The sequence below is a fragment of the Shewanella sp. S1-49-MNA-CIBAN-0167 genome (assembly GCF_040310145.1).
Taxonomy (GTDB): domain Bacteria; phylum Pseudomonadota; class Gammaproteobacteria; order Enterobacterales; family Shewanellaceae; genus Shewanella; species Shewanella psychromarinicola.
In genome coordinates this window covers 1-41141 of record NZ_JBEOPO010000042.1, presented here as the reverse complement: position 1 = coordinate 41141, position 41141 = coordinate 1, and the positions used below count along the sequence as shown (strand labels likewise).

The 41141-nt window shown below is 40.0% G+C and carries 23 protein-coding genes and 1 pseudogene; 4 read left to right on the top strand and 20 right to left on the bottom strand.

Annotation, left to right across the window (positions count from 1 at the left end):
- The first annotated feature begins 87 nt into the window (after window positions 1-87).
- Window positions 88-954, top strand: coding sequence for a DUF5692 family protein (locus AAEZ00_RS17345; RefSeq protein ID WP_351089242.1), 867 nt, complete (start codon window positions 88-90; stop codon window positions 952-954).
- A gap of 516 nt (window positions 955-1470) precedes the next feature.
- Here AAEZ00_RS17345 and AAEZ00_RS17340 read toward each other — a convergent pair.
- Entirely contained in the window at window positions 1471-2088 is a 618-nt protein-coding gene (locus AAEZ00_RS17340) for a TetR/AcrR family transcriptional regulator (protein ID WP_101031869.1), read from the bottom strand.
- Window positions 2089-2478: 390 nt separating this feature from the next.
- Between AAEZ00_RS17340 and AAEZ00_RS17335 the strand changes: the two genes are divergently transcribed.
- A complete protein-coding gene (locus AAEZ00_RS17335) occupies window positions 2479-3393 on the top strand; it encodes a DUF5692 family protein (RefSeq protein ID WP_351089240.1) in 915 nt (304 codons plus the stop codon).
- Window positions 3394-4094: 701 nt separating this feature from the next.
- Here the strand turns inward: AAEZ00_RS17335 and AAEZ00_RS17330 are convergent.
- Window positions 4095-5777, bottom strand: coding sequence for an ABC1 kinase family protein (locus AAEZ00_RS17330; RefSeq protein ID WP_124011605.1), 1683 nt, complete (start codon window positions 5775-5777; stop codon window positions 4095-4097).
- A 125-nt stretch (window positions 5778-5902) separates the two neighbouring features.
- Complete coding sequence (nhaC, locus tag AAEZ00_RS17325) at window positions 5903-7336, bottom strand: Na+/H+ antiporter NhaC (protein ID WP_206191812.1); 1434 nt, start codon at window positions 7334-7336, stop codon at window positions 5903-5905.
- A gap of 492 nt (window positions 7337-7828) precedes the next feature.
- On the opposite strand from nhaC, the gene AAEZ00_RS17320 reads away from it, so the two are divergent.
- Window positions 7829-8962, top strand: coding sequence for an ADP-ribosylglycohydrolase family protein (locus AAEZ00_RS17320; protein WP_124012121.1), 1134 nt, complete (start codon window positions 7829-7831; stop codon window positions 8960-8962).
- Here the strand turns inward: AAEZ00_RS17320 and ovoA are convergent.
- The 10 genes and pseudogenes from ovoA to AAEZ00_RS17270 form a co-directional block, all read right to left on the bottom strand.
- Window positions 8934-11096, bottom strand: a complete 2163-nt coding sequence (gene ovoA, locus AAEZ00_RS17315; RefSeq protein ID WP_124011606.1) for a 5-histidylcysteine sulfoxide synthase — start codon at window positions 11094-11096, stop codon at window positions 8934-8936. The genes AAEZ00_RS17320 and ovoA overlap by 29 nt on opposite strands.
- 128 nt (window positions 11097-11224) lie before the next feature.
- Window positions 11225-12349: a MalY/PatB family protein gene (locus AAEZ00_RS17310; RefSeq protein ID WP_124011607.1), complete on the bottom strand. Its 1125-nt coding sequence runs from the start codon at window positions 12347-12349 to the stop codon at window positions 11225-11227.
- A 596-nt stretch (window positions 12350-12945) separates the two neighbouring features.
- Complete coding sequence (locus AAEZ00_RS17305) at window positions 12946-14199, bottom strand: YeeE/YedE family protein (protein ID WP_351089237.1); 1254 nt, start codon at window positions 14197-14199, stop codon at window positions 12946-12948.
- A gap of 669 nt (window positions 14200-14868) precedes the next feature.
- On the bottom strand, window positions 14869-15246 hold the full coding sequence (locus tag AAEZ00_RS17300; RefSeq protein ID WP_124011609.1) for a hypothetical protein: 378 nt from the start codon (window positions 15244-15246) through the stop codon (window positions 14869-14871).
- A 402-nt stretch (window positions 15247-15648) separates the two neighbouring features.
- A pseudogene (locus tag AAEZ00_RS17295) lies at window positions 15649-16625 on the bottom strand (transposase).
- A gap of 764 nt (window positions 16626-17389) precedes the next feature.
- On the bottom strand, window positions 17390-17788 hold the full coding sequence (locus AAEZ00_RS17290) for a hypothetical protein (protein ID WP_124011610.1): 399 nt from the start codon (window positions 17786-17788) through the stop codon (window positions 17390-17392).
- A 7-nt stretch (window positions 17789-17795) separates the two neighbouring features.
- Window positions 17796-24596 carry a SpvB/TcaC N-terminal domain-containing protein gene (locus tag AAEZ00_RS17285; RefSeq protein WP_351089234.1) on the bottom strand — a complete coding sequence of 2267 codons (6801 nt, stop codon included), beginning with the start codon at window positions 24594-24596 and terminating at the stop codon, window positions 17796-17798.
- Between the two features lie 1002 nt (window positions 24597-25598).
- A complete protein-coding gene (locus AAEZ00_RS17280) occupies window positions 25599-27299 on the bottom strand; it encodes a coiled-coil domain-containing protein (protein WP_351089232.1) in 1701 nt (566 codons plus the stop codon).
- Complete coding sequence (locus tag AAEZ00_RS17275) at window positions 27296-28456, bottom strand: tyrosine-type recombinase/integrase (protein ID WP_351089230.1); 1161 nt, start codon at window positions 28454-28456, stop codon at window positions 27296-27298. The genes AAEZ00_RS17280 and AAEZ00_RS17275 overlap by 4 nt, the downstream gene beginning before the upstream one ends.
- A 662-nt stretch (window positions 28457-29118) precedes the next feature.
- Complete coding sequence (locus tag AAEZ00_RS17270; protein ID WP_124731077.1) at window positions 29119-29358, bottom strand: helix-turn-helix domain-containing protein; 240 nt, start codon at window positions 29356-29358, stop codon at window positions 29119-29121.
- A gap of 156 nt (window positions 29359-29514) precedes the next feature.
- On the opposite strand from AAEZ00_RS17270, the gene AAEZ00_RS17265 reads away from it, so the two are divergent.
- Window positions 29515-30036 (top strand): hypothetical protein, encoded by a 522-nt coding sequence (locus tag AAEZ00_RS17265; protein WP_351089227.1) that lies wholly within the window; start codon window positions 29515-29517, stop codon window positions 30034-30036.
- A gap of 162 nt (window positions 30037-30198) precedes the next feature.
- Here the strand turns inward: AAEZ00_RS17265 and AAEZ00_RS17260 are convergent, their stop codons facing one another.
- From AAEZ00_RS17260 to AAEZ00_RS17230, 7 genes are all read right to left on the bottom strand, one after another.
- Window positions 30199-30516 carry a GIY-YIG nuclease family protein gene (locus AAEZ00_RS17260; RefSeq protein WP_351089225.1) on the bottom strand — a complete coding sequence of 106 codons (318 nt, stop codon included), beginning with the start codon at window positions 30514-30516 and terminating at the stop codon, window positions 30199-30201.
- A gap of 488 nt (window positions 30517-31004) precedes the next feature.
- Window positions 31005-32849, bottom strand: a complete 1845-nt coding sequence (locus tag AAEZ00_RS17255) for a UvrD-helicase domain-containing protein (RefSeq protein ID WP_351089223.1) — start codon at window positions 32847-32849, stop codon at window positions 31005-31007.
- Window positions 32846-34747 (bottom strand): ATP-dependent nuclease, encoded by a 1902-nt coding sequence (locus tag AAEZ00_RS17250; RefSeq protein WP_351089221.1) that lies wholly within the window; start codon window positions 34745-34747, stop codon window positions 32846-32848. Before AAEZ00_RS17250 ends, AAEZ00_RS17255 begins: the two co-directional genes overlap by 4 nt.
- Window positions 34748-35497: 750 nt before the next feature.
- The gene (locus AAEZ00_RS17245) at window positions 35498-36829 is read right to left on the bottom strand and encodes a tyrosine-type recombinase/integrase (RefSeq protein ID WP_351089219.1); all 1332 of its coding nucleotides are present in this window, start codon (window positions 36827-36829) and stop codon (window positions 35498-35500) included.
- A gap of 426 nt (window positions 36830-37255) precedes the next feature.
- A complete protein-coding gene (locus AAEZ00_RS17240) occupies window positions 37256-37522 on the bottom strand; it encodes a hypothetical protein (protein ID WP_351089217.1) in 267 nt (88 codons plus the stop codon).
- 275 nt (window positions 37523-37797) lie between these two features.
- The gene (locus tag AAEZ00_RS17235; protein ID WP_351089215.1) at window positions 37798-39042 is read right to left on the bottom strand and encodes an SNIPE associated domain-containing protein; all 1245 of its coding nucleotides are present in this window, start codon (window positions 39040-39042) and stop codon (window positions 37798-37800) included.
- Window positions 39043-39054: 12 nt separating this feature from the next.
- Entirely contained in the window at window positions 39055-40470 is a 1416-nt protein-coding gene (locus tag AAEZ00_RS17230) for an SNIPE associated domain-containing protein (RefSeq protein WP_351089213.1), read from the bottom strand.
- Window positions 40471-41141: the final 671 nt, after the last annotated feature.

The following is a 41141-nucleotide window of genomic DNA, read 5'->3' as shown; positions in this document are numbered from 1 at the left end:
TATAAGACGCCACATCAGAAATATAATGAGTTAAAAAAAGCGGCTTAAAATCTCTCCAGAAATACTTGACCATTACACTTTACCTTAATGGCTTTCAATGAATTTGCTCGTACTACCCGTTGGGGTGGGATCTCTATGTTTATAGTGCTTCCTATCATCTTGACCATCTTCATTTGGCCAACCACTGCAGCACCTGGTAATGAGTACGGTACAGGCAACTGGTTTAACTGGGTAAAAACCTACTCTTGTCTTGCTGGTGCAATTGGTTTTATGGCCATTCGCTTCATTCCTGGTCTTTCTAAAAATAAGTATGTGTTAATTTTCCCCGCGGCTATTCTTGCTCTTAATATCTTCGAAGCCTGTATTCGTGATTTCCAAGTCTATAGCTATGGTGCATGGGATGGCGAAATCATTAACCAACTTTGGATGATGTCAGGTTCATGGAACATCATGAATGGTATTGCAGGTCTACTTAACATTGTTGCTATTTGTGGTTGGGCTGGAATTATTATTTCAAAAGATAAGTCAAAAGATATGATCTGGCCTGATATGATCTGGCCTTGGATCATTGCTTATGATTTCTGGAATTTCGCTTACACTTATAATTGTATCTCGGATCACTCTTTCTACGCGGGTGTTGTACTGTTACTATCTTGTACTATCCCTGCATTCTTCATCAAGAAAGGTGCTTGGCTACAGCATCGCGCTTCAACATTAGCCTTGTGGATCATGTTTGTCATGTCTGTTCCTCAGTTCGCAGATAAAATTGCACCAGTTCCAACAACGCATGATCCAAAAGCATTCTTCATTGTAAGTTTGGTCGCACTACTGGCAAATGTTGCCCTTGTGGTATACCAGTTTAATAAGATCCGTAAACACAAACTGAATCCTTTAAAAGATGAAATATTCACAGATTCAAAAGACTATAAACTAGTTATTAAAGAAAATACTTAATTAAACTCTTTATAACAAAGACTCAGAGCCCTTCATGAATTTAATTCTTGAAGGGCTTTTTTGTAGCGATTCGATCATTAAAACTAGACGATATCTTTATTTGATAACTCAGTAATCAAATAAAGATATTTTAGCGGGGTATTGCGTCATATTGGTGTTTATTCACATTGTTCCAAAAATACGAGCTAACAGGTTATCTAACCGAGCCGGTTCATCATTGTCTAAAAATTTATGCCACATATGCAACCCCATCGGTGGGTCAAGGCAATAATGTGTTCACCGATGGCCTTAGGTATCTATTCTACAGTTCACTCTTGTCATTGCTTTGATGCGACTCATGTACCGCAACAAGCGGTTGTACTGCCTTGATATTTATAAACATAGGCGTTGACAGTCCAGCTACGCCTCTACTGAAATCCGTAGCAGTGGCCCTATAAACGTGGGACACCCATGCAGATTAGCCGTTGGAATGGGTGCCCATGTATTCCGACATTGGTAATCAGGCGCGCCTCTCTCTTATTCTATATAATTAGCCATACCAGACATAACCGTATCAACATATATCTTCTTTAGCTGTTCCGGTGTACTCGCATCACTAGAAAAACACAGGCGTATGACGGAGCTAAATAGAAGACTCATCAATAAAATAAATTGTTTTAACTGTATCTCATCCTTAGGACGGGCGACTTTGAGTACGCTTTGAAATATTTTGTCGGCTTTGACATTACTTTCTAAGGTCGCAAGATTAACAAGATCGGTATCAATCGACTCAAACCAAATTTGACGTAGTGCCGACTCATTTTTATGTAATAAATAAATATCATCAAAATTATTATTTAGCACCATCTCTAGGTCTTCAAGTGTTTTCAGAGCAATAACATGTTTATCCACGATAAGCTGGATTTTTTCCATAAAATGTTCAGCTAAAGAAAGAATGATTGCTTCTTTATCTGAAAAATATCGATAAATCGAAGCTGGGGATGTATTCGCACGTTTAGCTATATCGGTAATTTTAAGGTTACCGATATTTCTTTCTTCAATTAACCCCTTCACGGCTTCAAGGATTATTGCCACTCGTTCTTTACTACGATTTTGACTAGGATTTTTTCGGTTGGTGGCTTGTTTTAAATTCATCTGATTAAGCTCTTGCTCATAATATAGAATAAATAATTGGCTCAATATAGCATATTAAAAAATCAGATTCAGCTTGGTAATTATGTTGCGGCATTTGAGTAAAAGTGATCTTACAAGTATTAATTAGAGATCTAGAACACAAAATAAACAGAAGTAGAATTTATATTTTGACATTTAGTCGAGAACTCGAGATCATAAAAACGTGACGTTTAATCACGTTTTATGGTTTGGGGATATTGAGCTATTTGATTAACGACTAATTAATCATTTTCACTCATTAAATTACCAACAATAAGCAAAGATTTCACACTACCAACTGTGAATTGTAATGGTCGTTTTTATCCACAAAGGAAGCTTTACTTTAGCTACACAAAATAAAGGAATATATATATGTTTTTTGAAACAATCCCTTGGCAATCTGCGCTTGTTGGTGTGGCAGTCACACTCGCGCTAATTGTGCTCAATGAAATATCTAGACGCAGTAAATGGGCTGCAATATGCTGTTTCATTGTCTTACCGATTATTTTAACCATCTTCGTATGGCCAACAACAGCTGCCGAAGGTACTACTGTAGGCAGTTGGTTTGCTTGGGTTAAAGTTTACTCTTGTCTTGCTGGTGTCATTGGTTTTATGGCTATCCGTTATATTAAAGGTGCAGTTAATAATAAATATTTGTTGTTTTTTCCTGCCTTTATTTTAGGTTTCAATATTTTTGAAGCTGTTATGCGTGAATTCCAGACTTCTGGTTTCAATGGTATGCACGATGGTATGCTTATTATTGGCGGCCAGTGGAACATCCTTAACGCTATTGCGGGTATCTTAAACATCGTTACAATCTGTGGTTGGGCTGGTATCTACATCAGTAAAGATAAATCTCAAGATATGATGTGGCCAGATATGCTTTGGTTCTGGATCATCGCGTATGACCTATGGAACTTTGCTTATGTGTATAACTGTGTACCAGATCATTCATTCTATGCAGGTATGTGTCTGCTTCTTTCTTGTACTATTCCGGCCTTCTTTATCAAAAAAGGTGCATGGTTACAGCACAGAGCATCAACACTAGGTTTCTGGATGATGTTTGTAATGACGTTCCCTTCATTCGTAGATACTAGCGCGTATGCTGTTAAATCTTCGCATAATACTGATGCAATGTGGTTAATTAGTATTATCAGTATTGCGTTTAATCTTGGCGTATTTGTCTACCAGTTTGCCAAAATCCGTAAATTTAAACTGAGTGCTCTTAAAGACGAGATACACACAGATCTTAAAGTTTACCAAGATGTTGCAGCGGTAAATAACTAGATAGTAAATAGATTTTATTTGTTCTATAAATAAAAAAGCCTCTCGATTTTGAGGCTTTTTTGCATGCCAAAAATTTAAATGTGCCAACTAAAAATTGTTACTACGTAGAGCAGACCCAATTGATGACATCCGCATAGACAGTTTCTGTATTCTTCTCATTCAACATTTATTAACGCTCTTGTAGATATAAATGATGCGTTACCTTTTCGCAAAAAAGAAGAAAACCCAAGCGACCCATTTTAATGATGAATTAACAGAATGTTGTTCAACTTTGATTGCGATAGTATTTATCACTATTTAAATGTATAAATTGAACGGGAATTAGCGAAAAATTGAGCTTTAGATGAAAATCGATGAGCATTATGGCAGATTCAAACATCACAAGCGGTTTGATATTAATCAAGGATGAAATGGGATAATTGATGTTAAACGTTAAGCCTTAAACCTTAAGCACACCACTAGGCATTGGCAGATTGTTGCACCTTGTCGCCGTTTTAGCGCTAAATGCTCACTGTATTCTGTTTATTTTTAAGTGGCATAATTATTTTTCCACACAATAGAACTGTCATCAATGTTGCGCAAAACAAAAATGCCTGATTAAGTGGTTATCAATTATCGCCCCGTAATGTTAATGCGATGACCCTGCAATGTAGCGCCAACGGTTACGGCCATGTTTATCTATTGAATGGGAAAAAAGCGACTCATCTCCCCCGTCCGCTTGACCAGATAGAGAACACTAACCATATTCCACCAACGACAGCACTCAGAAATCCAAGTACGCCAAATAACGGCAAACCAAACAAGGTCGGGCCACCATCAACCGTCATCACAATAGAAGAGCCAATAATCATGGCCGCTACAACATTACCTATTGCCACTCGGCTAGCAGCACGGTCAAGTTGATTGCCAAAGGCTTTTAACCTCGTTACATCAACATGTAGCTGAAATCTCCCGCTACGCGCTGAGCGAAAAAGTTGCTGTAAATCATGCGGTAATCCGGTTAACAGTTCGGCGGTACCGACAATAGCTTGCCAACCTCTTTTGGCCATTGCATCTGGTGCATATCGGTCTAACATTAGCTGGTGTAATAATGGCTCTGCTTCAAAAACCATATCAAAGTCAGGATCTAACTGCAGGGCAACGCCTTCAAGCGTTATCAATGCTTTAATCAATATAATTAAATCAGGGGGTAAGTTAAGGCTATATTCTCTAAGTAATGACATCAGCTCAGTAAGCATCATGCCCAAATTGAAGTTCTTTAATGAAACGCCATGATATTTATCAACAAACTCTTCTACTTCAAAAGTAAGATTTTCACAATTTAATGGCGGATCTCCAGCCCAAGTCAGTAATACTTCAACAACTCTAGGCGCATCCAACTCAACCATGCTATGTAAAAGCTGTACCAATTGATGTCGGCGCTCGAAAGACAGTCGTCCAACCATACCAAAATCAATAAATGCAATTCTATTTTCCGGCAGATAAAAAATATTACCTTGATGGGGATCTCCATGATAAAAACCATCAATCAACATCATTTTTAACGCCGCTTGACCGCCATGCTTGGCTAACAATTTTCTATCTAACCCTGTTTTCTCCACAGCTTCGATATTTCGCCCAGAAATACCATCAATAAATTCTTGAACATTGACACGTTCACGGCACCACGGCCAATAAACTTTAGGAATAACGATTTTTGGATCATTATTGAAATTTTTGGCGATCCTTTCAGCATTACGACACTCGGCCAACAAATCCAATTCCCGCCGCAAAGAGTGGGTAAATTGACGTACCACCTCACGAGGTCTAAAACGCCGTAAAGATGTTGACTCGGACTCCATAACTTCAGCAATGCGGGCAAGTAAACGTAAATCGGCCTCCATTATCGGTCGGATACCCGGCCTGCGGACCTTAATAATGACCTCAGTGCCATCTTGTAATCGAGCTCGATGAACTTGCGCAATGGAGGCGGCAGCGAGAGGTTTAGGATCAAATTCGGCAAAAGCCTGTTGCGGGCTACATCCTAGGTCTTCGTGTAACTGTTTACAGATTAATTCAAATGATACCGGAGGAGCTTGATCCTGTAATTTTTCAAATTCAACAATCCACTCTGGAGAAAACAGATCTGAGCGTGTCGCAAGGATCTGTCCTAGTTTAATAAAGGTTGGCCCCATTTCAGCCAGGGCATGACAAAACCTGACTGGTGAATCTACATTGGTTATTTCCGAAGCATACTTCCAATGCAGTGCCTTACCTGCGCCATTAACCACATTCGCTAGGCCAAGTCTTCGCAGCACATCGCCGAAACCATAACGGATTAAGACCGATGCAAGCTCATTAAGTCGACCAATATCTCGCGCGGTACCTAACGTATCCCAAAGCATGGCGCACCTATTTATTCTTATTTGCAGTAGAATTGGATGTTAATTTATCATCCAAGGTTTGTGCAATCCCGTCAAGAAAACCTGCTACTAAAATCTCGGAACATTTACCATCGCCAGCGGTGTGACTATAGCTCCCTTGAAGTAAAAACGGCCAAAGCTGGTTTGGTTTTCGGTTTGAGAAGACCAATGCCAAAGGCGGCCATTGCCACTGCAATGATGGCATTGAGGTAGTTGAAAAAAGCATAGGGCGCGTAGTCAAGTACGTCTACCCCTAGAGTGGCGGTATAAAAGGCACCGGCCGTGGTCCACGGAATAAGGCCTGTGGTCATAGTGGCACCTTCTTCAACTGAGCGCGAAAGAATGGCAGCCTCTAAATTTTGTTGCTCATATTTGGGCTTAAACAGTTGGCAACTTAGAATAATCGAAATATAAGCCTCTCCCATAGCAATGTTACCTAAGAAGCCGGACATAATAGTTGTGGCAATAAGGGTGGCAGTGCGTTGCACTCTTTTTATGATACCGGCTAATAGTGCAGTGAGAAATCCCGCGCCGTGCAAAATTCCGCCTAGCGCGATAGCCATTAAAGCCAGCAGCAAGGTCCAGCTCATGCTGCTAATGCCGCCGCGACCAAGCAAAGCATCTAAACTGGGGATACCCGTTGATTCGGGCGTATTTTCCCACAGCGCATTAAGCACGGAGATAGCACTTTCTTGCTGATAAACAATCGCGATTAGCACGGCGAGTATAATACTGCATGACATAGTCACTTCTGCAGGCACTTTTCTAATGCTCAGTACAGCGAGTAAAATCAGTGGTAATAAGGTGATCAGCGGCGTAAGGCTATAATTGTTGGCTAGTGCCATTTGAATTGAGGTGACTTCTGTTAAGTCTATATTTTGCTCGCCATAGTTCAATCCGATCACTAAAAATATTAAGAAGGTGAGGATAAAGGTGGGCGTTGTGGTAAACAGCATGGAGTAAATGTGTCGATAAATATCGGTGCCAGCACTCATAGCGGCGAGGTTTGTGGTATCTGAAATCGGCGACATTTTATCACCGAAGGTTGCACCGCAGACAATCATACCTGCGACTAAAGGCAGGGGAATATTCATGGCAGAGCCGATGCCAATAAAAACCACGCCTAAGGTGCCGACGGTACCCCAAGATGTTCCGGTTGCTACCGACATCAAGGCGCACAGTAATAAACCGACGGCCAAAAACAAACTTGGACTCAGCCAGCTAAGGCCATAATAAATAAGCGTGGCGATGGTGCCACTGTGCATAAAACTAGCAATCACCATGCCGATCAATATAAATATATAAATGGCAGGCATGGCTCTGGTGAGGGCGCTAGTCATCAACTCGCGTATGTGTATATAGCCGTAGCCAAGACTAAAAGCGTTGAGTCCTATCCACAAAAGACACAGAAACATCAGTGTATGCAGACTGATCCCTAAACCAAAAAGTCCTCCTGCAATGGTGATGATAATCACGCTAAAACAGATAAGAGACTGCAAAAAACCAGGGCTACGGGGTAAGTTAGGAGTGATTACAGGCATTGGCACACAGTATGGTAACAATTGGGATGAAGTTGAGTATATCAGTACAGATAATTGGGTAAACTATAAACAAGCAGGATATGAAAAAAAATAAACCTTTCGTCTTTTATAAGCAATGGTTTAGCTACCAAGCAAAGGCCAACTCGAAAGATATATCATCACAGAGTGCTGCACATAATTATTTATAAGCTCATTTATAAGCTCATTTACAAGCTCATTTACAGGCACAATGGGTTACATCCTCTACATCCTCCACATACTCAAAAAAGCTGTTGCGCTTGTCGGGTTGAAAATTATGGTTGCGAAATAAATTTAGCCTATTGCCTTAAAAAAAACGTCTACTTTTGTATAAATGACGTACCTAGTATGACCACATACGTTTTTAATCAATATTCACATGGTAAAAATTATCCATTCGTTATCGATTCACAACCTATTGTTGCGGTATCTAATGCAGATACAAATTTTTTACCATGTGAAAGAGGCATTATCATGAATCACAACCCTTCTCAGCCACTTCGCGTTACCTGGGCACTTAAAACAAGCTTTATTGCTGATGCTTTGGCCATGCCAGTGCATTGGTATTATCAACCAATGGAAATAGAGCGTGCTTTTACTGGTGGTATTCAGCGCTTTGAGGCCGCCCCTGAGTTTCACCCTTCATCTATTATGTCCTTGCACTCCAAACATAAAGGGGGGCGACAGTCCAATGATCGATCGTCTAAAGGGCATTCAGCTAACGATCCGTCGCCGCAAGTGGTAGGCGATATTATTTTAAAAGATAAGGCGCAGTTTTGGGACAAACCGAATGTGCATTATCATCAAGGCATGCAGGCGGGCGAAAACACCCTCAACGCCCATTGCGCTCGTGTACTGATGCGCACCCTGGCGAGTTCGCCACAACCCTATGACCGACAAGCATTTGTTAATGCCTACATTGACTTTATGACAATGACTCCCGCCGCTCATCCCGATACTTATGCAGAATCCTACCATCGAGGATTTTTTGCTAACTTGGCGCAGGGACGCAAGCCTGAAAACTGTGGAATGATAACTCACGACACGGCATCCATCGGTGCATTGGTGACAATAGCGCCTTTGGTTTTTTCAGAACGACTTAAGGGCATAAGCGAAGCCGAGATAAAGATTGCCTGCCGAGCACATCTGGCCTTAACCCATCCTGATGAATCCTTAATGCAGGTGTGTGATCGCTACGTGCAACTCTTGTGTGGTCTGATGGATGGGCCTGATGAGGCAGGCGTTAAGGCACTTTTACTTGAAGCAAGTAAAGGCTTAACCAGTACTAATTTAGCCGGTCTGTTAAAACGTAACGTGCCCGACAATCAGGTCGTCGGCCAGATATTTTCAAGGGCATGTTATATTTCAGATTCTTGGCCTGTCGTCTTGTATCTAGCCTGTAAATACCAAAATGACCCTTGGCAAGCACTGCGAATCAATACTAACTTAGGCGGTGACAACGTACATCGCGGCATAGTGCTGGGAACCTTGCTTGGATTGCAAAGCGATATTGTGGCCACCAGCTGGTTTGAACAACTGGTAGACCACAAATTGATTGCTCAGGAAATTGAGGCGCTTATCAGCGTGGCAAGCGCTCCCAAACCGTAAGTTCAGACAAGGTATGCTGAAACTTGTGCTGAGTTTCACGGATCACAAACGGGACTTTGCGCGGCTCACCCACTAACATAAAGTGGCTTGATAGTTGCTCTTTCAAGCCATCTAATGTGCTGTAGTTTTCGCCATCTTTTTTGAAACCCCCAATCCATTCTTCCTTGGGTGTATGTTCTTCCAGCCACGTATAGGGCGATGCAATAATAAGCAAGCCGCCATCATTGATGCGCTGTGCCATATCCGCCAGAAAACGGCTCGGCTGGTAAAGCCTATCAATCAAATTAGCAGCTAAAACTAAATCATAAGCAGTGAATTGGGGTTTGAGATTACAGGCGTCGCCTTGATGAAATGCAACACGGTTTGCATAAGCTTCCAACCCTAGTTCTTGCAGGGTACGAGTATGGTAGCTAACTAATTCGCCTTCTTCGGCACGGGCGTAACGCACTGCGCCTTGCTGCGCCATTTTAGCCGCTAGGCGGGTAAAGTTTGCTGAGAAATCAATACCGTCTACTTCATCGAACTGACGGGCCAACTCAAAACTTGCTCGACCACACGCACAGCCTAAGTCAAGTGCTTTACCGGTGGTTTTGCCCTTCATTGCCTCAAGTGCAATATCAGCTAAGGCTTTAGGAAAATTGTCTACGCCATACCAGGTGTCACCAAAGTGAAACTCTGCATATTCTGACAGAAGCTGATCACTTTCATAGTAAGCCTTAGGAGACATTGCCTCAACTTCGGAGGCAATATAGCGAAATCCGGCGTGCTGCGAAAAGTGACGTCTAAACGCATAACGTGCACTAAGGCGCGCTTCGTTACCACTTGAAATCCATGAACCACCTTTGATTATATTGTGTTTACCATCAAAAGTTGGCGTGGTGAAATCGTCATACAGTGGGTGTACTTTAAAGTTATCGAAGGGATAAATAGGCGTTTCAGTCCATTGCCACACATTGCCCACCACATCAAACCAACTGCCATGTTGATAGCGCGTTACCGGGCAGCATGATGCAAAATGGTCAAGATGCAAGTTTGCATCGGCCGCGCTATTACTCAGCTCTTCAACGCCCGCTAGTGAGCATAGACGATGCCATTCGTCTTCCGTTGGCATCCGAATTTGTTGCCCAGTTTCTACGGTTTTCCATTCACAAAACGCTTTCGCTTCATGGTAGTTAACTTCAGCAGGCCAGTCCCAAGCCATATCAATTTCTTGTGTCATCAGGCGCAAACGCCAACCATTGTGCCAACGCCAAAATACCGGGTGTTTCGCCTCAGTAAACTGCCGCCAAGCCAGGCCTTCATCGCTCCAAAAACGATTTTGCTCATAACCACCGTCCTCAACAAACTCGAGGAACTCTTGATTGCTGACTAAATATTGGCTGGCTTTAAATTCGGCTACCTCTGCCTGATGTTGGCCATATTCGTTGTCCCATCCATAGAAGGCACTATCAAAGGATTTTCCAAGATTAACTGAGCCGGCAGTAACGCTTATCAGTTTGTTTTTTGGCGCTTGGCCAGTATCTTTGCAAGCTGGCCATTGAGGTAATGGCTGGACTTTGGCAAGTTCATGTTGGCGAATGAGAACAGACGACGTCTCAAGGTGAATACGCTCGTGCTCAATACCCATGACGATGGGCCACCAGGTATTTTCCCAATCAATGGGTAGGACAAGGTGCAAGGTATCAATTAATGTTAATACTGTGGCACGCACTTTAGCGCGGTAGTCTTTTACCGCAGAAACACTAGGCCAGTCATAATTGTCTTCAGACAGATCATCCCAGCTCATTTCATCAACACCCACCGCAAAAATTGATTCCATATGAGGATTAATCCGATCGGGTATCAGTTTTGCCAATAGTAGCTTGTTGATGAAAAAAGTGGCCGTATGCCCAAGATAGAAAATAAGCGGGTGGCGCAAGGGTATAGGTTTTTGATAGAAAACAGCATCATCGCGCAAACAATCGAACAGTTGCGTATAGGTATCGAAGGTATTAGTGAAGTAAAGCGCTATTTCTTTGCGCTTATCATCCACGGTGCCGCTGTTCAGTGTAGGAATTCGGCGCAATGATCCAGAGTCAACAAACGTTGCGGATCGTTTAGCCATTTCTTGTGCGTTTTGTATAGGTAAGGTCATCCTGAAACACGTTCCTTTGATTTTTATTCTATAGTCATACGATTTACTACTGGATAAAGGCTCAACTTTTTTACTTTATATTAATATTACCCGTAAAAAAACAGAAGTTTTGCCGGTGGTTAAACGTCTCAGCCCTGCAGTTTTTTAATGGCTTCGACTAAATAATCTCGTGAGCAACCGAAGTTCAAGCGAAAACAGTCTTTATCACCAAAATCTCTGCCCGCTGATGGACCAACACCTTTGGCTTCACACCAGGCTTGCGTATCGGTGACTTGCAAACCGCTGGCATCAACCCACAGCAAAAAAGTAGCCGCGGGTGAGATTGCTTTTAAACCTTCAATTTTGTTGATTTCAGTCACCAAATAATCGCGATTTTCAGTTAAATACGCCACTTGTTGTTGATGCCACTCATCGCAATGCCTGAAAGCTGCATTAGTAGCGGTAAGGCCTGTAACGGTTACCGATGGTAATCTGCCGCGGGCAGCATGGTTGAAGTCTGCTCTTAATTTTTCGTTTGGAATAATAGCGAAAGACGTACCTAATCCAGCAATATTGAAGGTTTTACTGGCGGCCATTAATGTCACTGAAGACTCAGCCAACTCTGGGTGCGCACTGGCCGGTAGATGTGGCACGTCATCTAAAATTAAATCGCAGTGTATTTCATCCGAGCACAGCATAACGCCATGTTTTCTGCATATTGCTGCAATTGTGTCTAACTCGTCTTGGTTTAAAACTGAGCCGAGCGGATTCATCGGATTACACATAATAAATAAGCTGGCTTTAGGATCCGCGGCAGCCGCTTCTAAGGCATTAAAATCGAGTGTCCAGCGACCTTCCACTTCTATCGAGCCGATACAAGTTCGGTTGAGATGATTAATTGCAGGTGCTGCCAATATCGGAGGATAATTGGGTGTTTGTACGATAATCGTATCCCCTGCTTGGCAATATGCTTGAATAGCCACATTAAATGCGGGCACCACACCCGGAGTCCACACTAGCCAACTAGGATCAATCTTCCAGTTATACTGACGTTGACACCACGCCACAACAGCCTCACTGGCATCGGTATCGTGAGCCGATAAGGTATAACCAAATAAGCCGTCATCAATGCGCTGATGTAAAGCAGATAAAATAGGCTCAGCACAGCGAAACTCAGTATCAGCAATCCACATAGGCAGTATATCGGTACCTTTGTATTTTTCCCATTTATGGGCTTTTGACGATGTGCGGTCTGGTTTATCGCTGAAGTTCATTGCGGGTCCTTTGATCGTTAATTTAGCAGTCTGCAGTAAATAGCCGATTTAGCCTGTTACTATTAACCTTTGGTTTAGGTTAAAACACAAGTCAACATAACCCAAGTACTTGTGGGAATAAAAATGCCCCCCCTTTTTATTCGCCCATTTTATTCGGTATACAAGTGATAACGCTAACGATGACACTCATGGTTAATTTTTATTGGATATTAATCTTGAGGAAGGATAGCTTGCTTTTATAAAGAGGAACTCTTGGGTTTAAAGTCCCAGAATACATAGCCAGCCATTTTTTGAAGTAGCAACATAACCCCTTTCTATTGGAGTTGCGATCACCTTTTATCATTTTCTCAACGAGCAAATTCAACAGGCTGATTTAACCAATGAGCACTCAATTGGCCAATCCATCAGTAATATGGTCGATTTAACACAGCAGAAAAGCTTGATATCAATCAAGCCTAAAAGCACAGAGCAACCGTTCTGTGCTACTTGCTAATATTCTCGTTTTATACAAAGGCATTAAAAAAAGATCGTTTATTAACTATCAAACAACCCCTATCGGCTTAAAATTGGAAATCCGCGCTGTACAGCAATCGATGTTATTTGATTAGGGAATGATGAAGTTTATTACCTAAAACCCCCCCTGAAAGTAAAAATACCAGGTAAATCCAACCGGATAGTGAAAGATTGGCAATAGGTGTAAATAAGGCGCCGACATTACAGCCGTTAGCAAAACGAGTACCGAAGCCCATCAGTAACCCCCCTAAAGCAAAAAGAGCAAATTGTTTCGCAGAATGATTGATTTTAAATGAGAATGAAAATTTACCCATCAGCAGCACCGCGATTAATGTCCCCACTATAAGAGCAAAATTCTGCACTGAAATACTATGCTCGAAAAACGGGGTAGTAAACAAACCGGCTGGTCGAGAAGTAAAGTCAGCAATATCATTTGCGCTCATGCCAAACACCATTAACACTTTACCAAACCAAATACCGAAGGGTGTTGATGCCCCCCATCCTGCACCCGTTGAGACCATCATAATACCGAAGATCAAGGATATCACTAGCGCCGCCGTTTTCATTTCCCATAGATTACCAATCCATCTATGGTAGGTTTCAACACTGAATAAAGTAAAGTGCTGCTGAGTGTGTTTTGGGTGCATTTCTTGACGTACAGTTTCAGCGTCAACACCTAAGAATGACCCTTTCGCATGACGGTAATTTTGATATTTTTTAGCGAAAAAAACCACGATCAAAGCAAAAGCGATGCTCACTAGAATTGAAATAAAATAGCCGTTCAAAGGCCCCCAGGTAAACAGATCCGGCAGGTATACCCCTTTGCCAGCAAAACTACTGGAAGAGAATGATGTGGTTGTGATCCATGTTTGTGTCGCCTGCAATGGAAAACCAAAAAACACCCCGGCACCAAAAAAGAATAAGGTCGTCAAAGCACGCGGAATATCGCTCACCAATTCAACCATCACGCCCGTCGCACAGCAGCTTGAAAGGCTCATTCCAGCACCAAACATGACTCCCCCCAACACTAAGCCCAGGTTGATAGGATTAACCCATAAATTATAGCTGCCGGGGTTGGCATTCAGCAGTAAACCCGCATTAATAATGGCGGTAATAACGAACATAAACATTAATGTCTGCAGCAATTGCGTCGAACCACGGCGATACGCACGGTTAACACTACCGGCAAAACCTATAGACCCCTTTGTTAAGACAAAACCAAGGCTCAAACCGAACAATAAACGCAAAAATAGTGATGAACTGTCAAGGAAGACGGCTCCTAAAAGAAGAGAAGCGATGGCGATGACAATACCAAATGAAGCTTGTTTTTTATCCATGGTGATAATCCAGAAGAAATGAAAAGTAGGCATTCATACACTGCGGATTTTTTGAGTTGGTATGAAATGAAGCGCGGATTATTCTCTTACCGTGGATATATGTCCAACCCTTCTTTATAACTTATTGGTCTAAATTCATCGGTATCTTTATATTGGACAAAAAACCGGCTGCAACAAATCAATAATGGATGATTGAGATTTATTCAATGTGCTGTTTTTTTAATAAAAAATGCCCGTAAAGCGTAACCCTACGGGCTTAATGAAACATTATGAGTTTCTATGAAATAATCAGATGATGGTGACATCATTCCGCCCATATGAAGGACAAGATATTGATACTTAATGTTATAATTAACCTGTAAAATCAAGATACCCCGCTTTATACCCCTACTTATTCTCAGTAGTGCATAAAAAAACACTCTAAGATGTAAACGCCCCCTAAGTAGGTGGGAAACAAAAAGCAAGTCGCTATCCCAGTGGCACATTATCTGTAATAGCCAATATTCGCTCTATCAATCAGTGTCCAATATCGACACCATATATGACCATGTTAATTGCAGAGTTTGTTGAACTTAGCCGATGCCTAACTAAATTAATACATGGCATTGATACAATGAGATATTTAAAAGTAAAGTCGATTGAGCATCAATCATTCAACCTGTTGTAGTCTCATTTAACTCTGAGCTTCGATAGGAGAATTTTTGAAGCAGCAGTAAATTTACTAAAGCCATCTTCATTTTTTGTAAAGCTGCCGTATTTATCATGACTGCCAGAGCCTTTTCTTGCTTCGCCATATTTAGCGTAGGCAAATACAATTTCCTTTGATGCCAGCTCCCCTAAAGATGCTCTAAGACGAGTTACATCTCTATCCGTTATTCCATGCTCAAAAATGCCAGCTTCAAGCTTATCCAACTGAACTATTAGAACTTCTCTAACCGGAGAAATTGCATGATTAAACTCTTTGCGTTTATCTCGACCTAGAGATAATCGATGCCCAAGAACTAAGCCAACAAAAAGGCCAAGTAAACCAGTAAAAGCTTCTAGCACAGTGCCTCCAAGAACATAACGCGTATTATTAAAAATTCCGCTAAATACCCTTATGTATTTTTCAGAACTATCATCGCTATACAGCTTTAATTATTAATATTTTTAGTACGTTATCAGGTTAGTTATATTGAATCAATCAACTTTAAATTAGGGCAAAAACTAGAAATGAAACTATTCTAAATGAAACTATGCCACCCATTTTTTGAACAAATAACATAACTCGTTTTTATGGCTTTGGCGAGGGTTACGCTCGATGTACTCAACTCATCAATTTCAATCAACATGGCTAAAACATTAGCGTTAAATTAGTGGTTTATTCATCATTTGCAGAATTCGGCACAGCAGAAAAAATTGATAGTAGTCAAGTGTAAGGTGAATTGTTATTTGAGGGGGTATTATTACTTAAGCGCACAGCCAGCGCTGACAGTTGCAGCGCCTTGTCGTCGTTTTCGGTCTAAATGTTCACAGTATTCGGTTAAGGCGGGTAATGCTCCAACAGCACCTTTAAATAATGCACCAAATTCAGTTGTGATTTTAAGCCAATTCTCTGCGGGAATGTTTAATCTATTCAGTATGTCCTGGCTGCTTGAGCTAATGGCGCCCCGCTTATCTTCTCGAATTATCCGACCGGTATCTTCAACCAGTACAATGTAGTCTTTGACGCTGAACATGAGCCCGTTAGGCATATTGAGTCTTTCATTACCCACAAACGGTATTAGTTCTGTTGGTTGCTCGCCATTCATTGCTGAATTTATTCGACGTTGAATACTGGTGTAATCTGAGGTTTCTGGGGTTGCGGCCATCATGGCACGAATTGGATTCAAATCAACATAGGCCATACAGGCTAGTGCTGCGGTTTCATCAAGTAGCGCTTGAGACTTAAAGCGTCCTTCCCAGAAGCGGCCTGAGCACTTATCTTCTTTGTTGGCCATTCTGGCGATTGGCTCACTCAGTGAACGCATAAACCAACTGATATCAATTAAGCGCCTACGGTATTCGGTAATGCATTCATTAACCGTTTGAAGTTCAAATTGGTTAAGGTCTTCCTCTTTAAGGTATTTGTGCGTGAGCAACGTGCCCTTAAAGCCTTTGTGCCACTGAATTAACACTTCTTTATCTGACCAGCATTTCGCTTTGTCTGCATCAACCTTTAACACCACATGTAAATGATTACTCATCACGGCATAAGCACAGATATCAATGGCAAAGATGGTCGCTAACTCAAGGATACGTGAATCGACCCACTCACGTCGATGCTCGAAATTCTCACCCGTTGAGTTATCAACCCCACATAAAAATGCCTTACGCACCACTCGTGAACAGCAGTGATAGTAAGGCGTATCTTCTAGGCTAATGATTGTCTGCCTTGGTCTGGCCATCTTTAATTACCATTTTCAAAGGGTAAATAAAGCGTAGTTAAGTGTTTGCTATTTGGCCAGTTGAAGTGGATGGCTATGTTAATTCTCAATCAACATGGCTAAAACATTAGCGTTATATGATCGATTTATCAGTCATCTACGCAATTCAGCACAGCAGAAAATCACGATATCAATCAAGGATAAGGAGAATTGTGGTTTTTGAGGAATTAATGCTTAAGCGCACAGCCAATGCTGGCATTTTGCAGCGCCTTATCTTTGTCGATTTTACTTTTGTCTTGGATTTTGTGGAGGGATAGCTTGCTTGTAATAAAGAGGAACCCGTGGGTTCAAAGTCCTATCTTTCGCCCAATAAAAAGGCCCGCTATAAATAGCGAGCCTTTTTATTTGAATGTGGCGGAGGGATAGGGATTTGAACCCAGACTCTCAAATTAAATAGTTAAAATAGTCGTTTAAATTCATTTGGTTGCAGAATTTTATATCTTCAAACCCTGCAATTGCTAACTAAGATTGACTTTATTCCTGAAGTTGAAAAAAGTCAATAATTATGAACTGATTTCATTAGGTTCAGATTTCACTGTTAAGCCCGCGACTTTATAAATATCAGGGTAGTAAAACCACTTCTAGCGGTAAATTAGCGCATCAAAAGCAACGATAAGAGTGAGAATGTTGTACAGAAAACTAAGGCCCAAAAGCCTTCGGTGAGCAGAGTATTATCTTGACACACCGGGAGCGTCCATATATGGCCATGTTATTCTTCTTATTCATCACAAAACTCTATAAAGATATAGGTAGCCATTCTCAACTCTGATAAATGCGTCGGATTTACTCAACTCGCTACTGAGGTCTTGACTAACATTCCCTGAAAGTTTGAATCTTGTGAATGAGTTGGCTTCGCATTTATTGAGTACGTCATTTAACTTGTTTAGTGCCTTTACGTAGGCTTTAGGCTCCCCTTCAAGAATGATGACACCTTCTATTTCTGGTGAGTGCTGAAGGTCAACAGCTAAAGGCAGAGTTGTTGCCTCAGAAGATTTTGCCGCAAAACGTTCTAAATCAACTTTACAATTCAATGTCATAAGCGCTGCTGACTTTATCGTCTCGGACTGAGCCTCGCGACACCCAAAAACAGACATAATTGTAATTAGAATAGCTATAAATTTCATATAAACCTCAACACGTTGTAATCGTATGAGCGCATACTACAGCGCCCTTATGGAGTTGATTGTCCAGTTTGAACTTCCCAGTGCGTCTTGGATTTGAATAGCGAGTTTGTCGGTTACCTATCGGCACAACCCTCGGAGTTAAGATGCGCTGACCAGCACTTCCATTTGCATCCGCAAAAATCAAGACTCTTTCAGTAACCTGAAATTTTTGAGAAACAATTTTATCTCTTATATATTCATTAAACATTTTACTGTTCAAAAACTTAGCAGACATATCGTGAGGCCCGTCCCTCCATGGTTTTTTGCTGTTCCATGGCAATCCTGGTGGGGAGTCGGAACTCGTATCGGTCAGAATACCAACATATGCATATTCTTCGCTTTCGTGTGTATGAGATCTAATTTCTGTTTTTCCGCTTTCGATTTTGCAATAGTTACCATTATCACAAATAGATGGGTCGTAATCTTGCTCTTGTAATCCTAAATCAGAAGGAGAGCAAGCACTACCGAAGCAGGCTGTTTCAGTACCATTTAACCCTGAACTATCTACATTAGTACCACTATCTCCTTTATGCAGGTTAACTGCCCCAGACACCTTACCAACTTGCGCGGTACCGCCACCATTACCGTCAAATGATATAGAAAAGTTCTTCTCGCCATTTGAAACTGAAGTTAATTTATAAGTTTCCCCATCAGCTGTCACATAGAGATTCCCACTTTCATCTTTCTCAAGCTTCTCAAACGCCTTACCTGATATAACCTCGTCTAATTCTTCAGATCTATACCCTGTTGGGTCAACCCCACTCATCGGGTTATTCAAAATATACGAATACGGGTTAGCGCTCTGGCTATTCTCTGGGAACTGCAAAAACGGGTCAACACTTAAAAAACGGCCGACGTTAAAATCGTATATCCGCCCGTTCATATGAATAAGCTCTTGATCAATCAAATGCTCATGGTCTGTGTAGCCCTTAGTGACACCTTGCCAGCTAGTACCAGATAATAACGAATTGCCTGATGCAATGTCTCTTGGGCGACCAAATACATCATAACCACGGTGTTGTAATACGGCACCGGTTTTGGCATCCATCAAGGTATCAACACTACCTAAGTGGTCGCGCAGAACATGCTGGAACGGTGATTGATTACCTAAGCTGCCCACATGGGCTTTCATCTTAATGGTGTGGTCACCAATGTAGGTTTTATCTACCGTACCGCTTAGGGTCACTTCACGCTCAAAACTGCCCACATAATACGTGGTCGATACCACACTACCGCTTTGCTGTTTAACCTGTTTATAGCGGTTACCATTCGCATCGTAGCTGAATGTACTTTTTACATTATTGCGGTCAACCGTTAACGGCTTGTTTTGGTCGTTATAGGTTAACGTTACGCCATCACCGGTGAGCCGGTTACCGTTATTGTCATAGGTGAAGGTTTTTGTACCACCACGGATAAACTGCCTAATGGCGTTAGGGCCTGCATTACCGCCAGCACCTTTGCCTACACTACCGTAAAGATACTGACTACCGTAATCGCCTTTAACAAGGATATTACCTGCGGCGTCATAGTCATAATTAACCGCAGCATAGGTGATACCTTTGTACGTTTTAGTTGAGTCATCAACCCGCATGAGCTCGTCATAGTTGTAGCTTTCTTTGAACTGGGTAATCACATTGTGTTGAAAGGCTAAATTACCCATTCCATCATAATCATAATTTAAGTATTGCACCCCGAGAGTACTGCACCCTCCAGAAGAGCTGGTACAGATACTCGTTGGTGAACCGGCTAAATTACGGCTAAACTGTTGAACATAATAGCTACTGAACGTTTGTTGATTAATACTGCCAAAGGCGCTGTACTCATCGATTATGCGCAGTGATTGCTCAGAACCATCAGTAAAACGTTGGTAATCTTCGATTAAATAACCCTTGTCGTCAAAACGATAAGCTACATGCTCGCCGCTAGGATACTGCATGGCTTTGATACGGCCAAATTGCGAGTCATAGGCATATTTTTCAGTGAAGCTTAAGCTACCAATAGCCGTAAGTGTTTGCTTAATGCGCCCAGCGGTATCATAGCTATGAGTTTGAATATGCCCATCTACTTTAGCCTGGTATAACTTACCGTAACCCACATTGGCATCATATACCCAGGTTCGCGTTTGCTGACCTGTTTGACTCGTTTGACGACCGGCTTTGTCATAGTTAAATGTGGTTGTAATATTGCGCGCATCTTTTTGGGTTACAAGCTCGCCATATTGATTATAAGTAAAGTTCCAGACCCCCATGTTCGGGTCGTTAAACCATGCCTTGCGGCCTAAATCATCATAACGGGCGGTGATTTGGCTGCCCAGCACATCTTGGATTAACACAGGTAAGCCTGCGGCATTATAGGCAAAGTAACTTTTATTACCTTTTGCATCTGTAGTGCTTAATAGCTGACCAAGGCTGTTATAACTGCGACTCATCGACGCATTTAACCCGCCAGAAACGCTAATATTCGTCGTAATGCCATCGCCATAGTCATATTCTGACTGGTAGCTAACCATGCCGTCATTGTAAATCTTACGAGCGGGGCGCCCTAATGCGTCATAATCTTCAAATTGTGTCGTAATTTGGGTGCCGTAATCTTCTGTTGGCTTGGTTTCACTAACAATATTACCTCTTGCGTCGTACGCGGTTTCGCTAGTAATTTCGCCTTCAAAACCATCGGTTACCTGCTTTACAGGACGACCAAGGCTGTCGAAATAGGTAACGGCTTGTGGTTGACCATCTGCTTGCATGGTTTGCTTACAGGCATAGTTACCCGTTTCCCACTGTAGAGAAAGATAACTTGTGGGTTGAATAACAATATTGCCTTTGGTGACAGATGAGCTTTGCGGTGCGCCAATAAAGTTAACCTGATTGGTTGTCGTCACCCCATTGATATCGACAGATGTCAGCACCTGACCGGTTAGTGGGTCATAGGTATTGGTTGTCACGGCAACGCCCGGCCATTGGGCGTTAAAGGTTTTGTAGGCAAAATAACCATCATTAGTCATAGCGACCTGATTGTATCTATCTCCCACACTCACTTTGCTTGCATTACCGTACTGGTCATAGTTGCTATAGGTCGTAGTGGTGGCAACTCCTTTTAACGTACCGGTGCCTTCAATACGACTGCTAAGCAATGCTTTGACGCTTTGTTCGTTACTGCCATACGTGTGCGTTGTTTTTTGGCTTGTTGCGGTATTAGCAGGGTTTAACACGACACTACCGTGAGCTGCTTTGTAGATAACCGATTGATTGGCGGTTGAGATTGTCGGCACTGACCAACCGGCTAAATCGGTATAATCCTGTGTACTGCTTTTATTATGCTCAATGGTGGTATCAACTGTTTTAGTTGATGATGAAGTGGTTTGGCAGAAACGATTTTTAACTTGTGTGTTTGTCACTGTAGACACGATAGTGTTTGGATAGATAGATCTCGTTTCGCTCGTTGTCTTTTTGGGATAGAAACACCAACTACGACCAACGACTGCAGTATATTCCGATTGGCTCGGGGACAGTTCGTCAACTCGGTATTCATTAAGAGTATTTTGTTGACCGTCTTTAACGGTTTTTTTCAACACAGTCCCTGACCAAGGGAAGGTTTGTGAAAAAACGGTTTGAGTCGTTAATGTATGTAGGTTTTGAGCATCAGTATTGGTTTCAATAATGTCACTAAAACCTTGAAAGCCTCGACCCGCGACATGGAAGCGAGCATTTTTATAATTATATTCCGTTTTGTTAACCCCATTTAGGCCATTATCTTCTTTTAACGTGGCAACAACTCGCATCGTGTTAGTGAAGTTAACATAAGGATATTGAGTCCCTACAGGGGAGCTATACCGATTTTTAAGTTGTGTGTAGCCAAGCTGTAATTTTTCCCCCATACCCGTTTTGATACTCTTAATTACAGTATCTTGAGTATCCACATGTGCAAAAAGAGTAAATCCGACGGGATAAGAGCTAGGCTTACCGCCTTGTTTAGAGCCATAAAACCAAGTGCGTTTTGTGGCGTCTGACTCAAACCCCATTCCGGTGACAAAATCAACTCTGCCGTCGCCAGTTAAATCGATAGGCGACAATGTAGCCAACGCCCCATAAATAGGTAACTGAACATTAGTAAAAGATTTGCCATCAGGATTGGTGAGTAGAACATTCCAGTACCAGACATCATAGTCATAAAATCTGGGAGCATCAGCTCCGTCCACAGCACCACAGGCTTCGTTAGTACTCCAGCTCCAACAGTCATACAGGTACTTTTTACGAGATACATCCGGAAAAAGGATATCTTGACGTCCGTCACCATTATAATCGATAAATTGAATATAGTTTTCATAGACGTAACCACTCGGGCCACCATAAACAGGGTCTTTAGCAAAATTACCACCACTGACAGTCCATGCGAGTTCTTTTATCCCTGTATTAACAGGTGCTTCAAATAATCCATTGCCTTTATTGAAAATAATATAACGGGTGTAAAAACGGTCATTGCTGTTTACTTTGTTCAACGTCAAAATATCGCTGAGCCCATCGCCATTTAAATCAACCCAACGGCTCGGTTTAGAACGATGAACAGCGTCGACGTTAATGTTAAATGTGGTGTTTTTCTCCGTAAATGTGACAGCATTTGATGAGTTGAAGCCAATTTTGTACCATTTTAATGATTTATGGAATTGACTTGGCGCTAAATCTACTATTCCGTCACCATCCACATCCATCGGAATAAGCGGTTCTTTGGCTTGTGCAGTAAAGCTGCCTTTGTAACTAAAACCAGCACCAGAGGCATTTCGCAGATAAGCTTTGTAAGTAATAATATAGTTGCTAGAACCATTCTGTTTATTCGTCGCGAGTAAGATATCTTTACGGCCGTCGCCATTGATATCAACCGCATGGCTTGAACAAAATTTATCGCCAACATCACGATAGATAGTGGTGTAACATGTCGCGCTAATAGCTGAATTGTAAGTACTCTTAACACTACCGTTAATGTTAAAACTGGTAAAAACTAATTGCGAAGCACTGTTAGTGTAGACAAAATCATCAGAGCCATCTAAATCGTAATCTATCGTACCTGTGACAACATTTGAACTTTTCTCATTTTCAGAAATAACGCCATCATCACTAGCATTTCCAGTCCATTGACGGGCACTAATGTCAGGCAAATTGCGATAAGTAATTTTGTTTCCTGTGCGTGATAGATAGATGCCGTCTAACGGGACGGATAAATCTGCCACACCATCGCCATCATAATCGGCATCCTGTTTTACTTTTAATCCAACAGTATAATTATCTGTAATGTTGGCTAGTGCATGGTTGGTTTGTAAGCTGTGCTGGTATTGACGGGAAAACCACGAGAATTCTGTTGTTAAACAATCATTATTGTCTGTATCGCAATACTGCAAATTGTCTAATATCGCTGCATCATTTAAAGAAGTGGTCGGAGTCTGATAATTCAATAACCACGTAGCTTTTTCTTGCCCTTCAATGTTCATCGACATACTCATCAGCTGTCTGTCATGAATGCTATAGCCTCCCCACTGATAACTTTTAGTGCTAGGTATTGTTTTATAGTCAAAGTGAATATTTCGAGTGCCTAAAGCACCTTTATAACCGGTATAGTAGATATCAAGGAGATAACGATTACCTGCAGAGGCTTCGTCGTATTGGTAGCTAATTTCATTACCATGAGTGTCGCGAGTAATTTCTTGCAACCAAGTAGAAGCAAGGCTTAAGCCTACAGGGGCTATGCGACTGTTACTTGATTGGCCAAATACGTGTTGAGTCCCATTCGCTTCATAAGCAACAAAGTAAACATTACTGCTATTTAGCCCGCCACCTAATTGTTTAACAATAACAGCACCATCGCGCTCGGTTTGATAGTAGGTGCCAGAGATGCCGTATTTTCCAACATAACCACCAGCATCTTTTGCTACTGCTACCAAACGACTGCCGTTGTAGCAAATTTTATCTTCTGCACTAAAAGTGCTATTGGAACTTTTATCGTCTAAATCATAAATGTTTGAGCAACGGGAAATACTCGAGTTGGCCGATAAGCTCCAGCCCATTCCGGCAATTCCTTCACCAGATTGACTGCTGTAGTTTAGCGATAAGCTAGGTTGGACGCCCTTACGACCAGGTGCAACGGTCAAAGGCACTGAATAAGAAAAAGCGCCGCCATCAACGCCGGCATTGCCTTTTATTTCACCCACCAAGTCACTTTGTTCTGGTGAGACTTGGCCGTTGGTTGAATCTGGAATGGTTGAAATGTCAGCTAAAACCCCATTACTTGGACTGCCGCCACCAGAACTCACACTTCCAACTAAGACATTTGCACTATAGCGACCACATCCACTGCTATCACACACTTTAGCTCGATAGTAATAACCTGATTTTGTTTTCCCTGATAGAGATAATGTTCTTTGGCTATTCCAGCCGATACAAACTGTTCCAGACCCAAAGTCCGTGAAACTTGACTGTAATGAGGCTGTACTCACGCTTGGTGATGTAGACATAAAAGATACGGCGCCACCGTCATAGGGAATACCCCGCCCATCGTAAACGGTTTGCCATGTCGTGCCATCTTGTGATTCTTGGATATTAGCGGAGGTTATACTGCAACTCATTGACCAGTATAATTGGACCGATGAGCCCGACTTTGTTCCTGTTAGTGTTGGAGGAGAAAGTAATTCAAATGTTGGTGCTGCATAAGCAGAAGTGGCAAAGGCAGAGCTCAAAATAAGCAACAGGTATAAAACAAAGCGGTACACAATAAGGTGTGGCATAACTAGTCCATTAGTCGTAAATTAAAATCGAATGAGAATGTACACAAATTAAACATAATTGTAAACAAAATGAAATGTAAATGTTTTAATTTCGTTTTAATTATATTAACTTGCCTTTAAATATAAAATTCATACACAACAAGCTTTGAACCTTGATATTGCCTCGAACTTTTTTGAATTAAATCTATTATGTAGATTTATTGGACAACTAAAGGGGGTTCTGGCACAGGGCGAGATCGCGAACGTTTTATGAACAAATAGAGGGTTTTTTCACAAAACGAACACTCATGCGGTTGCCCTAGGTTTTGGCTATTAGATACTTTTTTCAATTTGATTTTGGGGTTCAAAGGGGTACCCCTTGCCCGAGCTTGTATCCGACCTTTTTGGAACAAAAAGTGGGATACAAGCGTACCGGGTTACGTACTGGTCCCACATAATTGCGGGCTACGTTTTGCTTCGCAGTCGATGACTGCGAAACTGTACTTTTCGCACTCACCGAGTGCGAAGTTAAGGTTTGTTTAGGCTAAGCCTAAACATTATCACGTCGTAAAAACAACTGACCATGCGGGTTTTATACTCTCACCATCTACGGTAATTTCATTTCAACACTAATGAGCTTCAAACATACATGTTGTTCAAACCTCAATTTATCAAATCGATATTTTGAGTATTTCGCCTTAACCGTTTGCTCTCTAAACCGACCACTGACATGTTTAATGCCGCCACTGGCAGCGTAAGTGCCATCTGTGGCAGCAGTGCTGCCAATTAGGGCTAGATAGCGCTATTGGCACAAACTACACTCTATAACTCGATACAAGCATAACCTCATGCCTGGCCGTTAATTTAAGTCTTACATTCTCAGCGATTAGTAAAAATCGGTCATCACTTTAAAAAGTAATGACCGATTCCCTGCTTATTTTGCGAGCAACTTATATTGTATTGACTCTAATCTGAGAGAATACGGTTAACGCATCATTTAACGAATATTGAACGCGTGCTATATCACATATCCAATGAGTCGTTAATCTGACTGTCTTTGCGTGTTAACCCGTTTTCAAGCTCTGTATCGCCAGTATTATTCGTGATTTTTATTAGTGTTTTTCTGAGCTCTGCTGGCAAATCTGCACTAAAGGCTTTAATGATATGTTGCATGAACTCCGTCGCTCCGGCTCTTCCTTTTAGTATTAATCGATTATTCATGTGTTCCAACATTTTGTGTATTGGATACAATGCCTGAGTTGTCATTACGCTAAGTCTATCTAAAATTGATTGTTTCTCAGCTATGGCGCTATCTAATTCTGTGTGTTTTTGCTGTTTAAGCCAAATCGATGCATCTAATTTCTTTTCTTCCTTTACCTTAGCGCTTAAACGCTCATCAACTTCTTGCTCAAGCCGCATTTTTTTACTGAGTCTACGCTGATTTGTTTGAGCCATAGCCTCTTGCTGAATACATTGTTGCTTAAGTGCGTCACGTTTTATTATCAAAGTCTCACAATTTTCACTCAAGTAAGCGGCTTTGTTCTCTAAATCATCAACCGTTTTCTCTAGCTGAGAAATTTTGTCACCCAATTTTTTAGCCTTATTTTCTAAACTATCTACGTCCTCAAGTAAACGTGTGTGATAGTTGAATGATCTATCGCGCTTCGCTAGCTTTGCTTCTTTACGCATTTGCATTCGTTTTTCAGATTTACGGACAGATTCTGGATGGAAATCAGCATTGATGCCCTTCGGATGAAAGAGATGTTCATTGACGAACTCATAGAACATCTCTTGCATATGCTTCGCCACATCGCCTGCTTGTTCACGATTCAAGCGTCCTTTCTCAGAAAGTAACTCGGCATCGACACCTTTGCGATCAAACAAAAATGCATTGACGTTTCTGATGTGTGCTAACCGTAAATCGTATTGATGCGTTGAAGCATTTTTCCCAGAAATGAAAGCATGAACATGACCGCCAGTTATTTCACCGGGTAGTCGTTCATCATGATGTAACACCATGAGTTTAATTGGATGATCAGGATAATAACGCTGTAAGAAACTTTTCATTGCGTGCATCATTTCTTCATTGCTCACAATGTCTGTACCTATCTGATTATTTATAGGGATTTTGAATAATAATTCTTCAAAATTGACAGAGTTAAGTGAATTAGGCTTATCTAACAATGCATTGTGGGCTTTGATATAATTCACCAATTGCTCAACTCGCTGAGCTTTACGCTTCATATTAAGCAAATTCAATCGATATGCAGCATGATGCACATTTATTAAGCTATCACTCGAAAAAATCTCATCGACTAACTCAATACCTTTCTTACAAAAATGACCTGCCTTTATCCACTCTTTAAGTTTGTTTTTTGAGCGCGCTTTGTCTTGCCCAAATTTACGCGCATCAGCGCTCTTCATTGTTTGAGGTTGCAAAATTTCGAACATCATTTGCTCTCTTTGCTCTTGTGAAAAGTTAGCTAGAGGGACAATTCCTTCAGGGGTATCAATCAAATTAGTGTGCGATAGCGAGCTATTCCATTCAATTTCGATCTCATTCTTTGAGCGCATCAGCTTCTGTGACTTAGTCAAATACTTTTGTTTAAGCGCCATTTCTTCTGTGAGACGTAATGAATGAAACAAGGTAGCTTTGCCAGCTCTGCGCCCCTTGTCATTAAATGCATAGTTAACAAATGCAAAGAAGAGAGTCGTTAATCTCATATCAACGTCTCCCCAACACTCTGACTCAACAATCGATTGAGATACTCTGTTATCAAATTGGGGTGACTAATGAGCAATTGCGATATCTGTTGCTCTGACAGCTGAATATCAGCGTTTGAAGCAGTATTTGAAGTCGTTGCTACATAGGGAGTCTTTGTTTCAACTGATAAAGATTCATCGGGTTGTTTTTGTGTAAATATGCCACTAAATTGTTGCTCTACTCTGTTAACAAAATCAGGTGCATCTGCACACATCCATCGCGCATAATGAATATCAATCATAGCAGTGCTTTCGTGCCCTAGTTGTCGGGCTATCCATTCTTTTGAGACACCAGATGTCAGAGCTTGACTTGCAAAAGTGTGTCTAAGTTGCCCAGCGCCGCGATGCTTAACATTGGCAGATACTAAAAATGGGGTGAAAAACGTTTTGTTAAATTGTTTCGCGCTTATAAAAGGCTGATTTGTCTGAGTGTTGTAGAAAACGAGTGATAAATTCTCGATTTTTTTCGTTTTATTGTCGCGCTGAAGCACTGATATCTTTCTAGCTTTTCGATGTCCAGTTATCAATTTTTGTTGTGTTAATATATACATAGCAGAAGCACATAACTCAACTGTGCGTTGTGACCCAGGTGTTTTTGGTGTTTTATATTGCTTGTCGACTAATGCAATTCTGACTTTGAGTTTTGCGTTAATAAAGTCAATATCTTCCCAGCTTACAGCGAGCAACTCGCTTATACGAAGTCCAGTTAGGGCACATAACTGGAAAGCATTTTTCCCTGAAAAGCACTCAACCTCTGTTTGTGCTAACGCTGTTAATTCTGCTCGTGTAAACGGATTAGGCTCAGCATGACAAACTGATAGATTTTGGATGCCATCCATCGGATTTCTAACAATTAGACCGTCTCGAAAGGCATTATTAAATATCGCACGCAAAATGATATAAAACTCGTTTATCGACTTGTTTGCATAGCTTTTATGTAATTTTTGACGCAACTGAATAATGTCACTGTGCGTGACAGAATTAATATAACGCTTCCCCATTATTTTAATGATTTTTGATGCTTTACAACGCTCAGAGCGTAATGTTGAAGGTGCGACTTCATGTACTCTTGAGGATAAATATTGCTTCACATAATGTGAGACTGTTAAATCTTTCATTGCTTAACCTTGGCGAGTCTTTGCCCGCTTTTCTTAAGCACAGATTAACATATCCTTGAACATACACAACACTCAGATTAAAAATAACTATATACATTTCAACTATTTATATACTTTTAACATTTTAAAAAGTCAATATTACAACGTCATGAACAAAATAAAACATTACATAATCACAGTGTTAAATGTCATAGCAAACACATTTAACATGACTGAAATCATCGACAACAATTTATATTATGAGTAAATTATTTTTTGAATATGTAGAAAAAAAGCTGAGGAGGAGGAAGCATCAACGGTTCGTCATAACACAGTAATGTTATCGACATTGTTGAGCTGTCATAGCATGCAGTAACTTAGTCAACTTTACATTCATCACTTTCAATACAAACAAAGTATCGCTAAATGACATTGTGTATTGATGGGCAAAAATTATATTTGGCAGCTTTACCCACCTTAGCCGTTTATCTTGTGCTTAAGTGGCTTTTGCAAGTTTGAATCATACATAAAAAGCATTGATAATCGATATACCGCAAAATACTGTCATAGAGTTGTTCTAGACGTGCTTCGATAAGATTATTCTCGTAACTGCATTACGCAGCATATCGTCTCTTCTAACGTTAAATAAACCTTCATTTTACTCAACAATCTTGTGTCTTAAGCTATTCAGCCTCAAGTAAAATCGCTTTCTCGTCTGGGATTAAATCATGCACTGAGCATTCAAGAATCGCTGCAATAACATACACTTTCTCTAAGCTGATACTTTTCTCACCTCGCTCTACGATACCAATATAGTTAAGGCTAAAGCCGCATTGCTGTGACAGGTCTTTCTGAAGTATGTCTTTTTCTTTTCTTTTTTCTGCGAGTTTTTTTCCAAACTCAATCGCAATCTTTTTTTTCATTCTTATCTTGTAGATTAAATTAAAACACACTATAGTGTGTTTTGTGGTGATTAATCACTTAGCTAATATCAGTTTGCCGCTGCCTTATTAGCTAAACGCTCGCCCAGGGATGCTAGCATCCCTGGGTTTATTTACTCACAACTCGAATCCTTCAAAATGACACAAGTTGATTTTATAGACATTATTAATAAACATTGCCCCGTCGTCTTTACTACGGAATATTTGTTACAAGCCCTTATCTATACGTATGAGACTGAAGATGCTGCAATTCTTCGAAAATGCATGCATAACCACTTGTATCGATTAGAAAAACACCACTTTGTGAAACGACTTTCTCCTAAAAGAAGTCGCAACGCACAATATGAACAACGGTTCAGTCTACAAGCCCCAATTCATATGCTTCCCAAAAGGCCAGACAGTACTTTACATAAGCATACTGATAATCAGAGCATGGTAAAAAACCACTATAATGTACTTCAGAAACATATCAAGCAGTTAACACATAAACTCAATGCTTTTAAATTGCTTAGTCACAAGTTTCATTTATATAGCCCCATCATCAATGGCAAAATCAAGGTGTTAGATACCGAGCTATATGTAAAAGGCATTGAGCTCAATGCCGTCAATGAATTGATAGATGAAATCAAAAAAAGCCATGCTATACAGAAGGCTTTGTGACTTGAGTGCTAGTGTAGTGACCAATGAATACAGGGCTGTAGTGATCAATAAAACCTGGCACTACACTTTAGTGTCCCTTATAGCAGAATAAAATCAGCATACTTCTATAGCTTGCTTCTCGTTGGTCCTTTGATTGTCTATATTGTTAATAACTTCTATTGCTTATTGTACGGTACAATTGAATAATTCTTTAGCCTGTGAAGTACATTGCCTTATAGATTGGTATTGAATTAATTTGCTGTACTGCGCTAGCTGGCCATGACACCAAGTTTCATCAGTTGGCATTTGCTCACTTTTAACTATGTACTGTATTTCCCAATCATTAACACCAGCATAACTATGCTTGTTTAATCGTTTACATCTATTCTTTGGTATGGTGGCGTAGCCAACTTTAACTAGATTTAGAGACTTGCTATACAATACGTATAAGAAACCTTTATACAACTCATGTGCAACTTTACAAGATACTGATTTACCCATGCTATTTTTCCTTAATGTGAAGTGGATAGCCCTTTATATAACCAGCTCATCTGATTATACAATCTAGCTAGTGAAAATAGTCTCTGTAAAAGAGCAATATCAATTACATTTCGTATGTATAAAGAAGGCAAGCATTGTTAAATATAGGTTTGGTTCTAAGCAACGTTGAGGCAAAAATTTACCCGTGATAAACCCGTTGCATTTAGCTGATAAAGTAGACCTAGGTGGTTGGGCCATTTCACAGGTCACTATTTTACTGAAAAATATAGTTTTTACCGTATGGAAATAAATGTTCGCTAGCTCTATAAAAACGGTGTAACTTATCAGATATTATTAAGTTAGGAATGACAAATGGTGCAATCTTTGGCGCAAGTTTTCATCCATAATTCGATAACTTTTTTGTATATCAAAACTCTGTTCATTGAAAATTGATGACATCATCTGTGTACTCATTTAGGGGCGTAACGAGTCAGAATAGCTGTGCCATATTAATTGCCGACAGTTAAATCTACAACATTCCAACCATTTGAAATAGCAATAGCTCGCTTAGCTTCAGGAAATCTAGATTCATCAATAGCAATGCCAATTAGATGTTTTGGCCTCGTCATTGCTACGTACAGCTGTTTCATGAATTTAGGCTTCCTAACACCTGTTGGCGTTGTACTCTTAACACCGATAATATAATCCAACACCTGATGTACATCATACTCATAGAATTGTGTTTCTAGCAATAAAGTCGCAGAGTGCGTTTCCCCCTTTACGGAGTGGATCGTATCAACCTCAATATAGATATCACGATCATTTATTTTTTCAACATACATATTAGCCGACACAACTTCATCATCAGTTATAGCACTTGGTGCCACATATGAAATAAAGTCGGTAAGCACAGTATACTTATCCAACAAACCAAGGTCTGTTAATAAGTCCTTAATATTATCTCCCCATGTATTACTATCGTTAAGAACAGAATTTTGAATCTTAATTATATTTTGGTTAATTTCATTACGCTTTGGACTGTCCTTTATCATGCTCTTGAGTTGAGATATAGGTACATATTCGTAACCTGCAATAGGTAATAGCCTACGAATTCCTTCCAAAACCATTCTATAACCATCTGAATTGCATGCAGTAATCTTCTGAGCCCTTCTAAAGTATTCGATCATTTTTTCTGGTTTGAAGTTTTTACTGGAGTTACATTTTTCAAAGTTTGAAAAGTAGTGTTTAATCGTAAGACCTTCCGGCTTAGTCTTGCCAACCCCACCAACGGCCTTGATAGGATGTCTCTCATCTAACGGAAGGTTATTAGCACACAATTTTGCAAACGCTGAAAGTACTCTCGACCTGCTCTGCTCATCAACGATGTAGATCGTATGTGGCTGAGCGTTATAGACTAAGTGAGTAGAACTTAATGCCACCTTATTAGTACTCAATCGACTAGCTAGGGCTGCGACGCTCGGGTTAAATCTATGGCTGGTATTTATAACCTGCAGCTGCAAATCATTATAGCTATTGTTACTTTCTTCTTCACCACCAGAAAATATCGCCTGATCAGCATCACCTAATCGTTGAAGCGCAACTCCTCTATAAGAAAATAACTTATTAATTATTTCATCTTGTACTATGGATGTATCTTGCATCTCATCTACAAGTGCCAAAGGAAACCTTGATTGAATAGCTTTTATTACATTTGGATTAATATCCAAATACGCCTTTGCATACTCAAACATCTCTCTATAAAAGAATAGCCCCTCTTTCAACATAGCTTCCTTTATTAAATAAAGATTTCTAAAGCTATCAGATGTCGAAGTCTTTTTGAAACCGGGAATGACTTTCTCAAACGCACCGCCAACATACCTAACTTGTAAGTCAGATATACTAGCTTTTGGCTTTCCATCCAAATACCTTCTTGCCTTCCAAGAAAGTTTACTATCGATATAATTGAGGCAAAAGTCATCATCGATACGTTGAATTTTTATACATTTTGTTCTACAGAAAGGTAAGGCTAGGAACCGATTAACAAATTCTTGAATCGTACCGATGAAGTGAGGATATGATAACAATTTACGCCCATTCTCATCACGCTCCAATCGACTAATAATTTCATTTTTAGCCACATTAGTGTGGCTAAGAACACATAAACCACTTGTACTCTGCTTCCAACTCTTCGCTAGCAGTATTAATTTCGCTGCAACTAGTGTTGTTTTACCGCTACCAGGGCAAGCTTGAATATCGACAAATTCTTTTATAGCTTGTCGACGTTCAGGATCAAAAACCAGTCCTGTCTTAACTTGAAGTTCATCGATATGGCTATCGGTTATACAAGGTATCATTCTGTACCTTCTGCTTCTAGTTTCTGAGCAACTTGATCCTCTACAGTTGCTATAGCAATAGATTCTGTTACATATTCTATGGCACTAACAATATACTTAGGCAATTTACTTTTAAGCCCAGCAGAGTCATCCTTATAGATTTCACTTAATATCTGAGCCAGCTTGTATGTAGACATAGTTTTGCCAGACGACATTTTTTCAATCATTCCATATATTTGAATAGCTTTTTCTTCAGGATCATCACGAAGGTCTTCAAAACCTACTTCACTACCTTTTACTGAGCAATAAAGTTCTTTGGCTAGCCCCGATTTCGCTAAGCAATATTCAAAAGTCCACTCATCCGAAACAAATGTTATTACATTTTCTCCATCTTGTTCACGCTTATTTGCCTTACGTTTTGCTAGTTCGTCAGGCTTATTTTTATAGTAGCTAACCCAGCGATTCAAGTTACCAAGCTTTCCTGCTTCTGGATTAGGTTGTTTTTTCACTTTAAAGCCGACGACATTCTCTGGCTTCTTTTCTGCTTTATCTGGCCAAATATCAAGATCAGTTACACAAGCTACTTTAATAGGGAATGGTTGTTCATCAGCCACCTTCTTACGATAGATCTTTGCATACCGTTTATAAGCTAGGTTGCCAACATTCACTATCGACACGCCATAATCTTCAAGAGGACGACCTAATAATTTGGCAATAGCTGGCAGTAGAATGTTTTCACCGTCGCCTTCGACTAACAAAACACTTTTAGCGAAAAACATATTTGCTTTACTAACATCAAGAAATTTTTCTAAGAACGGGTAGTCATCACTATTCAATAAGGTAGCGTCTCGTCTTAATGGAAAAGACTGCCCTTTATTCATCAGAATTATATTTTCAAGCGAAACTTTTGAAGCTAGGTTAGGACTATGTGTTGATAGGATGCACTGTAAACCTTCTTGCTTGTCTACAAGATACTGAATGAACTTCATTTGTAACTGAGGATGAAGGTGTGCTTCGGGCTCTTCAATTAACAAAAGTGGAAAGCCTTCACCTGCCTGCGTTAATAACATTAGTTCGGCGGCCATAAATAATAAGTTGCTATACCCTAGTCCATGGGACAAACCTGTATCATTCAATCCAAGAGTAAGCCGCTCAACAATTGCTTTAAAAGCTGAATTTTTTTCCGCGGCACTCATGTCTACAACATTCTTGCTGCCAAGCATGTCAATCACTGGTGCAAAAGGTGTGTCTTTGAACGTTATTTGCTCTAAGAGCTTTTCGACACTGGTTTTCGCAGTGGAAATCGACTTATCAGCTTTGATCATTTGGTTAGCCTGTACAACCAGCGTAATCAAACGTTCTATATCCAACTCATTGCCGCCAATACTGCTCTTACTACCTAGTAGTTGTGACAACCGAGACATTCTTCCTGCAGAAAGCTCATTCTCAGCATCCCTTAATGGTTTAAGATAAGTAGTAGAAAGATATAGCCGCGTATCACGATCTAAAATTGGCCCTTCATCATCAGCGCCTGCACGGATTTCAGTTCGTATACCTTGTGAATTATTCGTCTGGGTTTCATTTATGGAAGCAGTTAATGTTATATGCAATACAGTTTGAACATTACCACCTTCATCTTGTTCAAACGTCAGGTATTCAGCAAATGCACCTCCGTCGCGAGCATCCAGTCCACAAAATTTCAAACTAATTTTTAGCTTTGTTGACCCCGATCTGAAATCGGAATACTTAATCCTCACCCACTCAGCAGAGTTAGTATCTAAAACCAGTCTAACAGCATCGATTAAACTCGTTTTACCAGCATCATTTTCACCGACTAAAAGGTTCAACCCTTTATTTAAAGTGATATGAGTTGACTCAAAGCCTCTAAAGTTCGTGGCCGTTATACTTGATAAGTACATACACTATCCTTGTTAATAAGTGGAGCGGGGCCAGAGTAAACGTTTAAGAGGGGCAATTATTCATTATTGAACCATTTCTTCTCTAAATGTCATACTCTACCTATTAAGTAAACAAACATACATTAATCTGAATCATACTTTAATATCAATACTTTACTTCACATTTTGATTCATAATTACAAATTAATGAGCTATATCTATTTGCAACAAATTAGTTGCTTTTACGATATGTCACTTTCCCTAACTGCTGATATATAAAATAAAGACAAGACTTCCCAAAAAATCATCAGTAAGCATTCCGTTTAACACCCAAGTTTAATTAGCTTAACTTTCATTGTTATTCCATCAAAGAGTGAGGCATAAATCAATTAGCTAGTTTCATACGCGACCACATTAAACCTTTCAAAAGCTCGATTAAAACTACTTGCTCACTCTTTTATACAAACTAATTTCGCTCTCAGTGAGAGCGAAATATTTATTTCGCACTACCCTATAGCTGATGAGTGCTGGGTTACAGAGCATTTAAGACAATTTTTTAAAAAACCAAAGTTTGAAACACTTGTTTGATTTACAAATTTTTTTCGCACTCACTGACTGCGAGCCATTTTCAATACCATCATATTTCGCTCTCTGCTGTAGCGAAATAATGACAGCTTTGGCAGTGTTTGTGCCTCAACTGACACTGTTACTGCCAATCGAGACAGATTGTTAATTTAGGTCTAAAGTTTATTTATTAACCACACCCGATCATCAAATTTGATAGTCAATTTTCTCAATATCCTTAAGCAATGCTGCAACGTTTATATCTTTGCCGTAACGACTGAAAGTGATGTTGGGATTAGCGTGACCGACGATTTGCGCCACGATATGCTCACTGATATCCAGTTGCTTCATTTCATCGATAAACGTGTGTCTGAGGCCGTAGGCGGTTGGACGCTGATTCGCTTGCATGCCGATTTCAGTTTGAAGCTTGGCGAGCTGTTTACAGTAAGTTTTTGACCAATCTTCAATGATGCCGACAGGTTTATAATCAAACAGCTGGGTATGTGTTGATTTTCTTTGCTCAACAAACGCAATAAAGCCAAGCTCAAGCAAGCGCTGATGTATGGGCACATAACGTTTGGCATTGAGGTTCTTTAATCGCTGTACAGCACCACTATCATCAACGCTAATGCAGTGTATGCCCTCAATTAACTTGATATCTCCAGGTTTGAGCTGGCAGGCTTCTGAAGGCCTTAAGCCACCATAAAGCATCAAACGGGTGACCCACTTAAAATCAGCTGTTGAGTCGTTGAATGCTGTCGAGCGGATTAATCTTTTTAACTCAGGTGCTGTCCAGCGGTCTCTAGCTTGATTCGGTTTAGCTTTTGGTTTTTGTCCGACAGTAACGCTTTCAAACGGGTTGTGATTGCAGTAGTTCATTAGCTGGCACCATTTAAAGAACTGGAATATTGCTGCTAAGTACTCTTTATTGCTTTTATAGCTTCGGCCTTGAGTCAGTAAAGCATCTCGATAGGTCATCGCATCAGCACTGGTGATGTCATGCACACATTTATCATCAGTTTTAAGCTTGGTTTTAAGAGTGAATTTTGATGGTACGGTATCAATAAAATGCCGAGTACGCTGCTCAAGCTGCTTAATAGAGAGAGGCCTGATGGCTGATTTTTGTTTTGAGATAATAAATGCGCTTAATGCTTCGTTTAACCCAATAACAGGCTTTGGTTGCGCCACAATGGTAGTTTCACGATGTTGAGACAATTTAGTCTCTCTAATGGGGATAGCATGAGGTTTTTGCGTGATGTTGAACGTAATATCAGAATCAGCTGCATCAAACTGAGCTCTGAGATGGTTAATGACCTCATCAACGTAGCGAATAAAGTCATTTATACGGGTTTGATGGTCAATAGATTTGATGATTTTTTTGAGTGCTCCGGCAACATCAATGTTACGGATGACCGCTTCTGCTCTGTCACGAGTCAGTAATGAGACTTTTACGTCAAAAGGGAAGCCCTTGTCGCGTAAATATTTGGCTAAGCAGATACGTGTGAAGTATACGTTGTTGGGTGCTCGATAAAGATACATTGTCTGAGTCAATCCTTATGGAGAGCCCCTTAAACGCCAAAAACAAAAAAAGCCGTTGATAATCAACGGCTTTTCTCGTATTTAATGTGGCGGAGGGATAGGGATTTGAACCCAAGCAATCAGCCACAAAATAAAACTAAAATTCATTATAATCAATAACTAATCGAAAAATCACATCTCAGATAGTGAACATTCGTAGTCGATATATGACATTTAATTATTTTCGAGTATTTTGTCAAACTACTCGATCAAAAATTTACTGAGGTAAACCATCAGGAGAGTTTTCATAGAATCTGTTATAGGCTCCTCGAAATAGACCCTGTAAATAGATTGCAGTAAATAACCAACTAAAAACAGACCTTCTTAGTTGCTGAGCGATATGTGCGAAATTAAACACTCATGCGGTTGCAATGATTTATTTCCCACTCAACAATAATTTACTTTCCATTCAACAATTGCCTCAAAGTCTTCAATGCTAATATCAGCCCTTTCTGTAATTGTTTTTGTTTCACCATCTTCAATACTATCATTAATTATCACTGATGTGATTTCAAATCCTTCACAATCCAGTCCTTTTATTTCAAAATCAGCGTATTCATTTTCTAGATTGCTTTCAACTATAAGTTTAAATGACATGCTTACATCTTGATCATCAGCTTTTAATCTTTTTGTTGCTAAGTCTATGATTTTCATATTATTCCATTATAAGTTGTTGGTTGTTTTTTAACATTTTCTAATGTTAAAAAATTCATTTGAAATAGTCGCTGTATTTTATAAAAATAACAGATATAGGTAATTTAAATAATATATAACTATAAAACATCCTTTGAATTGAGCATGGTCACACAAAAAATTAATATCTTAATTCATATATATCAATAATTTAACTCGATGCAACCTAGAATCATTTGCGTTTTCCAACCAAATTAAGCACTTTTTATTTTACGTCGCTGCCGAGCATGATTTGTTTACTCGCTCACTTTATCAAAAACCTCCAATTCGTATTTTCCATGATAACTTGATAATTCACGCAGCACATCATTCGGTTCAACGTAGAAAAACTCTTTACGTCCATTAACCATATTTACACGCTGTTCTGCAAACTTATTATGTAGATATTTTTCTAATGTAGGGGCATCATCAGTAAACACAAATGCATGGATATCAAATAGTTCTGGCACAGACGCATCACCGAGTTCTTTGACTCGCTCATTTGGATCTGCACGACGAGTCATACCGATTTTAACAACATTTGACCCGAATGATGTCTTATTTGAGATGATGTATACGTAACCAGCGCGAGTAGTTTGAGCTAAAGATATTGCTCTCTTTTCTTTTTCTATTAGCTCATTTAACTGTTGCTTATGAAGTTCATATAACGCTTTTTGCTCTTCTGAGCCTGATTCTAGTTTAGCTAACTCCTCAGCCACTAATTTTTCCATCAATTTCCGTTCTTTTTCCGCGTTTAATGCAGCATCTTGGATTCGCTTATCTTCACGTTCGGCTTCTCGCTTTAATTGGGCCTCTTCTCGCTCAGCTTCCTTGATGTCTTGTTTCGCTTGATTTAGCTCGTATGACAACCTTAGTTCTTCTATTTTCAGGTCTAAATACCCACTTTTAAGGTAAGTTTCAACAATAGTGCCTGAACGATTAATTTCATTGAATTTATCTTTGGCCCTATTTATCACGCGATTAATATTATTCCAATCTACCATTGCTGCTGCAGCTTTGAACTCATTATCTAAGCAACGAATACGAAGTTTAATTTCTCGATTAACCAGTTTTTTTGCCTCTGATCTCTTGCCATTAACAACTACATTATTTCCCATGCTACATACACAAGCTTTCTTTTCACTAACTAAACGTTTTAGTGAGTTTTTAACATCCAGAAGCTTACTTTCAATCTCATCAACACTTTCGCTATTTACTAAGTTACGATATGCAATGGAGTCTGTAGTACCGACCCCTAAATAGAATTGCGACAAACGTATTTCGCTTTGTCTCAATTCTGTTAGTTTTTTCTGATAGTTAGACTGTAATTCACTGTACTCGCTTGAAAGTTCAGATAGCCTTTTTTCTTCAAGAGAAGCAGGCTCATAAGTTGTTTGTAATCTTGCACTCTTCACTTTGATTTGATTTAATTTTGATCGTGAACTTAACAGAAAATATATGGATATGAATAAGAATACGGATATTGCGATAGTGATATACATAATTCTAATCCTTTAGATGAATTCAGGTAGTTTGCTAGACATCGGCTTAACTGTGGAATGCTCTTGTTTGAGAGCCTCTCGTATTAGCAAACTTTCCCTGTACTCTTTAGCTTCTACCTCAAAGTACCAATCACTGTCGATACCGAGTTCTTTCATTGCGTTCGATACTTCTAGCGGTGTAACTTTGAAGAATTCTTTCCGATGATTTTCAACGTTTACACGCTTGCCATTGAATTTTTGGTGCAGAGTTCTTTCAATTCGAGGCGCATCATCGACAAACGTTAATGAATGAACATCGAATCTGAACGGAACACTAGCGTCACCCAATTCGTTTACTCTGTCCATAGGCTCTAGTCGGCGTGTCATACCTATCTTAACCACGCCTTCACCAAAACTGCCAATGTTAGATATTACATATATATAACCTGCTCTGGTTATTTGAGCTTGTGAGATAGCTCTTTCAAACTTAGCTTCTATCCTCTCAATTTCCTTTTGCATTTTACTAATTTTAAGCTTCATATCTATTGCAGTTGCGCCATACATTTTCTGAGCAAGCATTTGCGCTTTTTTCAAGTCAGATTTACGGTAATAAATGTCGTCCTCAAGATCTTCTGTATCTTGACCTGCCTGTTTAGCTTGTTCACGCAAAAGGGCTTGTTGTGCTTTTTTGTTGTTGTTCAACTGTTCTTTGTGATCTAATTCTTTGTGCCAAGTAAGAAGTTCTTGCGATTTTAGAGTAACGTATTCATACGAGATACAAACATTCGTTGTTTCTCCCAGCTTTTCTAATTGATCTTCAAGTTGAATCAACTTCTTACGAGCCGTTTCATATGAAGAGTGACGCATTTGCTTTCTAATTACGTCGAATTCAGCATTAAATGCTTTAAGCAACAAGTCTTGGTAGGCAACAACCATTTCAGTACCTTTACTCTTGCTCCCATCCCAGACCCAATTAGAATAAGCAGTTGTTGCATTTCTCTTTAAGATCACGATCAACTGTTGTTCTCTGCATTGGTTTATCTGCTCCTTTAATAATTCACTGTCGTCAAATTTAAAGATTGGAGGTAATAAGCCTGCATTAATATAGGCAAGCCGTTCTTCATTATGTTTTAGAGTTTCTGTTAACTGCTGAAAAACGGATTGACCTGCAGACTTTTTCTGTAGTAGATCTTGGGACGAGAGCTTCAACTCACTAACTATTTCTTCCACAGATTTATTTTCTAGTAAATTTTCTTTACGAACAATTTCATTGGCAATCAGTCCGTGATTTAGATAATTAGAATAGATGATAAAAAGGTTTAAAATAGTAAAAATAGTAAATAATATTGAAATTATTTGATATGTGGTTGGTTCGTTGAGCATATCGATAGCGCCTTCCATGGTCATGATGATAATGACTTTACTAAAATAGTTGAATGATTGCTGCAAATATTACACTTTCGTTAAGTGATCTTATTCTAAACTCGACGTCAAAAGCTATAAAATCATCTTTTATCTAAATTTTTGATGAGACTAGTATTCATCGACTCTAAGAGTACGCGATTACGGAATTCGCGTTAACCGTTAGTGTTTGCATGTATTGAATTACTGCCAAAACTGAAAAATTTTTATTACACTAAAACTTAGCTTGCGCGTAAAGTAAACATTGTCTTCACTATACGGAAACTAAAGAACGATTTTCAATCGATTTTTAGCGTAAATCGATGAAACACCATTATAACTGTACATAAAATCAGTACGTACCATATAAAAGTGTCAATGCTGTTTTTATCTTTCACGCTTTTGATTTTTCACATGCGCAGCATGTGTGCCTTAGGGTTAAGGGGTTTCCCCTTGCCCGAGCTTGTATCCGACCTTTTTGGAACAAAAAGTGGGATACAAGCGTACCGGGTTTCGCTGTAGTCCCACTTTTTAAGTGGGCTGCTTTGGCTTCGCACTCACTGAGTGCGAAACGGTTTAAATTGCATTCTTTAAGTGAACAGTTACGTAAAATGAGCGTGAAATTAACGCGAAAAAGATGAAAATTCGATTTCTCAGCAAGATTTATTATCGATTTACGCCCGTAGGATTTGATAAGTTCGTCTGAGAAATGATACAGC

What these genes read in the sequence shown, in the direction of transcription:
- ovoA (WP_124011606.1), bottom strand. Translation starts at nt 11,096, where the DNA reads ATGACCTTACCTATACAAAACGCACAAGAAATGGCTAAACGATCCGCA.
- AAEZ00_RS17240 (WP_351089217.1), bottom strand. Translation starts at nt 37,522, where the DNA reads ATGAAAATCATAGACTTAGCAACAAAAAGATTAAAAGCTGATGATCAA.
- AAEZ00_RS17330 (WP_124011605.1), bottom strand. Translation starts at nt 5,777, where the DNA reads ATGCTTTGGGATACGTTAGGTACCGCGCGAGATATTGGTCGACTTAAT.
- AAEZ00_RS17260 (WP_351089225.1), bottom strand. Translation starts at nt 30,516, where the DNA reads ATGGGTAAATCAGTATCTTGTAAAGTTGCACATGAGTTGTATAAAGGT.
- AAEZ00_RS17345 (WP_351089242.1), top strand. Translation starts at nt 88, where the DNA reads ATGGCTTTCAATGAATTTGCTCGTACTACCCGTTGGGGTGGGATCTCT.
- AAEZ00_RS17335 (WP_351089240.1), top strand. Translation starts at nt 2,479, where the DNA reads ATGTTTTTTGAAACAATCCCTTGGCAATCTGCGCTTGTTGGTGTGGCA.
- AAEZ00_RS17265 (WP_351089227.1), top strand. Translation starts at nt 29,515, where the DNA reads ATGACACAAGTTGATTTTATAGACATTATTAATAAACATTGCCCCGTC.
- AAEZ00_RS17280 (WP_351089232.1), bottom strand. Translation starts at nt 27,299, where the DNA reads ATGAGATTAACGACTCTCTTCTTTGCATTTGTTAACTATGCATTTAAT.
- AAEZ00_RS17310 (WP_124011607.1), bottom strand. Translation starts at nt 12,349, where the DNA reads ATGAACTTCAGCGATAAACCAGACCGCACATCGTCAAAAGCCCATAAA.
- AAEZ00_RS17320 (WP_124012121.1), top strand. Translation starts at nt 7,829, where the DNA reads ATGAATCACAACCCTTCTCAGCCACTTCGCGTTACCTGGGCACTTAAA.
- AAEZ00_RS17250 (WP_351089221.1), bottom strand. Translation starts at nt 34,747, where the DNA reads ATGTACTTATCAAGTATAACGGCCACGAACTTTAGAGGCTTTGAGTCA.
- AAEZ00_RS17290 (WP_124011610.1), bottom strand. Translation starts at nt 17,788, where the DNA reads ATGAAATTTATAGCTATTCTAATTACAATTATGTCTGTTTTTGGGTGT.
- AAEZ00_RS17245 (WP_351089219.1), bottom strand. Translation starts at nt 36,829, where the DNA reads ATGTATCTTTATCGAGCACCCAACAACGTATACTTCACACGTATCTGC.
- AAEZ00_RS17340 (WP_101031869.1), bottom strand. Translation starts at nt 2,088, where the DNA reads ATGAATTTAAAACAAGCCACCAACCGAAAAAATCCTAGTCAAAATCGT.
- AAEZ00_RS17275 (WP_351089230.1), bottom strand. Translation starts at nt 28,456, where the DNA reads ATGAAAGATTTAACAGTCTCACATTATGTGAAGCAATATTTATCCTCA.
- AAEZ00_RS17235 (WP_351089215.1), bottom strand. Translation starts at nt 39,042, where the DNA reads ATGTATATCACTATCGCAATATCCGTATTCTTATTCATATCCATATAT.
- AAEZ00_RS17285 (WP_351089234.1), bottom strand. Translation starts at nt 24,596, where the DNA reads ATGCCACACCTTATTGTGTACCGCTTTGTTTTATACCTGTTGCTTATT.
- AAEZ00_RS17255 (WP_351089223.1), bottom strand. Translation starts at nt 32,849, where the DNA reads ATGATACCTTGTATAACCGATAGCCATATCGATGAACTTCAAGTTAAG.
- AAEZ00_RS17270 (WP_124731077.1), bottom strand. Translation starts at nt 29,358, where the DNA reads ATGAAAAAAAAGATTGCGATTGAGTTTGGAAAAAAACTCGCAGAAAAA.
- AAEZ00_RS17305 (WP_351089237.1), bottom strand. Translation starts at nt 14,199, where the DNA reads ATGGATAAAAAACAAGCTTCATTTGGTATTGTCATCGCCATCGCTTCT.
- nhaC (WP_206191812.1), bottom strand. Translation starts at nt 7,336, where the DNA reads ATGCCTGTAATCACTCCTAACTTACCCCGTAGCCCTGGTTTTTTGCAG.